Below are 57,057 nucleotides of genomic sequence, written 5' to 3'. Positions count from 1 at the left end.
CAGGATCCAATTCCTCAAACCGGTCGACGATGTAATTCCGGAGAGCCTCGCCGACGAAGCCGTACATTTTCCGCGCCATGTCGGCATCCAGCTCATGCCGTTCCAACAGCGGCTCATGATATTCCTCTATCTTCTCAGCATCCCGAACCAGGCTATGCATGGTCTGTTCGTGGATTTCGGCGGATTTGTTCTTCAGCAGGCTGGTCACCACCCGGCGATTGCTGGTGCCAACCAGGCTTTCGGATACATCCCCGGTCAGGTTCCTGCGCTGGGCAATCGCGATATGATGATGTTCGGCCTGATCCAGGACCAACTGGATCAGATCGGAATCCTCCAGCAGCCGACTTTTCATCAAGACCGGCTGGGCGACATCAAAGACATCGCTGGCCAGGGTCAGGATCAGTTCTTTTGGAACATTGTCCCGTTCGGCCAATTCTTTGGACAAAGCCTGGCGTACATTGACCTCCACCTGCTTGACGATGGTGGTCAAAATCTCGAAAACCAGATCACGTTCCCGATCGGTCAGTGTTTTGGAGGAGGAAAGGCAAACCGCATTCAGGGTTTCCATCAACTTGGCGCGTGCTTCGGGTGTGCCGTCGCGGGCCACGCGGACCATATCCTTGAGGGCGTCGGTGTCAGCCAACGGATTGCTCCCTAGATGCCGGATGCAGCGATGCAGTTGATCCGGAGCCGTGAATTAGAATTGCCCCTCTCGATACTGATCCCTAAAATAATACTGTTCTGGAATCATGACAAGAGAAGGTGCAGTTAAGTAATTGTGCCGGAAGTGATTTCATAAAACAATTGTCGAATATTACATAAAATCCAATTCATGTTTGAATCACTCTTCTATCAACTTCGTGCTGCTGGAATCCCGGTATCCCTTCGGGAGTATCTGACGCTCATGGAAGCAATGGAAAAAGGTGTCTGCGCCTTTGATGTGGATGGGTTTTATTATCTGGGCCGATCCGCCCTGGTTAAAGATGAGCGCCATCTTGATCGTTTTGATCAGGTTTTTGGCGAGGTCTTCAAGGGATTGGAACATATTGAAGATGGCGACCCCCATGATGTTCCGGAAGACTGGCTGAAAAAGCTGGCGGAGAAATTCCTGTCGGAGGAGGAAAAGGAAAAAATCGAGGCGCTTGGCGGGTTTGAAAAAATTCTGGAGACCCTACAACAGCGCCTGAAAGAGCAGGAAGGCCGCCATCAGGGAGGATCGAAATGGATCGGCACCGCCGGAACATCTCCTTTCGGCGCCTATGGCTATAACCCCGAAGGGGTGCGGATCGGTCAGCATGAATCGCGTCACCGCAGGGCAGTTAAGGTCTGGGACAAGCGCTCTTTTAAGAACCTGTCTGACGATGTGGAACTGGGCACAAGGAATCTAAAGATCGCATTGCGAAAGCTGCGGCGGTTCGCCCGGTCCGGCGCGGCTACGGAGCTGGATCTGGGGGGAACCATTCGTTCAACGGCTGAAAAGGGCGGCATGCTGGATCTGCAGATGGTGCCGGAACGGCATAATAGCATCAAGGTCCTGCTGTTTTTTGATGTCGGTGGTTCAATGGATGATCATATCCAGACTTGCGAGGAGTTGTTTTCCGCCGCCCGGTCCGAGTTCAAACATATGGAATATTTCTATTTCCATAACTGTTTGTACGAACATGTCTGGAAAGACAGCCGCAACCGTTGGCGCAACAAGATTCCGACCATGGAGGTGCTGCGCACCTATGGCCATGACTATAAAGTGATCATTGTTGGTGACGCGACCATGGGCCCCTATGAAATCATGTATCCCGGTGGCAGTGTGGAACATTGGAATGAAGAGGCGGGGGATGTCTGGATGCGCCGTCTGTTGGATAATTATCCCAAGGCGGTTTGGATCAATCCTCAACTATCCGTGGTCTGGGACTATCATGAATCCATCCGGATTATGAATAATCTTATGGAAGGGCGGATGTACCCTCTGACATTGCAGGGCATTGATGAGGCGATGCGTGCGCTGCTATGATCTGCCACGACCTGCCGACAGAGAATAATCAAAGATAATGTGAGAATTGAACCGGTAATGAAAATTAGATTAGCTGTGCCCCTATCGCTTGGACTGATTCTCTCATCTTGTGCGAATGAACCCAGCATCACGGAAAGTTACGGGGTCGACTCTCCTGGCGGCAATCTTTTGGTTTCTGTCTGTTATTCGGCGACCAATACGACGCGTCAGGAGATCGAAAACCTGGCCGCCAAATCCTGTCCGGCCGGGACAACGGGCATTTCTGTTGCCGGTCATAATACCTTGCTCAATCAATGCCCGCTCTCAAAGAAAAACCGGGTGACTTTCGAATGCCATGGTTATCCAGTAACTGCGGAATGATGTTCACAATCTGTCAGTTATGGCCAGACTTCAGCTAACCAGAGCGGACATGCCTACCGCGCCCAAAGCGCAAATCGTGAGGGTGCGCATGATACCCCATTTTCGCACCAAAATCAGATAACTGGCCAGGGCCGCAATCAGCGCGGCAACGGCATCCAGGCTGGACAAGGTTGGTATCCAGAGTGTGAGAGGGCCTGTATCGGACCTGGTTACCTCATTGAACAAGACCTGCATTGAAAACCAGACGGACAGATTCATGATGACGCCAACAACAGCCGCAGATATGGCCGAGAGTGCGCCGCTCAGTCTTGGTCTTGTGGAGAGCCATTCGATATAGGGGGCGCCGGCAAAGACCCAGAGGAAGCAGGGCGCAAAGGTTGCCCATAGAGTGACCAGCGCCGCGAGAAAACCATATGTCAGATCAATTCCGTCCGGCCCGCGGGCACCGGCCAGGAAACCGACAAATTCCGTAACCAGGATCAGGGGGCCAGGAGTGGTTTCCGCCAAGCCCAGGCCATCAAGCATTTCTGCAGCGCTCAACCAGCCAAGATCCTGTACTGCCTCCTGTGCCATATAGGCCAGCACGGCATAGGCCCCGCCAAAAGTGACCGTCGCCAGTTTGGAGAAAAATAGTCCGACCGATCCCAGGATGCCACCGGGGTCAAAGAGAGCCATAAGACCGATCGGCCCCCACCAAATGGCCAGCCAGAGACAAATCGTGCGTATGGTCTTGCCTATTGGATAGCGGCTGTCTGGGGTGAGGGGCTCTTCGTCTGTCAACCGTCCGAAGGAAAAGCCGTAAACAGCGGCAGCCAGGATGACCAGGGGAAAAGGCAGGGAGAAGAAGAAAAGCGCTATGAAGGCCAATCCAGCCAATATCCAGTGGTCGCGCCGTTTCAGTCCCTTGCGGGCGACGCGCAACAGGGCTTCAAGCACGATGACCAGAACCGCGGCTTTGATGCCGAGGAAGATTGTGGTGAAAGCAGGGGTTTCCCCAAAGCTCACATAAAGCATCGCAAGTCCGAGGATTACGGCTGCGCCTGGCAATACGAACAGCAGGCCGGCAATTAATCCCCCCAATGTGCCGCGATGCCGCCATCCGGTATAGGTTGCCAATTGCATGGCTTCTGGTCCGGGCAACAGCATGCAAAATGAAAGCGCATTAAGATATTGCCGCTCGCTCAGCCATCGGCGTTCTTCGACAATGATCTTATGCATCAAGGCGATCTGTGCCGCAGGGCCGCCAAAGGACAGAAAACCGATCCGGGCCCAGACAGTGACCATCTCCCATAATCCAGTCCAGGAAGAACGGGAAGGCGCTGTTTCATCTGCAATTTGTTTTTCTGGCATTTCTTTATCCGGTGGTTTTCCGATCACTTCCATATAGACGACAAATTACAGAAACGTGAATTTGGACGAAGATAGCGCAACAAAAGAAAAAAGCCCGGCCAAAAAGGCCGGGCTTCTCATAACAGGTCAGTCCAGAGGGCTTACCATTTGCTCATGGCATCCTTCAGGTTGCCATCCAGTTCGTCGAGGAACTGATTAGTGGTCAGCCACTCCTGGTTGGCACCTACCAAGAGCGCCAGGTCTTTGGTCATTTTGCCGCCTTCGACGGTATCGACGCAGACTTTTTCCAGGGTTTCGGCGAACTTCACCACATCCGGGGTACCATCGAACTTGCCGCGGTATTTCAGGCCCTGCGTCCAGGCAAAGATGGACGCGATTGGGTTGGTGGAGGTTTCCTTGCCTTCCTGATGCTGGCGGTAATGGCGGGTCACCGTGCCATGTGCGGCTTCGGCTTCCACCGTTTTCCCATCCGGGGTCATCAGAACGGAGGTCATCAGGCCAAGGGAGCCAAAGCCCTGGGCAACCGTGTCGGACTGAACGTCACCATCATAGTTTTTGCACGCCCAGAGGAAGTCACCATGGGCTTTAAGCGAGAAGGCAACCATGTCATCAATCAGGCGATGCTCGTACCAGACACCGGCATCCTTGAACTTCTGTTCAAACTCAGTTTCATAGGTTTCCTGGAACAGATCCTTGAAGCGGCCGTCATAGGCTTTCAGGATGGTGTTTTTGGTGGAGAGATAGACGGGCATGCCGCGCATCAGGCCGTAATTCATGCAGGCACGGGCAAAACCGCGGATGGAATCATCCAGGTTATACATGGCCATGGCCACACCCGGACCTTCAAAGTTGAAGACCTGGTGGCGGATGGTTTCGCCTTCCGGATCTTCCGGACTAAAGGTTATGGAGAGCAGACCAGCGCCCGGCACGGTGAAATCGGTGGCGCGATATTGATCACCGAACGCATGGCGGGCAATGATGATCGGCTTGTTCCAGCCCGGCACAAGGCGCGGCACGTTGGAGCAGACAATCGGCTCGCGGAAAACGGTGCCGCCCAGGATGTTACGGATGGTGCCGTTCGGGGAACGCCACATCTGTTTCAGGCCAAACTCCTCAACACGATCTTCATCAGGGGTGATGGTGGCGCATTTCACGCCCACACCATGTTCCTTGATCGCATTGGCGGAATCGATGGTGATCTGGTCATCGGTCTCATCACGTTTCTGAACGCTGAGATCGTAATATTTCAGGTCTACATCCAGATAGGGCAGGATCAGTTTGTTTTTGATGAAATCCCACATAATGCGGGTCATTTCGTCGCCGTCCAGCTCGACAACGGGGTTTTTCACTTGAATTTTCGACATGGTCGATACCGCTCCTTGATTTTTATAGGCAGGTGGAATCGGCCAGGATCCGGCATATTCTTAATGTTGGCGTCTTGATGCGCCCGACCGGATCCTTCCCGGTATTGTTGCCGTGCAACATAACCATACTGTCCACAGTATGCAATTGTATACGGTCAAATAATTTGAACTTATTCGCCAAGCCCCGGCCGTTCAGCCAAACAGGTCGTCGATCGCGGATTGGTTCATGACATTTTCCTCCGCATCGGCCTCATGCACAAGATCTTCGGAAGCAATATTGGCCTGATGATCAACACCGTTGATAATCCCGCTGGCCCGATCCATTAGGACTTGAAGCTCGCTGGAGACGCCAAGGGTCACCGCCCGGATCTGCTCCGGGTCGTTGGCAGGCAGGACTTCTTCGATGGATTTAAGCCCCTCGATAATTTTCAGATTGATGGATTTGACTGTGCTGTCAAAAGGTTGCCTGAATTCCGGCGGGGCATGCTCATAAGCCATGACCGCGAGATCCTTGTGGGTGAAGGCGCTGTCATGAAAATGTTCCTGATAAGTCTTAGGCAGCCACTCACGCACCTCCATCATCATATCCGGCATATCGGGCACCATTTCCAACAGCATCACCAGCTCATTGAAATGATTCAGATAGTCCGTCGACAGCAGAGTCGTGGTGTTGATCGTCGTCCCCTCGACCAACTTTCGGTAGGTTTTTGTATGTGTTGCGGTATGACCCATGAGACTCTTTATAGAATATATCCTTTAAAGATATGCTAATTTTCATGCCCCCCGGATACGCAGCCAGCGAAAGAATTACCGGCTCAAGTCCATTTACTTTCAATATCATGGGTTGGTGCCGGACTTTTCTCCAATGCCTCGATTGCTTCCTCCACCGACGTGACCACCTGAAACAGCTCCAGGTTGGCTTCCTTGGCGAAATTCTCGGCAACTTGTTTGTGGATCAGCTCAATCAGCGAGTCCCAATAGCCGTCGATATTGAGGATGATGACCGGTTTGTCATGCAGCTTCAGCTGTTTCCAGGTGAGGATTTCAAAGGTCTCATCCAGGGTGCCAAGCCCACCGGGCAGGGCAACAAACGCATCGGCACGTTCCGCCATGATCATTTTGCGTTCATGCATGTTTTCTGTGATGACAAGTTCGGTGACGCCGCCATGTCCAACTTCAAGATCGCGCAGGAATTCGGGAATCACGCCCAGGACCTCGCCGCCATTGTTGATGGTGGAATCTGCGACCAGTCCCATCAGTCCGACCTTGCCGCCGCCATAGACCAGTGAGCGCCCGCTTTCGGCAAGTTGGCGGCCGAAATCAATGGCGCATTGGCGATAGCTTTCGCGTACATTGCTGCTGGACCCGCAATAGACACAAACACTTTTGATATTGGGCATGAACTGACTTTCCTTACATCACTGACCGGGGCAGCCCTTTGCCGGCTCCCGTAATTTATCGCCTTACCGTGTTCGACCGGACCTGTCCACACCGGGATTGTGAGAAAAAGCCGGTTTAACGGCTATTTCAACAGACCAACGGCGGCGACGCAGGCGAGCACAAGTAACACGACATGGCGGAAGGTCTTCTCCGAGGCTTTCTTGAAAAATTCCCCGCCCAGCCAGACGCCGATCATGAAGCCGGGAATAAGCCAAAGCCCGCGCACCACAATATCGGCGGTGAAAATGCCCAGCCAATGGTAGGAGAGAATGGAGCAGAGGCTGGTGAAGGTAAAAAATCCGGCAATGCTGGCCCGGATGGTCAGGGCACTGGCTCCGCCAGACAGGAAGTAAAGAATAACCGGTGGCCCGGCAAAACCCGCCAGGCCGCCCATGACGCCGGACGTAAATCCCGTCGCCATGGTCATTGGCAGCGGGCGTGGACCGCCATAACGCCAGCCGGTGGCCAGGATAATGACAAAGAAGAGAATGATGATCGAGATGATGGCACGGACGATATCGGGATCAAGACTGACCAGGAAATAGGCACCTGTCGGGATACCGGCGACAGCGCCAACTCCCAAGGTCACGACCAGTTTGCGATCCGCATGCCTGACGGCTGTCCGCATCAATTGCAAAACCGCACTGAAATCGATCACAAGGATTGAGACGGCTGATGTGACCGGCCCATAGAGCAGGGCCAGCACCGGGGCCATGACCAGGGCGGAACCAAAGCCGGAAAACCCACGAATGATGCCGGCAAAAAAAACGCAGATCAACGCGATGGCGAAAGAGAAGTCAAAATCCGGAAGAAACATGCGTGTAGTATCCTGGCTGGGAGAAAAGGCCGAAACCGGACCAGAGAATGGCCTTAAGGCAAGATCAAATGGCGGACAAGGTGGTTTTTCGCACCTGAGGGTGAAGTCTTCTCAAGGGATGAGAATCAAGTTGTACTTTACCTGCTAAATGGGTGTGGCTGGAGTATTTTTATGCCTTTATGCCATTTTATTTCCCAGCTTGCGGCGGGGATCTCGACAACGCATTGCGTGAATTGGGGGCAGGGAGTACATTAGCCTGAACGAGATAAAGTCAAATGGCAGTTGAAGTCCGGGGTTGGATAATTGTGACAGGTCCTTCAATGGCTTCTGTGGAAAGCGAGGACGGTTGTGAATCGGTCGGTGGCAATAGGCAGTATAGGCGCCATCATAGCGGTGGCGGCCGTTGGCTTGAGTGTGTGGCTGACGGATAATACCGATCCGGTGCCGGAAACGCCCGCAGTTGCAGAGACAGGCAATGCCAAGACGGAACAGGCGGCCCCCCCGGTATCCGGAACGCCCAGCGCGACAGTTGATACTGAGCAAAATCCTAAATCTCCGGCCTTTGATGTCGTTCGGGTTTCCGAAGAAGGCGACACGGTGATTGCCGGGCGCGCGCCCGAAGGCGCGCGTGTCACTGTCATGGACGGGGACAAGCCCATTGGCTCTGCGGTTGCCGATGAGCGTGGTGAATGGGTTGTGTTGCCCAGTGAGCCGCTCACTTCCGGCAATCGGGAATTGTCACTGAGCGCGGAAACCGTAGATGGGAAGACCATTGAATCGGAGAATGTGGTTGTCCTGTCAGTGCCTGAGGGCGATGCGGCAGGTCAGGCCGATGGCGGTAAACCGCTTGCGGTTCTTGTCCCGCGCAGCGGCCAGGGGGCCAGCAAGGTATTGCAGAAGCCAACGGAAGAAGAGGGTGTCTCTTCGAAAGTCGGCGGTTTGGTGCTGGATAGCGTTGATTATGATGAAGCCGGGAATGTGACTTTGGGAGGGCGCGGCCAGCCGGGTGCCGAAGTCCAGGTCTTTCTGGATAATAAAGTGATTGGCAGGGCACCGGTGGTCGAATCGGGCAATTGGCAGCTCAAGCCGGAAGAACAGGTGGAACCCGGTGTTTATCAACTGCGTATTGATCAGGTCAAAGACGACACCATGATCGGTCGGGTGGAAATTCCCTTCAGTCGGGCCGAACCCTTGAAGGATTTTGTCGGTGAAGCCTTTGTGATTGTCCAGCCCGGCAACAGCCTGTGGCGGATTGCCCGCAGGACCCTTGGTTCCGGAGTTCAATATACCGATATTTATCTTGCCAATCAGGACCAGATCCGGGATCCAAATTTGATTTATCCCGGACAAGTCTTTGAAATGCCCGCAAACTGATTTTGCTTGGCGAAGAAGCGGTAATCTCTTGCCGTTTTTGAAAAAAATGCACCTCAGGCGGGCTGTTCTTTTCCGGACGCGAAAGGTAAAAGAAAATCTTCTGGACCGTCAGGGGTCCCGCAAATATTCGGAGTTATTAGGATATGTCATCCATTCGAGACATCATCAAACCGGTCATGGTGCCGATCAATAAAGAAGGCTATGCCTTTATCACGATCTTTGCCATTGGCACGGTGATCCTGGGCATTATCTGGGAGCCGCTTTTCTTTGTCGGTTTGGTCCTGACGGCCTGGTGTGCCTATTTCTTCCGTGATCCGGATCGGGTGACACCAACCCGGCCAGGTCTTGTGATCGCGCCTGCCGATGGCGTGGTCCAGATGATTCGCGAATGCGCGCCGCCGCCTGAACTGGAGATGGGGGATACCCCGCTGACCCGTATCAGTATCTTCATGAATGTTTTTAATGTTCATGTGAACCGCATGCCGATTGATGGTACGATCACCAAAATGGCGTATCACAAGGGCGCTTTCTTGAATGCTTCCCTGGATAAAGCCAGCATCCATAACGAACGTATGTCCCTGGTTGTGGATGGTCCGAAGGACAAACGCATTGCTTTTGTTCAGATTGCCGGCCTTGTTGCCCGCCGCATCCTTTGCAATGTGGAGTTGGGGGATGAACTGAAAGCAGGTGAACGTTTTGGCATGATCCGTTTTGGTAGCCGGGTTGATGTCTATTTGCCCAAGGGCGTGGTACCCTTGGTCTGTGAAAACCAATTGACGGTAGCGGGTGAAACCGTGATTGCCGATCTTGGTCGCGGTCAAGGCGGCAAGGAAGGCGCCCGCGAAGGAGAGGTACGTTAGATGCTGCGCAGAAGGCAACGCCGGACCCGCAGGCAGCCCCGTTTTCGAGGGTTGTCCATCAATAAGGTGATCCCGAATGCGATTACGGTGAGCGCGACCTGTGCCGGGTTAACCGGGATACGGTTTGCCATTGAAGGGCGCTGGGAATATGCAGCGGCGGCAATTTTGATTGCGGCAGTCCTAGATGCGCTGGACGGCCGGATGGCCCGTCTGCTCAAAGCCTCCAGCGAATTTGGAGCGGAGTTGGATTCGCTCTCGGATTTCGTGTCATTCGGCGCGGCTCCGGCCATGATCATGTATTATTGGCTGCTTAACGGCCTGGGCGGCATTGGTTGGGCCGTGGCGCTTTTCTTTGCCATCTGCATGGGCTTGCGTCTGGCCCGCTTCAACAGCTCCCTCGATAAGCTGCCGCCTTATGCCTACAACTATTTCCAGGGTGTTCCGGCTCCGGCTGGCGCGGGGCTTGCCCTTCTGCCGATGCTGCTGACCTTTGTCCTGCCGGAAGTGAAGGAATATATGGCCCCGGAATTGATTGCGGTCTGGCTGTTGGGCGCGGCGCTGCTGCTGGTCAGTTCCCTGCCAACCTATTCCTTCAAGAAAATGAAGATCCCGCCGCATATGATGATCCCGGGATTGGCTTTGTTTGCGCTGGCCCTGGCCCTGCTGGTGGGCAAGACCTGGGCGACCATGTCGGTTGTTCTGATCGGTTATCTGGCAACCTTCCCATTCTCCTATCGCAGCTATATGCGCCTGAAGGCTGAAGCCGAGCATATTCAGGGGCTTGATGATGAAGAGGGTGGCCAAGGACCGGGGGATTCCGGAGATGCCGATGGTGGGGACGGCAATCCCGTGCAACTGCGTTCTGTGGATTAGGAGCTTCATCCTTGTTTGATGCGGCTTTGAGACGGTTGATAGATCCGCCCTTGAACAGGGCGGGTCTTTTTTTTCATCGACAGGGAATCAGTGCTAATACCATTACTGTGGCGGGCTTCTTTGTTGGGATGGGGGCACTGCCGGCTCTGGCATTGGGGCGGCCAGACATTGCGTTGATCTGTATTTTGCTGAATCGATTGATGGATGGATTGGATGGTGCCATCGCCCGACAGGCCGGACCAACGGATATCGGCGGCTATCTGGATATTGTCCTGGATTTCCTGTTCTATGGTGCGGTGCCGTTCGGTTTTGCGCTGATGATGCCGGAATTTGCGCTCAGTGCCGCTTTTCTCATTTTTTCCTTCATCGGTACCGGCAGCAGTTTCCTGGCCTATGCCATTGTTGCCGAGAAACGCAAGATCACGACGGACATCCGGGGCTTGAAAAGCTTTTATTACCTGGGTGGCCTGACCGAAGGCGGCGAGACCATCGCCTTTTTCATTCTGCTCTGCCTGTTACCGCAACATTTCAATATCTTGGCCTGGGTCTTCGGCAGTCTTTGCTGGATCACGACGGTAACGCGGATCTGGGCGGCGACAGTTGCCTTTGGCGCGGAAAGTTGAAGTGATAAACCCTCTTACGCCGGTTTAAAGGGGGAAGAGATGCGTAAAAAGGCGGCCCAGGGGAAGGGCCGCCTTTTTCAGTCGCGGGGACTGGAGGTCTGGGGAGTGAGGGAGGTCAGTCCGCCGCGCTTAATGCTACAGCCTCGATATGATCGGGCTTGTTGCTGTCATTATCCGCCTGGTCGCCACCGGACTTCCGGTTCCGGCGGCGCTCCCGCCAGGCGGCAAAATTGGCCCGTACCATGAGCGCGCATGGCGTCAGGATCAGGGTCAGAACGGTCGCAAAAGCCAGGCCTGCCACGATCGCCGTGGAAAGCTGGACCCACCATTGTGTGGAGGGGGCGCCAACAGTGATTTCGCGGGTCGCGAAGTCGATGTTGATCTGCAGCACCATCGGGATCAGGCCCAGAATGGTGGTGATGGTGGTCAGCATCACCGGACGCATACGCTGAGCCCCGGTTTGCAGGATCGCATGGCGCACATCCAGCCCTGTTTCCTTCAGCCGGTCGAATGTGTCGATCAGGACGATATTGTTATTCACCACAATCCCGGCCAAGGCGATCACCCCGACACCGGACATCACAATCCCGAACGGCTGTTGGATCACCATCAGGCCGATCAGTACGCCCGCGGTCGACATGATCACCGCAAACAGGATCAGGAAGGCGGAATAGAAGCTGTTGAACTGGGTCACCAGGATCACTGCCATCAGGAAGAGCGCCACACCAAAGGCCTGAACCAGGAATGCCTGCGCCTTTTGCTGTTCTTCATCCTCACCCTTGAAAGTGATGGTGACATCGTCCGGGATTTCGATGGTTTTGAGCCAGGCCTGGATTTCCTGAACCTTGGCGTCCACATTGACATCGGGCAAAACCTCGGATTTCACGGTCAGGACACGTTTGCCGTCCACACGGTTGATCGTGCCGGTTTTCTGCTCCGCTTCGCGTTTAACGAAGCTGCTCAGCGGCGCCAGGCCAAGATCTGTGTTGATTCTGACGCTGTCCAGTTGGTTGATGGTGCGGTCATGAACCGGATATCGGGCAACGATATCCACCTCATCATCAGCGTCATTGGGGCGGTAATCGCTGATTTTCAGCCCCTTTGTCACCAGCTGGATGACATTACCGATGGAAACCACATCGGTTCCGAATTTGGCCGCTTGCGCACGGTCCACGGTCAGGACCCATTCAATGCCGGGGATAGGGCGGCTGTCTTCCACATCGACAAGACCGTTCATATTTTCCAATTTAGCGCGGATCTGGTCCACCAGCGGCGGCAGCTGTTCGGGATGGATCGATGCCAGTTGCAGTTGGATCGGCTTGCCAACCGGCGGGCCGCCTTCTTCCTGGCGAAACTCAACCCAGATCCCGGCAAGGCCACTGGTCCGTTCCCGGATCTCCACCTGAATCTCCTTGGCAGGCCGTCGCGTGTCCCAATCGTTGAATTCCAGCAAAACCTTGCCGATCACATCTTCCGCATCGCCATCTTGATGTTCGATCATGCCGCTGGTGGTATAGATGGTCTTGAATTCACCGCGCTCACGCTGGATGGCAAGGACCTGTTCCTCGACTTGGCGTACGATAGAATCTTTTTCCTCCACTGACAGGTTGCCGCGGGCATGAACATTCACGAAGGCGACTTCCGGTTCGATATCGGGGAAGAATTCCACGCCCTTCCCAAAGCCGAAGATATAGACGAAATAGGTGATGATCATGATCGACAGGCTGGCCATCATCATCGTGAAGGGGGCCTTCAGGGTGAAATTGAGCGTTTTGACATAGGCCTTGGTCAGGCCGGTGACGTTATCCTCGATATGGCCGTCATGGTTGGAGCCCAACATCTTGGCGTCTTCTGGATCCACGTTGGTCTGATCGAGGATACGCCCGATCCAGCCGCCAATGCGCCAGCCGAAGAGTGCGCCGACAATTCCGAGGATTACGGCCAGGAGCATGGCAAAGCCGCCGAGCATCTCACCGAACAGCGACATGATGGTGCCGCCGGCCATCGCGCCGATCAGGCCAAAGAACACAATCCGCATCACGGTAGTCAGATTCGCCCCAAGAACCGGGATGAAGACCAGTGCCATGGCCAGTGAGGCCGTCAGGGTCGCAATCAGGGTGATCGGCATATATTTCATGAATTCGCCAACCACGCCGGGCCAGAAGATAAGCGGCATGAAGGCGGCCAATGTGGTCGCGGTGGAGGCAATGATCGGCCAGGCCATGCGCTTGGCCGCCAGCCCATAGGCCACTTCCTTGCTTTCGCCTTCCGCCAGTTTCCGGTCCGCATATTCGGTGACCACGATCGCGCCATCAACCAGCATGCCAACCGCCAGGATCAGTGAGAAGAGCACCACGATATTCACCGTGAAACCGGCGGTGTAGAGAACCAGGATACCGGCCAGGAAGGAACCGGGAATGGCAACACCGACCAGCAGACCGCCGCGCAGGCCAAGGGCGGCCACGACAATCACCATGACCAGCAGGATGGCACTGGTCACGTTATTCTGCAGATCCACCAGCATGACCCGGATATCTCCGGATTTATCCTGACTGAAGCTGACTTGTACACCTTCCGGCCAGTCTTCGGCTGCGGCCGCGACAACTTCACGGGTCTTTTCAATAGTCTCGATAATGTTTTCGCCGGTCCGTTTCGACACTTCCAGCGTGATGGCGGGCTCGCCATTGACGCGGGCAAATATTTCCGGGTCTTTAAAGGTTTTCCGGACTTCGGCCAGGTCGCCCAGGGTGACAACCGCATCACCTTCGGACTTGACCGGCATGCTCATGATGTCATCGATATTCTCGAACAGGCCGGGAACCTTGATCGAGAAACGGCCTTTGCCTGTATCCATGGCACCGGCGGCAATCAGAATGTTGGAGTTTTCCAAAGCAGAGAAAATTTTCGACGGCTGCAGGCCGTAGGAATCCACGCGCATCGGATCAATAATGATCTCCACCACTTCTTCCCGGTCGCCCTGGATTTTTGCTTCCAGTACAGAGGGCAGACCCTCGATATCATCCTGCAGGGAACGGGCGATCTTCAACAGGCTGCGTTCCGGCACGCTGCCAGAGAGATTGACGACCAGAACCGGGAACAGGCTCAGATTCACCTCATTGACGGTGGGTTCATCACTGTCGTTGGGCAGTTCCGGCTTGGCGAGGTCCACTTTTTCCCGGACATCGTCCATGGCCTTGTCGACATCGAAACCCGCTTCAAATTCCAGCAGCACATTGGCGCCGCCCTCATAGGCGGAGGAGCGCATCTCCTTCACCCCTTCGATGGTGCGCACTTCCTTTTCGACCGGCCTGACCAGCAGACGTTCGGCATCTTCCGGCGATATCCCGTCATGATTGATAGAGACATAGATGATCGGAATATTCACATCCGGATCGGATTCTTTTGGTATGCTGATGTAAGCGACCGCCCCGGAAATCAGGATGAATACCAGAAGGGCGATCACCGTTCTGGAGCGGTTTAATGAAGCGTCGATGATACTCATGACTGTTCCCTAAAGTCTTGTCTCTATCGCTTTGGCTCAACGGCGGTGGAATTGCCGCCGGTATTCATGTCCCGGGTCAGTTGGTTCTGACATCCTGAGAGGTTTTTACATGCTGGCCATGCTGAACATATTCCTGCCCGACCGTAATGATATCGGCCTCCTGCGGCAGGCCGGACACCCACATGCCCTGTTTGGTGTCTTCGATGATGGTGACCGGCAGGAACTGGACCGTGCCGGTGGCATCGACAATTTTCACGCCGACCAAGCCTTCGTCATTCAAAGTCAACAGGGCAGGGGACAGCCGGTGCGCCATAATATGTTTCGACGGCAGCAGCAGTGAGGCCGTAATGCCCGCCGGGATCCGGCCGTCGGTATTGGGCACTTCGACTGCGACTTCAAATGTGCGGGTTTCAGTGTTGGCGGCCGCGGCAACCCGGCTGACAATGCCGTTGACAACCCGTCCGTTGATCAGGGTAACTTCGGAAACCGCACCGAGCTCGACCGCGCCAATCTCACGCTCTGAAACCTGACCTTTCACATAGATTGGGTCCATGTCGATGATGGTCGCGATCTCGGTGTTGGCTTCCACATAATCGCCGATTTCCACGGACTTGACCTGGACGATACCGTCAAAAGGTGCCTTGATCGCCGTATTGCGCAGGTTGATTTCAGCTTGGCGCAGATAGGATTTCGCCGCACTGAGATTGGCGGCGGCTTCGGCATGTTTGACTTCTGACTGGAACCCGCGTTTGGCCAGTTTTTGAGCGGCGGAATATTCTATTCTGCGCTGTTCCAGCAGGGCCTTTGCCTCTTCCAATTTCGCCTGACGGTCATCAATGGCGATCCGGGCGATGATGTCGCCTTTCTGGACCGGATGATGTTCTTCCATCTTCACAGCCGTGATCTGGCCAATGGCTTCGGATCGGACAATCACTTCGCGATCAAAATCAGTCTGGCCGTTCACCGACAGCTTGGCCTGATGCATCTCGGCCTGGCTCCGGGTGGTCTGTACCGTTACATCCTTCGCTTTTATTTCGGCCTGTTCAATCGCGGCGACAGTCTGTTCCTGGCCCGGCTCAATGCCGGTTTCATCGGCATTGGACCATTGCCCGGACCATAGCCAGACACCGATTATCGCCGCCATTCCAGCGGAGATATAGATCGACGGACGAAATCCGAAAGGATGCTTTTTCATGGTGCTACTCTGCTGCTTCTGATGATTGGTTAACCAGCGACTCGCCTTTCAGGGCGGCGCTGACAGCTCGAAATTTTTCTTCTTTTAGGAATTCCACAGCGGCCTGATGCATATGCAGGCCGAACCGGCGCACAAAATCGGCACCTTCGGTCATTTTGGGAACGCCCATGCATTCATTGTCCGGGTCGCCAAGGTGGCTGATCTCTTTTTCAAACTGAGAGATCCGGTCATCAATCAGGCGCTCAATTCGGCGCGCCGACTGGAAATCGGCGAAGAACATTGAAAACAGGAAATCGGATTTATACTTGTCATCGGCCGGGTCCTTGGCCAATGCATCCATCAGGGCCAGCCGCCCTTTGGTCGTGATGGAATAGACTTTCTTTGCGGGGCGCTTGTCCTGCGCCTGGGTGGTGCAGGTGACAAGACCATCGGCCTCCATCTTGTTCAAAGCTGGGTAAATGGAACCGAATCCGCCTTCTGCAAAATGGCTGAAGGGGCCATCTTCAAAAGCTTTCCGAATTTCGTAACCACTGGCGTCGCAAATACTGAGGACGCCCAGGCATGACGTTTTAATGTCCATACTATCGGCCTTTATCGCTGTAGGGTTTTTTTGCCTTCCCCCGAAGCGCAACAATTTGCAGCTGTTCCATCCTGCATTCCAAAATGACTCACTTTCGATAAATATCAAGTTTTAATATATCGAAATGAAATATATCTTACAGTATTATTAAACTAATATATGAATCTGAATGCAGCCTGAATGGAAAATTATATATATTTCAATGACTTGATTTTAAGGGGTGGCATTGGGGGCGGTAGCTATGCAAAAAATGCAATGTTGCGATGCAATATTCCCGCGTGAAAAATCCGGCCTCGGTGAGTAATTTTATTTCAGACGGCGGCGGTGACCATAACCCTCCCTCTCCCATACTCCCACATGGTCACAGCCGCCGTATTTATACCCCTGTTACCTGCAAAAAGACGGAAAGAACAAGACGATGGCGACGGTTCAGAATGTAACGATCAACGGTTATGCAAAAGATCAGGATGGTGCTGTTTCCCAATTCGGCTCCCTGTTTGCAAAACTGGCAGCGCGCCTGAGTGTATGGAATGAAGAGCGCAAAACCCGCCATGAGCTGGAGCAGCTGACTAACGCGCAGCTCCGCGACATTGGTATTTACCGTTCCGATATTCCGGCTGTGGCACGTGGCGTTTTTGAAGGCCGCCGCGGCTGATCCCGGCCCAGAAAAATCTCATCAATCCGTTCGAAAACGGGCGGCCTGGAAACAGGCCGCCCGTTTTCTCTTTCAGAGCAAATACTTTTGCGCTATAGCGGTTATGTGAGTAGTTGCCTCACACGGGGGTAATAGTGACGTTTGGCAGCAGAATAAAACATCCGAGCCTGCGTAGGTTCTTTGATCATTGGATGGAAATAAAAGGGGAGCGGATGGTTCCCTTGCGGTCACAGCTGGATCCCGTTGTGATCGGGCCGGACCTTAAATATGTCTGGTTATATGATTACCTGCCGGTGGATGACAATTACCGTTGCCGCCTCGCGGGAGAACATATCCAGGATACGCACAGAAAGCGGCTCGCGGATCTGCTGATTGATGAAATATATACCCCTGATATAGCGGCATTTGTAAAAGGTTACTGGGACACGGTCCGGGACAAACCCGCTGTTATCTATGGCACGGCGGTCAGTCCGGGCGGCGGTCGGATTCTGCGCTCAGAGCGGCTGATGCTGCCGTTGGGCGATAGTGAAGGGGCGGTGCGCCAAATCCTGGGCATGTCGATCTATGATTTTGAATCGGAAGTGGATGCGGAGCATGGGCCGCATAATATAGACGATCATGATCTTCAGGTATTTGATTGCAAGGATCTGCAAACGGAGCAATAGCTGAGGCAAACGGGCATTCATTGCGGGGGCAAAAAATGGAACGGATTGGCGAAAATATCTGGATTGTTGAAGGGGGCAATGTCGATTTCTACGGCTTTCCCTATCCGACCCGGTCGGTGATCATACGGCTGCCGGATGGCGGGCTCTGGATCTGGTCCCCAATTGCTTTGACCCCGGAGTTGAAGGCCGAAGTGGAAAGCCTGGGATCGGTGAAGCATTTGATCAGCCCGAACAAAATCCATTACCTGTTTCTGAAAGACTGGAAGGCGGCTTGGCCGGAGGCGCAGCTATGGGGACCTCAATCGACCCTAGATAAATTGCGTAAAATGCATGGCGACGCGGAATTCGAGCGGAGTTTCGCCGGTATGGCACCATTGGATCAAACTGCTCCGGTCGACTGGCAGGGCGCGCTAGATCTTGTCCGCTTCACCGGATCGGTCTTTATGGATGAGTTGGTTTTCCACCATGTGGAGAGCGACACCGTGATCCTGGCTGACCTGTCGGAGAATTTTGATTGCGAATTTATAAAAAATAACTGGTCCAAATGGACGCACAAATTTGCTCATTTCTGGGGTATCACCGTCGAGAGCGGGGGCAAGGCCCCTCTGGAATGGCGACTCAGTTGGTTCAACAAGAAACAGGCACGGGCGGCGCGCGAAAAGGTTCTTTCCTGGGGACCGCGCCAGGTGATCATGGCACATGGTGCCTGGCAGCGGGAAAATGGTCGGGCGTTCCTGGAAAAATCCCTCTCTTGGATTTAGCTATAATAAAAAAAGCCCCGGAAGGTTTCCGGGGCTTTTTCTTTACCGATAGCTTTGTCTTCAGGACGGCACTTCGTCCGGGAAATATTTCAGCACACAGCGAATCGGGTTAGGCGCTGCCTGGCCCAGGCCACAAATGGAGGCATCGGCCATGGTGTCGCACAATTCCTCCAGCAGTTCCTTGTCCCAGCTGTCCCGCTCCATCAGCTTGACGGCTTTTTCGGTACCGACCCGGCAGGGGGTGCATTGGCCACAGCTTTCATCCTCGAAAAACTTCATCAGATTCAGTGCGGCATCGGCAATATTATCCTGGTCGGAGAGGACAACAACCGCGGCTGAGCCAATGAAGCAACCAAAGGGTTGGAGTGTGTCAAAATCCAGCGGGATATCATCCATGGAAGCGGGCAGGATGCCGCCCGACGCGCCGCCCGGCAAATAGGCTTTCAAGCTCTGGCCGTCTTGCATGCCGCCGCAATAATCGTCGATCAGCTCGCGGATGGTAACACCGGCGGGGGCCAGTTTGACACCGGGCTCTTTGACACGACCAGAAACGGAATAGCTGCGCAGGCCCTTGCGACCGTTAGCACCGTGATCGGCAAAGGCTTCGTCACCCTTATTCACGATTTCCGGCACCCAATAAAGGCTTTCCACGTTATTAACCAGGGTCGGTCGGTCGAAGATACCTTTTTGCGCAACGAAGGGCGGCCGGTGGCGCGGCAGGCCACGCTTGCCCTCGATCGATTCGATCATTGCCGATTCCTCGCCACAGATATAGGCACCGGCGCCGCGGCGCAGATGAATCTTGGTATGCGGCGAAAGGCCGGCCGCTTCGATCTTTGCGATCTCGTCCTTCAACAGCTTGATCACGTCGGGATATTCATCACGGATATAGATATAGACGGCTTCCGCTTCGACAGCCCAGGCCCCGATCAGCATCCCTTCCAGGAACTGATGCGGACGGCGGATCAGGTAGTGATGATCCTTGATGGTGCCGGGCTCACCCTCGTCACCATTGACCGCCATCAGGCGCGGCTTAGGCTCCATGCGGACAAATTTCCATTTGCGTCCGGTTGGGAAACCGGCCCCGCCGAGCCCGCGCAGGCCAGAGCCTTCAAGGGCCTCAATGATTTCTTCAACTGAACGGGACCCATCCAGACAGGCGTTCAAAAGCTTATAACCGCCTTCTGCCTGGTAAGCGGCGAGATCCTGGTAATCCGGGGCCACGGGGTGGGTGTCTCCGGATGTAGCGGCTTCTGTCAGGTTCTCAACGGTGGCATGGCCGATATGCTTGTGGCCAACCTCAGCCACAGGGGCCTGATGGCAGCGGCCCATGCAGGGCGCGCGCAGGACACGCACGTCGCGGCCAACGGCTTCCGGCAGATCTTTAAGAAGTTGCTGGGCTCCGGCCATTTCACAACCGATGCTGTCGCAAACACGGATGGTCAGCGGCGGTGGCGGGGTGTCGCCTTCCAGGACCAGATCGAAATGGGCGTAAAAGGAAGCCACTTCGTAGACCTCGGTCTGGGACAACCTCATTTCCTGGGCCAGGGCATGCATATGGCCGGCGGAAAGATGGCCAAATTTATCCTGGATCAGGTGCAGATGCTCGATCAGCAGATCCTTGTCCCTCGGTTTGTCGCCAAGCAGTTCGAGAACCTCATCCTGGGCCTTTACGTCGGTTTGACGGCCTTTGGGGTGGGGGACGGCCTTGCGGCGGCCAAAACCCGGATTGCGGAACTGCTTTACCTCTCCTGCAGGTTGACCCATGACCTGATACGCTCCTTACCTGAACCTTGCGGTTTGTCTTATTTGTTTGTGGCTGCTTTTTGTCGGATGGTGACAATCAAAGCAATGATTAATCTGGACATTACCGATCCGGGGCCAGGATCTCTGCTGTCTCAACGCCATCCTCTGCGCTGACCGCGACCAGCATCGTCTGCCCCGCCATGATCACCTGTTTGCCCGCATGTTCGAAATTTACCGTGATCCGGCCGTCGATCATCGATTGAACCTGGCCGGTGCCCCAATGCGGGCGGTTTTGCAAAACCACAAACTGGCCCGGGGTGAAAATATTATCCGTCATTGTTGTTCATCTGTTAATGGCCCATTAAGTTCTTCATGCCTATGTAAGAATACAATATTTTTTCACATCTGGGGGAGTGAAGTCCGTTGACCCATGCCATAGATCTCAAGGTCGCAGAATTGCTGTCCTCACGGTTATGCCATGAACTTGTCGGATCTGCGGGCGCGATTGGCAACGGGATTGAGTTGATCCAGGACAGCCTTGAGGATCGCGAAGGCCTAAACGGCACGATTGGCCCGGATGACGAGATGCAGCTGGATGCCTTGAAGCTGGTGGAGCAAAGCGCCCAGCAGGTGATCAGCCGTCTGAAATTTTACCGTATGGCCTATGGTTTTGCCGGGCATCAAGCGAGCAATATTGCCGAGTTGCGATCAATCGCCCAATCCTTTGTCGGCGATGGTAAGGTCAGGCTTTCCTGGCCATTGCCTCCGATTGTACCGGATCTGCGCGATGGCGATGGCAAGCTTGTCCTAAATCTGATTGCCATGGCGGTGGAGGGCTTGCCGCGCGGGGGTGAGATCGAGGTTGTCATGGACGAAACTGCACTGATTTTGACCCTGACAGGTGACGATTGCAATTTGCATCAGGATCTTCAGGCGGCCACAGACATTGCTGCGCCGGTGGATACACTGACAGCGCGTACCGTGCATGGTTTCTGGACGGCTCTGCTGGCAGACAAGGCCGGCCGCCGTATTGAAATTGGTGCCCCTTCGGCCAACCGGCTGGTGATCCAGGCAAGCCTGGTTGATTGAGGGGGAGTGTAACGTTGGAAAAGGAGATGTCGGACATTGTTGGAGAGAGCGGCTTTCCTAAAGCTTTCTTAACCTTTCCATGAAAATCTTGTGATAGCCGGACTTTTCTTTGAAAATCAATGGCAATAGAGTAGCATAGTCAAAGATGAATCAGCCGGGGGCAGGTGCTCTTCCGGGGCCGTCAGGAAAAGACGGGACGGATGGGTTGCGGGAAACGGCAGGTTCATTGTGTTTTTTGATTTCTCCGCCTTGCCTGGCACGAATGAAATAGGGACGTAAGACATGGATGATCTGCTTAGCGAATTCCTCACGGAGACCGCGGAGAGCATGGAGACACTTGATGTTGAGCTCGTCAAACTCGAACAAAATCCCAATGACGAAGCCATTCTCAGTAATATTTTCCGTCTCGTGCATACGATCAAGGGAACTTGCGGCTTTCTGGGACTGCCACGACTTGAGGCCGTAGCGCACGCATCCGAGAACGTCCTGGGGCAGTTTCGTGAAGGGCAGGTAAATGTCGAGCCGGCGGCAGTGACATTGATTCTGGAATCTCTCGACCAGATTAAGGAAATTCTGGATGTCCTGGAAAATACCGAAGCGGAGCCTGCCGGGGATGATGTTGAGCTGATCAAGCGCCTGAACCATCTGGCGGAAACCGGGACGGTGGAAGGTGCCGATGCAGCTGCCGCCGCGCCTGAGGCGGATGCTGGAGCGTCCGCGGATGAAGAGGATGCCGCTGCTGCGGCCGCCATGGAAGAAGAAGCTGCCAAGCCGGTAACAGGATCCGCGGCATTCGATGCCATGCTGAATTCCGACGAGGTGGCAGAAGATTCTCCGGAGTTGCAGGCGGCATTTGACAATGCCGTTTATAAGGGACCGGGTGCTCCGATGGCTGCTCTGCAGGATGGCGGGGATGACGGCAGTGACGATGCCGCCGAGCCTGCGGAAGCAGAGCCCCAGGTTCCCGTTGCCGCACCGGAAACAGCGCCGGTTGCAGCGGAAGAAGATGCGGGCGGAGAACGCAAGACCACCATGGCTGCCGAGAAAAAAGGCGGTGGTGGCGGTGGTATCCAGCAGACAATCCGCGTGAATGTGGACTTGCTGGAAAACCTGATGACCATGGTGTCAGAGCTGGTTCTGACCAGAAACCAATTGCTGCAGATTTTACGCGGCCAGGGCGACAGCGAATTCAACGCACCGTTGCAACGCCTCAGCCATGTGACCAGCGAGTTGCAGGAAGGGGTGATGAAAACCCGGATGCAGCCGATCGGCAACGCCTGGGCGAAGTTACCGCGAATTGTGCGTGACTTGTCTATTGAATTGGATAAGAAAATCGACCTGCAGATGATCGGTGCGGAAACCGAACTGGACCGTCAGGTCTTGGACATCATCAAGGATCCGCTGACCCATATGGTGCGCAACTCCGCGGATCATGGCATTGAGATGCCCGATGCTCGCGCTGGCAAGGGTAAGCCGGAAACCGGGACGATTACGTTGAATGCCTATCATGAAGGCGGGCATATCCATATCGAGATTGCCGATGACGGTGCCGGCCTCAATATGGAGCGTATCCGGGATAAATGCGTCAAGAATGGCCTGGCAACCGAATCCGAACTTGAGAATATGACGGATCACCAGATCCAGCAGTTCATCTTTGCGCCCGGTTTTTCTACCGCAGCCCAGGTGACCAGCGTTTCCGGGCGCGGGGTCGGCATGGATGTGGTGAAAACCAACATTGATAAGATCGGTGGCAATGTGGAATTGAAGTCCGTTGAGGGCAAAGGCTCCACCTTCCTGATCAAGATCCCGCTGACGCTGGCCATTGTCTCCGCCCTGATTGTGGAATGCGCGGATGAACGTTTCGCCATCCCGCAAATCAGCGTGGTTGAACTGGTTCGAAGCAGTGATGATTCCGAGCATACCATTGAAAATATTCATGGAACCCCGGTCTTGAGGCTGCGTGAGGTTCTTTTGCCGCTGATCAGCCTGCGCAAGCTTTTGGGCGTACAGGAAGATCCGGCTGCCGACGTGTCACGTGAACATTTCATTGTTGTTGCACAGGTTGGCACGCAATCTTTCGGGATCATTGTCGACAAGATCTTCGATTCTGAAGAGATCGTGGTGAAACCGGTATCGTCCATTTTGCGCAATATCGATATCTTCTCCGGCAACACCATTCTCGGTGACGGTAGTGTTATCCTTATTCTCGATCTGAACGGCATTGCGAAGAATATCGGCGATATGGCAACCGCGGCGAAAGACGCCCAGGCGGCGGAAGAGGCTCAGGCGCTCAAAGCCCAGGGCGATGACGAACAGGTCGCGATGTTGCTGTTCCGGGCGGGCAGTGAGACGCCCAAGGCGGTTCCGCTGGCTTTGGTTGCGCGGCTTGAGGAAATTGATTTTGACAAGGTGGAATATACCAATGGTCAGGCGCTTGTTCAGTATCGCGGCAGTTTGATGCCGCTGGTGCCGATCAATGCGGATTATCAATTCCCGGAAACCGGTAAACGGCCGACCCTGGTCTTTTCTGACCGCGACAGGTCTATGGGCCTAGTGGTTGATGAGATCTTGGACATCGTCGAAGATCGCATGAAGGTCGAGCTTGGAACGGAACGTACCGGTCTGGTGGGCAGTGCGATTATCTCTGGTCATGCGACTGAGATTATCGATGCTGGCTATTACCTGACGGAAGCCTTCAGCGACTGGTTCGGTGCCGCAACCGACAGCACATCCGGCGGGATCACCCTGCGTAAACGTGTCCTGCTGGTCGATGACAGTGCCTTCTTCAGGAACCTGCTAACGCCGATCCTGTCTGTGGCCGGCTATGAAGTGACGGCTGTGGAAAGCGCCGGTGACGCGATGAAACTCTGTGAAAAAGGGTTCAAGGTGGATGCCATCGTCAGCGACATTGAAATGCCTGGCATGAACGGCTTTGAATTCTGCCGGACGATCCGGGCGGGTTCCCGCTGGTCCAACCTTCCCATTGTCGCGATGACGTCCCATACCACACCCAGTGATCTGGAGCAGGGACGTGAGGTTGGTTTTACGGATTATGTTGCGAAACATGACAGGGACGGCCTGTTGCAGGCGCTGGCGGAATCGGCCTGGACAGATGATTGATTGAATGGGGCCGCCCTCCCGCCAGGGCGGGCGGTTGCTGAAAATAATAATAAACAACCACAGAAACTTGGTCTTGAACCAGTGTGAAATGGAGCAAAAGTATGAAGTCCTGTCTCGTAGTGGATGACTCCCGGGTAATCCGGATGGTGGCCCGCAAAATTCTCGAGGAATTGAGCTTCGAGGTCATTGAGGCGGAAGACGGGAAAGAAGCTCTCGACAAATGTAAGGAAAAAATGCCCGACGGTGTTTTGCTTGACTGGAACATGCCGAACATGGATGGCATGGAGTTCTTGCTGGCAATGCGGGCACTGCCAGACGGTGAAGAAGTGAAAGTGGTCTTCTGCACGACAGAAAACGACCTGTCGCATATTCAAGAAGCCATCGCAGCCGGTGCCAACGAATATATCATGAAGCCGTTTGATAGCGAGATCATACAAAGCAAGTTTCTTCAAGTAGGCCTTCTTTAATGCAGATCGCGTCCCCAGTCCGTATGCAAGAGACCAATATGTCCAATACTGACCAAATAAATGTAATGGTCGTCGATGACGCCCTTGTTGTCCGGGGGATGGTGACTCGCTTCCTGGAAGAGAGTGATGATCTTTCGGTTGTGGTTTCCGTGGGGGACGGAGAGCGCGCGCTGGCCGCTTTGGAGCGGCATGATGTCGATGTGATTGTGCTCGATATCGAGATGCCTCGCATGGACGGCCTGACGGCATTGCCGCAGCTGTTGAAGAAGGCACCCGGCATTCAGATCATCATGGCGTCGACCTTGACGCTTCATAATGCGGAAATCTCCTTGAAAGCGCTGTCTTTGGGGGCGGCTGACTATGTGCCAAAACCCACCACCAGCAGCGAAATCGGCGGACGGGAAGATTTCAAACGTGAATTGACCGAAAAAGTTCGAACGCTGGGCCGGATCGGACGGCGTCGCCGCCTGCGTCGCCAGCAAATGGCGAACGGCACGGCACCAGCTGCTGGCACCAGTGCAGCGGCCCTTGCCGCCAAGCGGTCCGCGGGTCAGTCAGCGGGAACCGCAGCTTTTAAGGCTGCGAAACCAGCGCCGCAATTGCGGTCTATGGCGGCTGGTAAAGTCCAGCCGGATGTTATCGCGATTGGCAGTTCCACCGGTGGCCCTCAGGCATTGTTCCAGGTGCTGAAAGATCTTGGCACGGAAAGCCAACAGCCGATTTTCATAACACAACATATGCCACCAACATTCACGACGATTCTGGCAGAACATGTAACAAAGGCGTCGGGCCGGGTTGCCAAGGAAGCCGTTGACGGTGAAGTGGTGCAAAGCGGCCGTGTTTACATTGCACCTGGCGATTATCACATGCTGGTCAAAGCGGAAGGTGGTCAGAAAAAGATTCATCTGACGCAAGACCCGCCTGAAAATTTCTGCCGTCCGGCAGTTGATCCCATGTTGCGTAGCATCGTTTCGGCTTATGGCGGCAACAAGGTGCTGACCATCATTTTGACCGGGATGGGCGCTGATGGTTGCGCCGGGGCAAAGGTTGTGGTTGACGCCGGTGGGCGTGTTCTGGCCCAAGACGAAGAAACCAGTGTCGTCTGGGGAATGCCTGGGGCGGTCGCCAATGCCGGATTGTGCAGTGATATCCTGCCAATCAATGATATCGGTAGTAAAATCAAATCGATTGCACTGGGAGGCTCAGCATGAAGGTAGAGGATTTTGACCTGCTTGCCAGCATGTTGAAAGATCGCTCGGGCCTGGTCCTTGGCAAGGATAAGGCGTATCTGCTGGAAACCCGGCTGATGCCTGTTGCCAGGAAACATGGTTTGAAAGGCCTGGAAGAACTGGCGGATGTGGTGCGCAGAAAGCGTGACGAAAATGTCATGGGCGACATTACCGAGGCCATGACCACCAACGAGACGCTTTTTTTCCGGGATCAAAAGCCTTTTGATCTGTTCCGGGATGTGCTTTTGCCGAAATTGATGGAAGGGCGCCAGGACAGTAAGCGAATCCGTATCTGGTGTGCGGCTTGTTCCGGCGGACAGGAGCCTTATTCCCTGGCCATGATCCTGAAGGAATTGGGATCGAAACTGATGGGCTGGCGGATTGAGATCCTTGCGACTGACATTTCCGTGGAAATGTTGGATAAGGCCAAGACCGGGCTCTATACCCAGTTTGAGGTGCAGCGCGGCCTGCCGATTACCATTTTGGTGAAGTATTTCCGCCAAACAGGGGACAAATGGCAGTTGGATGCGGGGATTCGCTCAATGGTGCAATTCCGTGAATTCAATTTGCTTGAATCGCCCTCGGCTTTGGGGACGTTCGATGTTGTCTTTTGTCGCAACGTCTTGATCTATTTTGATCAGGAAACCAAGAAAAAGGTATTGGACGGGGTTGCCCGCCAGATGCCGAAGGATGGCGCATTGTTGTTGGGGGGCGCAGAAACGGTTCTGGGCGTTACCGACAGTTTCAAGCCGGTCCAAGGTCGCCGTGGCGTTTATCAGCTGAGCAACAGTGACGTTGAATTCTGACCGGATGGATTTCCCCAAAAAAAACCGCCGGATGATCCGGCGGTTTTTTGTTTCGTCAGCTTGCTGCAGCTGAATGTTCCATACTGCCGTCATGTGGATCGCGCAACACGTAGCCGCGTCCCCAGACGGTTTCAATATAATTGGTGCCACCGGCCGCATTGGCCAGTTTTTTGCGCAGCTTACAGACAAAAACATCAATAATCTTGGCTTCGGGTTCGTCCATGCCACCATACAGGTGGTTTAGGAACATTTCCTTGGTCAAGGTGGTGCCTTTGCGCAGCGCCAGCAACTCAAGAATCCCGTATTCCTTGCCGGTCAGATGGACCGGCTTGCCGCAGACATCCACAGAACGGGTGTCCAGGTTGACCATCAGGTCACCGGTTTTAATCATGGATTGTGAATGGCCTTTGGAGCGCCTGATGATTGCCTGAATGCGGGCCAGAAGTTCCTGCTTATGAAATGGCTTCGTCAGATAATCATCCGCGCCGAAACCGAGCCCTTTGACCTTGTTGTCCAGCTCAGTCAGGCCTGAGAGAATAAGAATAGGCGTCTCAACCCGTGCATCACGAAGTCGCCGTAACACTTCGTAACCGTCGATATCCGGTAGAATGAGGTCGAGGATAATGAGATCGTAATCATATATTTTTCCGATCTCCAGGCCGTCTTCACCAAGTTCTGCGGTGTCGACAACATATCCTTCCGACTTCAGGGTAAGGCGTATGCTTTGAGCGGTCGCCTGGTCGTCTTCTACTAGCAGTATCCGCATAGCTGGTTCCCCTGTACCTTAAGTTACCCATCTCTATTAAAGCACATTCTGTTAATAAAGGTTAAAAGAAAAATGCTTTATTATCATCACAAGTCTGTCACCTATGGATGTTTCGGCGATTTTTGCGCAATCAATTCGTGAATTTTGCATGGGGATTTGAATGCGGATCAACCACGTGATAATGGATGACTATGGTATCTATTCTTGATCAGCTCAGCGCGGATATTAAGCGTGTTCCCCACCAATATACCTATGGCAAGGTTTCGGCCATTCAGGGCATGCTGGTGCAGATCAGCGGCATTCAAGGTCATCTTTCCATCGGAGATCGTTGTTTCATCCGGGCGCGTGAATCCCGCTTTGTTCCTTGCGAAGTGGTCGGGTTCCGCGAAGGTGCCGCCCTGGCCATGCCATATGGGACGCTGGATGGTGTTGGTCTTGGCGCACGGGTGGAAGTGACCGAAAGCGAAGCGGTGATCCGGCCGGATCCCAGTTGGTTGGGGCGTGTGATCAATGCCTTTGGTGAGCCGATTGATAATGCTGGGCCCTTGCGCCAGGGTGATCTTGCCTACCCGGTGCGCAGTTCCCCGCCGCCGGCCCATGCCCGAAACCGTGTTGGCGAAAAGATTGATCTTGGAATCCGGGCTCTTAATACGTTCCTGACCTGTTGCCGAGGACAGAGAATGGGGATTTTCGCGGGATCCGGTGTCGGCAAATCTATTTTGATGTCCATGCTGGCCCGTTATTCCAGCGCACCTGTCATTGTGATTGGTCTGATCGGCGAGCGTGGCCGCGAGGTTCAGGAATTCATCCAGGACGATCTAGGAGAAGAGGGGTTGGCCCGCAGTGTGGTTGTGGTGTCGACATCGGATGAATCCTCTTTGGTGCGGCGTGAAGCGGCTTATATGACTATGGCGGTGGCGGAATATTTCCGGGATCGCGGGAACGATGTCTTGTGCCTGATGGATTCGGTGACCCGCTTTGCCATGGCGCAGCGTGAGATTGGTTTGAGCGCGGGTGAGCCGCCAGCGACCAAAGGGTATACCCCAACCGTCTTTTCCGAACTGCCGAGACTGCTGGAGCGGGCAGGGCCTGGAACGGCTGAGGGCAGCATTACCGGGTTGTTCACCGTTCTTGTGGAAGGTGACGATCATAACGAACCGATTTCTGATGCGGTGCGCGGGATTTTGGACGGGCATATTGTGCTGGACCGGACGATTGCGCAGCGAAATCGATATCCGGCGGTCAATATTTTACGCAGTGTTTCCAGAAGCATGCCGGACTGCAACAGCGAAACCCAAAATGAAATCGTTAATCGCGCCCGGCAATTGCTGTCGGCCTATGAGGATATGGCCGAGCTAATTCGTTTGGGGGCCTATCGCCGCGGTTCAGATCCGTTGGTGGATGAAGCAATCCATTTCTTCCCGATGATTGACGGTTTTGTTGGGCAAGGCGTGAATGAGAGATCCGAGTTGGAGCAGGGGTATCAGGAATTGTCTGACATCCTCGGGATGAGCTATCCGTGAGCAAAACCCTCGACACCCTTGTGCGTCTCAATCAGTTCGATGTCGACGAACGGCGGCGCGAACTAAAGGTGATCCAGGAAGAAGAAGACCGGTTGATAGCTGAAATTGCTTCTCTCGATCTTAGGATCGAAGAGGAAAAAAATACAGCTCGTCAGCAACCGGAATATGCTGTTGCCTATGTTCGGTTTCTAAACTGGGCCAGGGCAGAGAAAGTCAGGATCCATGGCAAGATCGGTGCCCTGCAGCCACTGTTGGAACATGCCCGCGATAAACTAGCAGAAGCCTTTGCCGAACTGAAGAAGGCAGAAATCACGCGGGATAACCGGCGAGAGCAGGAAATGCAGGATCAAAAAAACAAGGAACAGCAGGAGCTGGATGAATTGGGGATGGAGCGCCACAGGCGCTCGCAATGATCCGTTTTATTGAAAAAAAGCCCCCTGGCAAAAGCCAGGGGGTTAGTTGGATCAGGATCGAAGCCACAAAACAACTCAGAAAACTGCGATGTGGCATCAGGACAAAGACGGTGGGAGGGCACAGCAGCCAAAGAGGGGACTCATAAGGTGCGTTCGCCTCCAACCAGGGATATTAATAATCGTTCTCAATTGCGGGTGCAAGTGAAAATCATTCTTAATTGAGAAAAAAAACGTTTTTCTTCAATTTCCTAGATGCCGAACTTCTACGGTACTCGACAAAAAGTAAGGGGGAAGGCCGGACGAGAACAGGTCTGGGGTATTGAGATAGATCATGGCGCTTCGTTTTAGACCGGCATAAATTTGCCAAATTGCTCCAATAGAAATGGGGAAAAGCCGGTCATGACGAATATGAACATTGTGAAACCTTCATCTCATGCCGTAAGGCAAAATCTAATAGAACCGTTGGATCTGTTCAGGGAGGATCACGCGCGGCATATGAAAATCTGTGATGCGCTGGTTGAAAGGGTTGAGGATTTTGCGTCCGGTAATGAGCCTGCGATGCTTCTGTCGGCCATGTCTTTTTTCCGCGATGAATTACCGCGCCATATCCGGGATGAGGAAGACAGTCTTTTTCCTCTGCTGGAACGCCATGAAGACTATGCTCCGCAGATCCGCAAGGTCATCAAGCAGCTTCGCAAGGAACATGAGTTTGATGATGACCTTGTTTCCTTCATCCTGTCGGATCTGGAAGTATTGGCACGGGGGCATTCTCTACCGAACCCGACAAGGCTGGTGATCAATATACGGGCCTTCAGCGAAGGGCTGCGTCGCCATTCGAATTGGGAAGAGGCCGTTGTCCTGCCACTGGCAGATCAATATCTTTCCCGGGAAGAAAAGCTGGAGCTTCAGAGTAATATGGCCGCGAGACGGATAGCCCCCAACTGAGTTCCGGGAGCGGGTTCACTATTTCTTGTTTCACATTGGATTTGTGCTGACCGTCGGTCCTGGGCTGGCGGTCAGATGTTATATTGCGCCTCTTCCTCATCGGATCGGACAGGGGCTGTGATGGGAATCTTGATCTGGAACTGACTGCCTTCGTTTTCGTGGCTGGTCACGGAGATACTGCCGCCAAGAAGATTGGTGACGATATTATATGTGACGTTGAGGCCAAGCCCGGTACCACCGGTTCCCATTTTGGTGGTGAAGAAGGGATCAAAGATCCGTTTGATATGGTTTGTGGGGATGCCACAGCCATCGTCGCGGATTTCGATCATCACATGTTTGTCGCCTTCCATACGGCTCTGGACCAAGATATTGCCGCGATCCTTGCTTTCGAATGCGTGCAGCAGCGCGTTGTTCACAATATTGGTCAAAACCTGTCCCAAGGGGCCGGGATAGCTGTCCATGGCGATGTTTTCGTCCAGATCCAGCTCCAAGCTGTGAGGCGTTTTCTTGATTGCGGGCTGAAGGGTGGCGGTGACTTCAGACAGGACCTGGCGCAGGTTGAAACGGCGTCTTTTCGATGTGGTCTGATCAACCGCGACCTGTTTAAAACTATGGACCAGTTCTGCTGCGGTTGTCAGGCTGTTATTCAAAATTTCCGAGGCTTCCGCCATCATATTGAGATATTGCGTCAGATCTGATTTTCGGACCTTCCCTGTTTCCAAGAGGGTTTTGAAATCGCTCGTTTTCTCACTGATCGATGAGGCAACGGTGATCGAGCTTCCCACCGGCGTATTGATTTCATGTGAGATACCGGCCACGAGGCTGCCCAAACTTGCCATTTTTTCACTTTGGATCAGGTTATCCTGAGCAACCTTCAGTTCGGCAAGGGCGCTTTCTGCGGATTCTTTTGCCCTCTGCAATTCAACCTCGGAATCTTTTCGCTCGGTAATGTCCTGCATAACCGAAACCAGGCTGTTGATCCGGCCGTCCTGGCCGCGCAAGGCACTTGTGGAGAAAATCACAAACCGTTCCTTACCGAGCCGATCCTTAACCATAGTTTCAAGGCTGTATACCGGTGTCCGCTCGGTGTTGGAGGAAAATGCCTGGTCTATATCCTCCGGCAGAGAGGCCCAGGGGTTGGTTTGCATCAGGTCACTGATCGGCAGGCCGATATCATGTTCATCCTGAATGCCAAACAAGGCTGTAAAGCTCTCGTTGCAACCGCGCAGGGTGAAATCGGGGTTCAGGAACGCGACAGGGTTGGGCACCGTGTTTAATAGGGTGCGGGTCAAAGTCAGCTGTTTGCGCAGAGCCATCTCACTGGCTTCCTGCCGCGCGAGCGAAGCGTTATAAGCTTCTACGAACCGGCCCAGTTCATCCGTGCTGCTCCATTTTACGGCTTCGCGTTTACCGGTCTCCTCATAGGCTAGCAGGGAATGCTGGATTTCATCCAGGGGCGCTGTCACCGAACGGCGGAAACCGTAGAAAGCAAAGATAATCAGGACGCCAATTACGATCACCGTCAGAATGATCTGCGGCGCGATCAATTTCAGAATATTGACCGGTTGTCCTTTGAATTCCCGGACCAGGTAGAGGGATCCGATATTCTCGCGCACCCGTCCCTGGGTGAACACGATCGAGGCAGAGGCGCTGATCGTCTGCAACTCGCTTTCATTGCCACACTCGCCGCGTTCGGCCGGGCCTTCCAATCCAATCACTTCCGCCAATTGGATGCACAATGTTTCCGGTTCATTGACGAGAGAGTCCAAAATTTCCGAGGTGGTTTCCTCTTCCAGGTTCCAGATGGGACGGGACAGGATATCCGCATAGCGCTGGGCCATGGCGACAGTGATTTGACGTTCTGTTTCGTGGATCGTACGGGCCTGGAACCAACTCAACGCGACCAGATAAATTGCCGCGCTGAAAATCATAGGCGGCAGGGCCAGCAAGAGAAACTTGCCGGTCAGAGTCTGAGTTTGAAATCGCCCTTTGGTCATGCGCTATCCCGTTAACGCGCTGGTGTGGAAAGTCTAATCATTTATTCTTTCCCAAAGATTAACACTATCCTATTGATCCGTAATTGTTCTGTTGGCTGGGAAGGAGAGGATTACCTTGGTTCCCTGGTGAATGGCGCTTTCGATGCGAACGCTGCCGTGATGTTGTTCCATGAAATTCCGCACAAGGGCCAGACCCAGACCGCTTCCTTCATGGCTACGCGACAGGATGTCATCGACCTGCACGAAGGGGTCGAGCACTTTTTCCAAATCGCCTTCACTGATGCCAATGCCGGTATCGGTGACATTCAGGCTGATGGTCCCGTCCTTTACCTCGGTTTCGATGGAGATCTCTCCGCCCGCCGGCGTGAATTTGATGGCATTTGACAATAGGTTGAGCAGGATTTGCTTGATCCTCAATTTGTCACCCATCAAATGTGGGCAATCGTCAGCCACATGGTTCGAGATCTTTAGATTTCCGGCTTGGGCTTTTGCTGCGACCATGCGCAAACAGTCATCCACCAATTTTGTGAGATCGATCGTTTCTTCGGACAGCTCCATTGCACCGGCCTCAATCTTAGAAAGATCCAGGATGTCGTTGATGACCTCTAACAGATGGACACCGGACTGATGTATATAGTCGATATATTCTTCATAACGGGGGTTGGAGACCGTGCCAAACAACTGTTCCTGCATAAGATTGGAATAGCCGATGATTGAATTGAGCGGGGTACGCAGCTCATGACTCATATTGGCCAGGAAAGTACTTTTGGCGCGGTTGGCAAATTCGGCTTCTTCCTTAGCGCTGCGCAATGCGCGCTCCAGGTTTTTTCTGGCGGAAATATCCAGGCTGATACAGCCGACATAGCTTGGCATGCCCTGAACGATATTGATCGGGAACATCACCATTAAAATGGTTTTGTTTTGATTATTGCCGATAGAATATTCCAGTTCGCTGTCGATCGTGCGGTTCTCATTTAAAACCGCCAGTTCCATCTGACGGCATTTGTCCGGTTCGGGCAGTCCGCTGATCAATTGGCTTTCATGGCCGATCACGTCTGAGGCTGATTTGGAATACAGTTCCTCAAAAGCTTGGTTGACCATGACAAAGCGTCCCTCTGAATCTTTCAGGGACATGGCGGCTGGGGATTTGCTGAACAAGGTCCGGAATTTCTCTTCGCTCTCCCGCAGTCGGTTCTCAATTTCCCCCCGCTGTTCAATGGCCTTGCCGAAACGGTTCAGCATCCTGTTGATGTCATTGATCAGTTTGCCAAATTCATTGGATCGATGGCCGTATGGGGTCGGGATCTGGGATTTGCCCGGGTTGGCGGGATCAATCGCTGATAGGCTGTCGGCAGTTTGAAGCAAGGCCCGTGTCAGGGAAAAGTAGAACAGGACCAATAACAATACGGAAATCACAACCGTCCAGATAATGGTCGTTAAAACGACCAGCAACAAGCGGTCCAGAAAACTCTCCGCAACAACATTGGGGTCGATGGAAACCTGTAATTCACCGATCACCTGGCCATTATCCGGATTGAGAAGTTCAACCTGATAATGCTTGCGCTGTGGCACCAGGATGTTGGCGAGCCACTGCAATTCGCTTTGAGGATGGGACCGGTCGATGCTGGCCAGTTTTTCGATGATTTCATTGTCGATGCGGGCAAAAATAGCACCGCTGGTGACCGGTCGATATTCCAGCAGGCCGTTCAAGACCTGTTGTGCCAACTGATTGTTGAGGCCATAGGCGGCTTGTGCTGCGGATGCTTTTACAGTGCCAAGAACCTGATTGACCGTGTTGTTGATTTCCTCCTGCTCATTGCGCAGATCCCAGGCGATTTGCAAGGAACTGAGCAGAATGCCCAGGATGAATGCGGTCACAAGGACCCAGCGTGCTTGCTGAAAGGCAATTTTTTCACGGAATCGCATCAGCCGATTGTCTCCCTTGGGGGAGCTGGGAAACAAGGTGTTTCCCAATGGGCGGTATTTGTAATAGTCACGCGCAAATTTCGGCCCTGCAATACCAAAACCGGTCAGAATGGTCGGACCGGTAACCGTTCAGCTGTTATCGGGAAAGAGTTTAAACTAGGGTTAAGGGAAATTACCAACCTAAATTATTGTTGTTACGTAAATAAAATGCCAATCGCAAGGATTGGCTTCTTCGACTTTTGAGGGCGGAGGAAAAGGGTATGAACAAAATCAGGCAGCTCCTCACAGAGCTGCCTGATGGTTTTTCAACAACAAAAACGGCCTATGATATCAGGCGGCGTTTTCACTGCTGCCACTGGACCGACGGTAGGCGACTTCGCAATGGGTCGAACAATAGGGCCGACCAGCCTCTGCCGCTTCGCCGCAGAAATGGAAATCATCTGATCCGGGATGGCCGATTGGCCATTGGCAGCTTCGCTCTTTCACAGCCGGAGCCGCCGGCTTTTGTGTTTTCTTAATCGGGGACGGGCGGGATGAAAGCCCCATCCGGTGCGCTTTGCCGATGACGGCGTTGCGGGTTACTCCCCCCAGACGTTCGGCGATCTGACGCGCGGAATATCCATTTTGCCACAGAGCCTTCAAGGTTGCGACGCGCTCTTCAGTCCACTCCATGATACGACCTCATAACCTATTGGTTTCATCTTCTGTGGTACCGTCGCCGGCACCGCTTGACCAGAGGTGATGCGTATAAGGAAATCGCCCTTATTCATGTTTGGACGCACTCCCTGGCTCTTGTATCTACATATATGTGTACTACATACATGTGGTATAGAGCCCCTCTGAAGAACACAATATACGGCGTGATTTCGAGTCTCAAGGACTTTCGGAAGAAATATTTTATCCCCAGGCTGAGCCGTTGGATTCTGGGCGACTCGGGGTTTTTGGCAATTTCCGCAATAGGGCTGTGAAATACCCGCATGACGACGTTTCACGGCAATCATGCCGCCGAGTCGCAACAGTATTTCCAACAGGTTGGTGTTGTGGATAATTCATCAAAACTTCATTTGCAGTCTTTTGTCTCGATTTTGCAATGTTTTAGCGTTTGACGGAATAGCTCATCCAACTTGTGGTTTTCGCCACGGGAGGAAGATCACAAGACGCCCGAGTATGATGTTGGGATGCGCGAAAGAAATTGCGGAATCCTCCTTGATCTGTCTATCTTCTCGGGGACAGGTGAGAACCCAATAAAAACTTCATTTTAGATCCGGAACTGTTTGAATGACTGCCGATATTGTCGTGACCGATAAAAACCCGCTTGTGCTCGCCGGCTTGAAAAGCCTGCTGGAAGCTGAGGAGGGGTTGCGCGTTGTTGGCACGGCGGCAGACGGTCTGGAATTCCTGGATGTGATCGCTAATGTGAAATGCGATGTTGGTGTGATTGGCTGGGAAATGCCCGGCTGTGATGGGCGGGCCGTTCTTGATGCGGTTGCAGAGCGCCCAGATGCTCCCAGGATCGTCATTTATACCGGCGTGCCGGGGACAAGGGTGGTCCGTGAGGCCATGCTCTATGGCGCGGCGGGCTTTTGCCACAAGGGGGATTCCAATGAAGCCCTCCTGGATGTTGTTGGTTCGGTGGCGGAAGGGCGCATGAGTTTTCCTTTCACGGATCTGCGGCGTCTGGCGGATGATCCGTGGGAAACCCTGACGCGGCGTGAAATCGAACTGCTGGATGCGTTGAAAACCGGCCGCTCCAACAAGCAGATCGCAGTTGATATAGGTATTACCGAGAACACCGTGAAGTTTCATCTTAAAAACTTATTCCTGAAACTGGGGGTCAAAAACCGCGCGCAGGCGGTGGCAACGGCCCTGTCGCGTGGCGACAGCTAGGTCTGCATCCGGCCTTACGGCTCACCTCCAGAATAAAACCTACCCGAAAGGGCTGTTTTTTTACCCCTGCAAAGAGACGGCCTGCCACCCGGTCAGGTGTCAGATTATTAAGGTTTCTCGCCTATAATCCTGGAAGATAATAAAACAGGATTTGTCCTTTAAGGAGGCGGAAATATGACTACTCGGGTTGCTATCAACGGTTTTGGCCGCATTGGCCGGTTGGTATTGCGGGCTGCTTTGGAAAGCGGTCGCAAGGATATTGAAGTGGTCGCGATCAATGACCTCGCGCCGGTTGCGACCAACGCGCATCTGTTCTCCTTCGACAGCGTGCATGGCCGGTTTCCGCATGAGGTTACCTCTGGCGAGGATTGGATGGATGCCGGTTCGGGGCGGATCAAGGCGCTGAGTGAACCCGACGTGACAAAGCTGCCGTGGAAAGAGTTGGATATCGATGTGGTGCTGGAATGTACCGGTCGGTTTGTTGATCGTGATTCCGCCTCCGCCCATATCGCATCCGGTGCCAAACGGGTGCTTGTTTCCGCCCCCTGCAAGGATGCAGACAAAACCGTTGTTTTCGGCATCAACCATGAAGAGTTGACCGCCGAGGATATGGTCATTTCCAATGCTTCCTGCACCACCAACTGCCTGGCGCCGGTTGCCAAGGTCCTCAACGAGGCGATTGGCATCGAAGTCGGCTATATGACCACGGTTCACGCCTATACCGGTGACCAGAATGTGGTCGACAGTGTTCATAAAGACCTGCGTCGTGCCCGTGCGGCCGCCCAGTCCATCATCCCGACCTCGACGGGTGCTGCCCGTGCGGTTGGTTTGGTCCTGCCGGAGCTGGCGGGCAAACTGGATGGCACCGCGCTTCGTGTGCCGACACCGAATGTCTCTGTGATCGACCTGACCTTTACCGCCAAGACGGAAACCGATGCAGAAACCGTGAATGCGGCGATTGTAGCAGCGGCCAATAGCCCCGCTTTGAAAGGTGTTCTGGCGGTGAATCAGGCACCACTTGTCTCCATCGATTATAATCACAACCCGGCAAGCTCCGTCTTTGATCTGACGGAAACGCAGGTTGTCGGCGGCAAGCTGGTACGCGTGATGAGCTGGTATGACAATGAATGGGGTTTCTCCAACCGCATGCTGGATACCGCCAATGCGATTGGCAAAGTGCTAAGCAGCGAAAAAGAGCTGGTTGGCGCGTAAAAAACCGAGTGGATTGAGCTGCCTTGATGCAGGCCCGTTCCCGAAGGTCAGGGCAGCTTGATCAGCTTCATCGGTTTCGAAAGATATTTTAAGAGATCTCCCAGGTGGCGGCTGCGCTTTATAGTGCGGCCGTTGCTGGTTAAGAAAAACTCTTCATGCTTGCCATTGCGGCGTTTTCCGATGGTGAGAAGCGGACGGTCAAAACTATGGCGGAAGACGGAAAACCCGGCGACAGGTCCCTGGTGGTCAATGGCATAATCTTTCCACTCTCCATCCGCCACATGTCTGGAATATAGATCCAGAATTGATCGCAGCTCCTCTTTGGAAAAGAAAACGGCCCGGTGTTTCGAGCCTTTTTGGCGATAATTCGACAGATCAACCAGATTATTCATCGGCGGCGGTCATTCCTCCAGGCAGTGCCGGTGCTGGTGGCGATGTTATCTGCTATGACTCATTGCACCGGCAGGACGCCATCCCCGTAAGGATTGGGCTTTCTGTAGCAGCTTACATTGCCCAGCGATTTGTAGCAATAGATCGGCTGTTCAATGACCTGCCCATAGTCCTGGCTCCGGCAGAGGGGGCCGCCGTCATCAAGACGACGGATATAGCTGCAATCCTTGCCGGTTATGGCTTCAGCCACATAATCGGTCGGGAGCTTGTCTTCCATGATGAAGCCTGTTGTGGCCGTGGCCGCGAGGCCGAAGGGCTGATCAACGCCGCAAGCGCTGATCGAAACCGCAACCAATGTTATGGCGGCAATTTTTACCGTGCTGTAGGAAACAGGGAGCTGGCGCTTAGAATTCTTCATACGCTTTCTCTTTATGGTCTTGCCGAATGCCGGACTGTTGAACCGGTCATCGGCGTCAAAGTTATCACAGGTGAGCATGCAAGCAGCGGGCCAAAAGCGTCATGGACATAGAAAATATGAAGATGCCCAAATGATATTGCGGGCAAATCGTGAAATCCCTACATTTTGGGAAAAGAGCTAACAGGGGAAGATGGATGGCGGAAAATACACCGATTTGTGATTTTGGATGGCAGGCGCCGTCATTTGAACTCCCGGATGCTTTAGGGCAATTGCACCGGCTGGATGATTATCGGGGTAGGGCGGGAACTTTGATCATTTTCATGTGCAATCATTGTCCTTATGTGCGGGGCATCATCGACCGATTGGCTGAAACGGCATACCTTCTGGAAGAAGCCGGGATTGCCACAGTGGCAATAAATGCCAATGACTGGACGCGCTATCCGGAAGATGCTCCTGAAAAGATGATTGAATTTGTAAAGGCCCATAAGATCCATTTTCCCTATCTGGTGGATGAGAGCCAGGCCGTGGCCAGAGCATATGGTGCTGTTTGTACACCCGATTTTTTCGGCTTTAATCAAGCGCTTGAGTTGCAGTATCGGGGGCGCCTTGATGAATCGCGTACCCAGGCCATGGATGGGGTGCGCCCGGAACTGCTCGAGGCCATGAGGCAAATTGCCATGACCGGCCAGGGGCCAAAGCAACAGGTTGCGAGCATGGGATGCAGCATTAAATGGCGTGAGAACACTTGACGGAACCGTTCAGTCAGGCTTTGTAACGCATTCATCTTTTTTTAGTGGATGGCGAGCTTTCGCAGTAAATTCAAGGAAACCGACCGTGGCCGACATTTTTGACGAAATTGAAGAAGATCTTAAGCGCGACCGGATGGGGGATGCGTGGAAAAAATACGGCAATTATGTCTATGTTGCGATTGCGCTGATCATCGCTGTTACCGCCGGTTACAAATATTGGGACTATCATAACAAAACCAGAATGGTCGAACAGGCAAACCAACTGGATCAGGCGTTGGTAACAGCCCGCAGTGGCGAGGTTGATACGGCTCTGGCGGCATTGGAACAGGTTTCAAGCGAATCGGATGCCGGTTACCGGCTGCTGGCGGAGTTGCGCCAGGCGTCGCTTTTGCTGGACGAAAACCAGACGGCCAAGGCTGTTGCAATTTACGAGCGGATTGCCTCTGACGACAAAATCGATCCGATTTATCGTGGGCTTGGTACCGTGCTTGCGGTGATGCATGCTGACGAAACCAGTGACACGGCCGTGTTAATGGAAAAGCTGGCGCCGCAGTTGGAAGCCGGAGCGACTTGGCGTTATACGGCGCTTGAACTTGCGGCAGGGCTGGCTCTGCGGGCAGGTGACAAAGATCAGGCGATTGGTCATATCAAGACGATTGTGGATGCTGCGGAAGCACCTGAAGGTGTCCGGGCGCGTGCCACCGAGTTGCTTCGGGCATTGGAGGGGTAATTTATGCGAATGTCGATCCGGACCCTGTCCAGAAATGCCCTGACGTTAAGCCTCGCCGGCGGAATTCTGGCTGGGTGCAGCTGGTTTGGTGAAGATGAAGCTCCGCCGTTGCCGGGGGATCGTGTTTCCATCATTCTGCTTGAGAGTGATCTCGAGCCGGATCCGAGGCTTGCAGACTTGGAGGTCAGGCTGCCCAAGCCTTATGTGAATAAGGACTGGCCACAATATGGCGGATATTCCGATCATGCGATGCACCATCTCCAGGCCGGTGATGCGCTGACGGAAGCTTGGTCCGTCAGCATCGGTGATGGCGGTGATGATGAAAACCGGTTGCTGAATGCGCCTGTTATTTCCAATGGACGTATTTTTACCGTCGATATTGACTATGAAGTCAGGGCGCATGATGTGGAAACCGGCCGCTTGCTCTGGAGCCGGGAAATCGAAATACCCGATGAGGATGATGATGCCTTTGGCGGTGGGCTTGCCGTTGACGGAGATCGTTTGTTCCTGAGTACCGGATATGCCCGTGTGATTGCGATGTCCACGGAAAATGGCCAAGAAATCTGGCGCAAGATTGCCAGCGGACCGATCCGCTCGGCACCGGCGGTCAGTAAGGATATTGTCCTTGTCACAGCCGTGGACAACCAGAGCACGGCCTACAGCGCCAGCACTGGCGAGAAATTGTGGACCCATACGGGCTTTGCGGAATCTGCCGGTCTGATTGGTGGCAGCAGCCCCGCGATCCACAATTCCATGGCCTATATTCCCTATTCCTCCGGAGAACTGTTTGCTCTGCGACTGACCAATGGACGCGTGGCCTGGAGCGGGTCTCTGGCGAGCCTGCGCCGTGTGGATACCCTTTCCAGCCTGGCTGATATCCGTGGCGGACCGGTGGTTGATCGTGGGGTCGTCTTTGCCATCTCCCATGCCGGGCGCATGGCGGCATTTGACCAGAAAAGCGGTGCCCGTGTGTGGGATCGCAGGATTGGCGGCATTAACACCCCATGGGTGGCCGGTAATTTCGTATTTGTGCTTGCATCCGATGGGCATTTGGCGGCATTAACCCGCCGTGGCGGACGCGTACGTTGGCTGTCGAGCCTGCCGATCTGGGAAGACCCTGAGGACCGTGAGGATCCCATTAACTGGGTCGGGCCGGTTTTGGTGGGGGACCGACTGCTGCTGGGCAATTCCATTGGTGAATTATGGACATTCTCGCCCTATGATGGCTCTGCGCTGGGCCGGGAGGATGTCGGGGACGCGATCCGTGTGCCGCCTGTCGTTGCTGATGGCAAAATCTTTATTCAAACCGATGGCGGTCGATTGATCGCCTTCAAATAGACTGTACTTATTATGGGATTCACACTCGCCGTCATTGGTCGGCCCAATGTTGGGAAATCAACCCTTTTCAACCGTCTTGTCGGCAAACGGCTGGCCATCGTCGATGACCAGCCTGGGGTGACTCGTGACCGGCGGGAGGGCGACGCCAGGCTTTCCGATCTCCGGTTCCGTGTGATCGATACTGCCGGTCTGGAAGAGGCGTTTGATGAAAGCATGGAAGGTCGCATGCGCCGTCAGACGGAAATGGCGCTGGAGGAAGCGGATGTTGCGGTCTTGCTGATTGATGCCAGGGCCGGGGTTATGCCACTTGATGCACATTTTGCGAAATTCCTGCGCAAACATTCGACACCCGTCATCCTGGTCGCGAATAAATGCGAAGGGGCTGCCGGTCAACCGGGCCTGATGGAGGCTTATTCTCTCGGTCTGGGCGACCCGATCCCGCTTTCTGCAGAGCATGGTGAAGGCATGCTGGACCTGTATCAAGCATTGTTGCCTTACGAGGAAAAGGCGGAGGCGGACCAACAGGCCGCCGCCTTTGAAGACCGGAAATCTGATGACAAGCAAACCGGTGACGAGATTGAGCTGGAAGAAGGCGAAGAGGCTGTCCTGGAAGATGATGATCCCGAAAAGCCGATCCAGCTTGCCATTGTCGGACGTCCGAATGTAGGAAAATCAACCCTGGTGAACCGGCTTGTCGGTGAAGACCGTTTGCTGACCGGGCCGGAAGCCGGCCTGACACGTGATTCCATCGCACTCGAGTGGGAATGGCGCGGCCGTCAGATCAAACTGGTGGATACGGCCGGACTGCGCCGGCGTGGCCGAATTACGGACAAAGTCGAGAAGCTTTCCTCTGCGGATACCCGGCGGGCGATCCGGTTTGCACAGGTCGTGGCTCTGGTGCTTGATGCGAATGATATGCTGGAAAAGCAGGACCTGACCATCGCACGACAGGTGATCGACGAAGGCCGTGCCCTGGTGATTGTCGCCAACAAGTGGGACATCATCAATGATAAGGGCGAGGCGCTGCAAAAGCTGAGCGATCGGATTCAGACATCCCTGCCGCAAGTGAAGGGCATTCCTGTGGTGACCATTTCCGCGCTCAAGGGGCGTAACCTGAGCCGCATGCTGGAAGCGGTGTTGACCGTGTATGGAACCTGGAACCGCCGGATACCGACATCGCGTCTGAATGAATGGCTGGCGGAATTGACGGAAGCTCACCCGCCGCCGTTGGCCCATGGTCGGCGCATCAAACTGCGGTATATGACTCAGGCAAAGACCCGGCCACCGACCTTCGCTGTTTTTGCCTCTGTGCCCGAGGATCTGCCGGATTCATACACGCGCTATATGGTCAACCGATTGCGCGAGGATTTTGATATGCCCGGCATTCCTTTGCGCGTGATGATGCGTAAGCGCAAGAATCCGTTTGCGCCAAAGTCATAAAATAAGATCAAGGGGTTTAGAATGACACGTATATTGTGTGGCAAAGCGGGCGCCTTGCTTGGAGCGGTCCTGTTCCTTGGCGGTTGTCAGGCGCTTGATCTTGGTGGAGAGCCTGGTCCCTATGATGGTCGCTGGGTCGGTCGTTTCACGCTTTCAATCGGCGAGAAGAGATGTTTGCGCCGGATCAATATGTCCGCAGAGGTGGTGAATGGACGCATGAGTGGCAGCGTCGAAGAGGGAAAGAGCATCATTCGATATTCAGGTCGCGTTGATGATGACGGCAATCTCGTTCGCGGTCAGTTCATCCAGCGTGAATATGGCAATGAAGGCGTCATGGAAGGCACATTCACCCAAATCAATGGCAGCGGTACATGGCAGAATAAGCGCTGTCAGGGCAAATGGACGTTGCGCCGCGTCAGTACAGGGCAAAGTTAATAAAAAGCCTCCTTGCGGAGGCTTTTTTTATAACCGGACAATGGTGCCGTTTTCGTTGAAATTGCTTGAAGCCATCTCGATGAATCTGTCGGTGATATCCCAAGGCCGATTCAACTTCTTCTGATCCTCTCCGGGATAGGCCTTTGCACGCATGGCTGTGGCCACGGGCCCGGGATGGATAATATTGGCCCGGATATTGGTGATATTACCGATTTCCGCCGCATAGCCTTGCACAAGTGCTTCCAGTGCCGCTTTACTGGCGGCATACAGTGACCAGAAAGGGCGCTGTTCCTGGGCAATCTCGCTGGAAACAAATATCGCACGACCGGCATCACTCTGGCGCAGCAGGGGATCCAGGCTGCGGATCAGACGGAAATTGGCATGTGTATTGACGCTGAACGTCTCTTCCCAAAGCTTCGGCGGCAGATGGCCGACGGGTGATAATTCACCCAGGATCCCGGCATTGCCGACCAGAATATCGAGACGGCCGAACCGCTCATAGAGTGAGGCGCCGAGCGCATCAATCTTGTCACCATCGCGCAGGTCCAGCGGCACCAGGGTGCATTTGCCACCCTTTTCCGTGATGATGTCATCCAATTCTTCCAGGCCACCAACAGTGCGGGCCAGGGCGACCACATGGGCACCTTCTTCCGCCATGCGCCGTGCCACGGCAAAACCAATTCCGCGGCTGGCCCCGGTGACTAGGGCAATCCGGCCTTCCAGTTTTTTCTCAGCCATATGTCAGCGCACCTGCTCACGCAGAAGGGTCAGCTTGGCGCTGTCGCCGGAATTGGCATCGACATTTTCAATTGGATAGTCACCGGTGAAGCAGGCGTCGCAATATTGCGGATGCTCTTTATCACGGTTGGCTTCGCCCATTGCACGATACAGGCCGTCGATGGAGACAAAACCAAGGCTGTCCGCGCCAATCAGCTTGCACATTTCCTTGATATTATGTTGTGCGGCCAGCAGGCTCTGCCGTTCCGGTGTGTCGACACCGTAATAGCAGGAATGGGCGGTCGGCGGGCTGGTGATGCGCATATGCACCTCGGTCGCGCCCGCTTCACGGACCATTTCCACAATCTTGCGCGATGTGGTGCCGCGCACGATGGAATCGTCGACCAGGATAACCCGCTTGCCCTCGATATAATGCCGGTTGGCATTATGTTTCAGCTTAACGCCCAGATGGCGGATTTCGTCGGTCGGTTCAATGAAGGTCCGGCCAACGTAATGGTTCCGGATAATGCCATATTCAAAGGGAATGCCGGATTCCTGGGCATAGCCGACGGCACTTGGCACGCCGCTGTCCGGGATCGGCACGACCACATCGGCTTCGACCGGGTTTTCACGGGCCAGCTCTTCGCCGATCCGCTTGCGTGCTTCATAAACGGATTTGTTTTCCAGGACGCTGTCGGGCCGCGCGAAATAAACATATTCGAAGATGCAGAAACGTTTTTCCTGGCGGTTGAACGGGAACTGGCTGTTGATGCCATTCTCGTCAATTGTGATCATCTCGCCGGGTTCCACGTCGCGGACTTTCTCCGCGCCGATGATGTCCAGGGCAACCGATTCAGAAGCAAAGATATAGGCGTCCCCCAGTTTGCCCAGCACCAGCGGGCGCACACCGCGCGGGTCGCGCACGCCGATCAGTTTGCGCTTGGTCAGCAGGACCAGGGAATAGGCCCCTTCCACCAGGCGGAGCGCGGTGATCAGGCGCTCGGTAACCGGCCCGCGCGAGGTCGCCAGCAGATGGACGATCACTTCGGTATCGGTGGTGGACTGGAAGATTGATCCGCGATGAACCAGTTCCTTGCGCAGCTGCAGCGCGTTGGTCAGGTTGCCGTTATGGGCAAGGGCCAGGCCGCCAAACTCGAAATCCGCATAAATGGGTTGGACATTGCGCAGGCCGCTTTCTCCGGTGGTGGAATAGCGGTTATGGCCGATGGCGGCGATCCCCTCCAATGTCTCCATCACCTGGGGCTTGCCGAAGACATCGCCCACATGGCCCATGGCCCGGTGCACCTTGAATTCGTCGCCATCGGTGGACACGATCCCGGTGGCTTCCTGCCCGCGGTGCTGCTGGGCATGGAGACCCAGCACCGTATGGGCGGCAGCATCCTTTGTGCCGCGGATGCCGAAAATCGCGCATTCCTCGTGAAGTTTATCGTCGTCGAAGGGATTGGTGGTCAGCATCATGGGTACGGGCCTTACTGATTGTCCTCGATCAGGTTTTCCAAGTCCGAGCGCTCATCCTGATCATATGCCGGTGTTTCGCTTTGATCGCCATCACCGGAAGGTCTTAACTTGTTAAGTTGCTCAAGTTGGCGCTGTGTCTCTGCGGCATCATCAATAAACTGCCGAGAGTCTCGTCCAAAGTCTTCCGCCCCGGATGTATAACTTTTGGAGAATAAACTCAAGAATTTCTCGGTGCTTACTTTTACGTATTTAAAGCTTCCCGCGCTGGTGACGGCATCCGGAAAATCATCATCAGACTCCAGAAACAGGCTCGTCAAGAAATACACCCCGCAGACAAGAAGAAAAACCCTAGCGATTCCAAAGACAAATCCCAGGGATCGATCCAACGAGCCAACAGCACTTTCCTTGACCCGCGTTGAAAAGGAATGACTGGCAATGCTCAACAGCACAAGAGTGGTCAGGAAAATTAGTACGCCGCAAATAATTAGGCTGCTAATTTCGTTTTCGATAAACTGGCGGGCGTAGGGCTGAGCAAGCGGTAGGCCGAAGAAAGTTGCAGCTCCTGCTCCTACCCAGGCACCGATTGCCAGGACTTCCCGAACGAAACCCCGTGTTGCGGCCAATACCGCGGATAGTAAAGCTAGGATCAGGATGAACAAATCAACATAGTTGAGGGACAAATTTTCCAACAGTTACTCTCCCGCCAGGCTTTGCAGCCGCTGTCCGGTGCCTTTGGCCGCATTTTCGCCAAATAATGTATCCAGGCCCAATAGATCCGGCATTTCGATCAGGCGGATCCCGCTTTTCTTTAATTTTGTCTTGGATCGGCGTCTGGGCATCATGGCCTGGGCAAAGCCCAGTTTTTCCGCCTCTTTCAACCGGGCGTCCATCTGGCTGACCGAGCGCACCTCGCCAGAGAGGCCGATCTCGCCAAAGATCACCATGTCGCTGGGGACCGGGGTCTGGGTCAGGGAAGAGACCAAGGCCGCGGCGATCGCAAGATCGGCTGCCGGTTCATTGATCCGCAGGCCGCCCGCGACATTGAGATAAACATCATTGCCGGAAAGCGTGAAGCCCGCCCGGGCTTCCAGGACCGCCAAAACCATGGCGAGCCGGTTGCTGTCCCAGCCGATCACAGCGCGCCTTGGCGTCGCCAGAGGGGAGGGGGCGACCAGGGCCTGGATTTCCACCAGGACCGGCCTGGTGCCTTCCATGCCGGCAAAGACCGCGGCACCGGCAACACCGTCCTGGCGGTCGGCCAGGAACAGTTCAGACGGGTTGGGAACCTCCATCAGGCCCTGTTCGGTCATATCAAAGACGCCGATTTCATCGGTCGCGCCGAACCGGTTTTTCACCCCGCGCAAAATCCGGAACTGATGGCCGCGCTCGCCTTCGAAATATAGGACGGTATCAACCATATGCTCGAGAATGCGGGGGCCGGCGATATTCCCCTCTTTGGTGACATGGCCGACAATCAGGACGGTCACGCCCTGTTTTTTGGCCACCCGGATCAGTTCCTGGGCACAGGCGCGGACCTGTCCGACCGTGCCGGGGGCAGATTCCAGCGCATCTATGAACATGGTCTGGATTGAATCAACCACCACCACACGCGGTTTATTCTCAGATTCCATCGTGGCGATGATATTGCGCAGGTTGGTCGCCGATGCCAGTTGAACCGGACTGTCGGCGACGCCCAGGCGGGCGGCGCGCATGCGCACCTGATCAATGGCTTCCTCGCCGGAAACATAGGCGCAGGGGACTTTTCTGGCGACGGCCGCAGTCACCTGCAAAAGCAGGGTGGATTTACCGATGCCGGGATCGCCGCCGATCAGGATGGCGGAACCATCGACCAGTCCGCCACCGGTGACCCGGTCAAACTCGGTGATGCCAGTAACCAGGCGCGGCGCCTGGGCGCTCTCGCCCTGAAGGCTGACAAATTCAAGGGCGCGGCCGCGGTTCGATTTCTGGGTTGAAGCCTTGCCGCCAATGGGGGCTTCGGCCTCGACAATCTCTTCGGAAATGGAGTTCCATTCGCCACAGGCGTCACAGCGCCCGGCCCAGCGGGTGTAGACCGACCCGCAGGACTGACAGACATATCGGGTCTTAGCCTTTGCCACGGATGAAATGACCTCAGTTCTTTAAAATTGGCAGATCGATCGGACCTTCCGCCAGACCATTGACGAATTGGTGGACATAGGGATTGCCGGAGGAATCCAGCTTCTCAATCCGGTCGGTCCAGATATTCTTGCCCTTATACAGCATGGTCACCCGATCGGCGATGCGCCGGGCGCTTGCCATGTCATGGGTGATGGTGAGAGCCGTCGCGCCCACCTCGCGCACACATTTAACAATCAGTTTGTCAATAATATGGCCCATGATCGGATCCAGGCCGGTGGTGGGCTCGTCGAAGAAAATAATATCCGGGTCGCCGGCGATGGCGCGGGCCAGGCCCACACGCTTGCGCATCCCGCCGGAGAGTTGTGCCGGGTTGCGTTCGCCGATCTCGGCGCTCAACCCGACCTGACCCAGTTTTTCCATGGCAATGTCACGGGCTTTGCTCCGCGCCATGCCTTCGCCCTGGACCAGGGTGAAAGCGACATTTTCCCACACGGAAATGGAATCAAATAAGGCGGCATTCTGGAACAGCATGCCGATCTTGGCATTCACCGCATCCCGGTCTTGTTTTGAAAGGCCCAGGATCGGCTGGCCGTCGATATCAATCTCGCCACTGTCGGGGTTGAGGAGTCCCAGGATACATTTAAGCGAGACAGATTTTCCCGTCCCGGACCCGCCGATAATGACGACGGATTCTCCGGGCATGACATCAAGGTCAAAACCGTCGAGCACTACTTTGGAACCGAACGCCTTTTTCACGTTGCGCATGGCGATTTTGGGCGAAGCCTGAACTGGGGCTGTGGCGGTCCTGGTCATTGTGCGAAAAACAGCTCGGTGATCATATAGTTTGCGATCAGGATCAGGATCGACGCCGAAACAACCGCGTTGGTGGTTGCGGTGCCAACACCTTGTGCGCCGCCGCGGCTGTTATAACCGTGATAACAGCCCATCAAAGCCACCAGTAGTCCAAAGACCGCCGCTTTCACCAGACCGGAGAACACATCCTGGAACTCCAGGAAGTTCCAGGTGTTCTGGATATAGGTGATCTGGTTGAAACCCAGTTTGTAGACACTGACCAGATAGCCGCCGAACACCCCGATCACATCCCCGATCAGGACCAGCAGGGGCATCATGGTGGTGCCGGCGATCAGGCGTGGCGCCACCAGATATTTAAACGGGTTGGTGGAAAGCGTCTCCAGCGCGTCAATCTGCTCGGTCACACGCATGGTGCCAATCTCGGCGGCCATGGCGGCCCCGATGCGTCCTGCAATCATCAAGCCGGCAAGGACAGGGCCTAATTCACGGGTCAAGGAGAGGACAACAACGTTGGGAATTGCGCCTTCCGCGGAAAAACGGGCAAAGCCGGTATAGCTTTGCAGCGCCAGCACCATTCCGGCAAACAGGGTGGTCAAACCCACAACAGGCAGGGAATAGTAGCCAATATCGATCATCTGTCGACCGATCAGGCGCGGGTAGAAAGGCGGGCGGAAACAATGGGAGAGGCCATTGAGCGCAAACAGGGTCAGGCGGCCCGCGGCTTCAAGGAAGTTCAGGAAGGCGGCGCCCAGCGGCCGGAGCGGGTTCATTCAGTCATTCTCCCTCATAGACGCGCGGATAACGCGCGCCCAGACTGGTCAAGATCTCATAGGGGATGGTGTCGGCCTGAACCGCCAGATCATTAATATCCTGGCCTGGACCTATCAGGTCCAGCATGTCGCCTGCCACAACCCCCGGCACATCGGTGACATCCACCGTGGTCAAATCCATGGAAACGCGACCAACCACCGGCAATGCCTGTCCTTGATACATCACGACAGCCTGATCGCTCAATCGCCTTGGATAGCCATCGGCATATCCGGCACCGATCGTCGCGATTTTTTGTTTGCCTGGCGCGGTGTATAGCGCACCATAGCCAACGGTTTCGGGGGCGTCAATCTCGCGGATTTGCAGGATTTTCCCTTTTAATTTAACGACTTGCCGCATGGGGTTGGTCATCTTCAAATTAGGATTGCCGCCATAGAGCGCCAAACCGGTCCGGACCATCCCGAAATGCCACTCCGGCCCCAAAAAAACACCGCTGGAAGCGGCCAGGGCATGGGTCATGGCCGGAAAGGCGCGAATCACACGGGCAAATTCATCACGCTGCGCGATATTCATCGGGTGGTCGGCCTGTTCGGCACAGGCAAGATGGCTAAATAGATAGCGGCAATCGATCCCGTTGAGACGATCCGTCTTCTCGGCAAGTTCCCGATATTCTGCCGGAGCAAATCCCAGGCGCGACATGCCGGTGTCAAAATGCAGGGCGGCGGGCAGGGTACGGTCATATGCGCGGCAAAAATCCGCCCAGCGCTGCAACTGGCCCGGATCATTCAACGTCGGCAACAGGTTGTTTTCGAGATAAACTTGTTCTTCACCAGACATTAAGCCGTTCAGGGCTATGACTTCGGCATCGGCCAGGACGGATCGCACCTGCAGGGCTTCATCCAACTGGGCTGTGAGGAAGGTTTTACAGCCTTCATCCCACAATGTTCGCACCACCGCTTCGATGCCAAGGCCATAGGCATTGTATTTGACCACGGCCGAAACCCGTGCGTTCCCGGTTTCCCGATCAATCAGGCGGTAATTTTCACGAAGCGCATTGAGGTCGATTGAAAGTTGGCAGGGGGCATGGCTAAGATTCATATCAGAATTCGTCGTCGTTATGATGTCGGTCAAGGTCTCCGAAGCGAGCGTAGTCGTTGTCGAAGAACAGCTCAACCGTACCGACAGGGCCATGACGTTGTTTGGCGATAATATATTCGGCCACATTGCGGGATTCGGCCAATCGGGACTCATGCTGGGCCAGCCGTTCCAGGAATTTGTCCTGCGGTTCCGACGGCCTTTGTTCCGGATGTTCCTTTTGCAGGTAATATTCCGGGCGGTAAACGAAACTCACCACGTCCGCATCCTGCTCAATGGAACCCGATTCACGAAGGTCGGAAAGCTGTGGGCGTTTGTCTTCGCGGTTTTCCACCTGACGGGACAGCTGGGAAAGGGCGATCACGGGGATTTCCAGCTCTTTTGCGAGCGTCTTCAGGCCCCTGGTAATCTCGGAAACCTCCTGCACGCGGTTGTCGATCTTCTTGTCCGGCGGCCCCTGCAGCAGCTGCAGGTAATCGACGATCACCATATGCAGGCCCATCTGGCGTTTCACGCGCCGGGCCCTCTGGCGCATCCCGGTAATGGAAAGGGCCGGGGTGTCATCGATAAACAAGGGGGCCTTGGCCAGGACATTGGCGGCCTTGGCGATTTTGGTGAAATCTTCCTGGTCGATATCGCCGCGGCGGATCTTGTCACCCGACACACCGGCTTCACCGGAAAGAATACGGCCGGCCAGCTGGTCGGCGGACATCTCCAGGCTGAAGAACAGAACCTTGCCGCCTTCCTCGCGGATGTTGCCCTGTTCATCCTCCCACTGGCGATAGGCCTTGGCGGCGTTATAGGCCATGGTGGTCACCAACGCCGTTTTACCCATCGCGGGGCGCCCCGCCAGGATGATCAAATCCGAACCATGGAGGCCGCCCAGCATATTGTCGATATCACGGAAGCCCGAGGTGACGCCGACCACATGTGAATCGCGCTTATAGGCTTCTTCCGCATGTTCCAATGCCTTGAAAGCCGCGTCTTTCAGCGAGGTGACCCCGCGGTCCAGCTCGCCGCTGGTGGCCAGGTTGTAGAGCCGGTGTTCGACTTTTTCGATCTGGCGAGCGGCATCTTCATCAAGCGTCAGGTCATAGGCGTCATTGACCACATCCTCGCCAAGCCCGATCAATTCGCGTTTCAAATAGAGATCCGCAATGGTCTGGGCATAGTCGGCCGCATTGATGACGGTGACCACGTTGGCGGCCAGCTCGTAAAGATATTCCGAACCGCCTACTTCCCGTAAAATAGGTTCCGCATCGGCAATATGGGCAAGCGTGGTGGGCCTGGCTTCCTGACCTGCATCCACCAGATTCTTGATCATCAGATAGATGCATTGATGTTCCGGTGCGAAGAAATAATCCGCCTTAAGGATATCACCGACTTTTTCAAAAGCCCGGTTGTTGCGCAAAAGCGCACCCAGAAGCGCGGCTTCGATTTCCTCGTTGCGCGGTGGCTGGCGGACCAGCTTGCCGTCGGCGGTGGCTTCGTTAAGTGGGGTGACGTTTCCGTGGGAAGCGACGTTGTCAGCCATCTGTTTTGTTATCCAAAGACCCATTGCTACTGGTTTGAAAATAGCATTTCACTGGGCTAGGGTCACTGGGGAAGGTTATGTATAGGCTGGGGATAACGTGCTTTCCCTGTGGATAAGATGAGAGGTTACCGGTTTGGAGATAGAAGAGCGGATTGGAAAGTTGCAGGCTGCGATCCATGCCGAACCGGAAAACAAGGACAATTGGATCATGTTGGGCCTCTATGCTGTGATGGCTGGCCTGCATGGGCAGTGCCGACCACTGTTTGAAAAGCGGGAGGAGCTGTTCGGGGACGGGGCCGCGCTCTATTTTTCGACCCTGGTATCCAATATCGTAGCCGACAGTCCGCATTTGCTGGCCCAGGTGGCGGCTATTCCGGTACCGGACATCAGGGATATGTTTGATGCGGTCACCGTCTTTGGTGTTGGTGCCGCCCGGACCTGTCTTGGTCCTGTAGAACAGGGGCGTGCCATCCTGCGCCGGTTAAATGACATGCCGGACAAAATCCGCTGTCAGCTGGATCGCCTGCCGCAGGTTCAGCGTTCCGGCAGGATTATTGAGATGTTTTTCAGCCCCTCGGAAATAGAGGCCATGAGGGCGGAGGCCGCGCCCGCCTGGGATCCCGATATTTCATCCGTTAGTGGGAAGCGGCCGGTATTGTCGGGTCCGCTTCACATTTTTACGCTTGCCGACCAAAGCTATTTTGAACGGTTTGGCGAGGGGTTTATCCAGGCAGTGGGAGGTATTGCACCGGTCCATATCCATGTGATGGATGGTGATGAAACGAAGATAGAGGCGGTTCTGGCCCGCTTTGGGGAGCGGGTCACGGCTACCGTTGAGCCATTTGAGGGCGAAAATCTTGCGCCCTATTGTGCGAGCAGCCGGTTTTTACACGTGCAGCGCCTCTTAAAAGCGGGAACGGCTGATATTCTATGCATGGATATCGATGTGGCGGAGGTGAATGATTTTGATCGCTATCTTCATCGCGCGCGAACTGACAAGATCAGCCTGTTCCAGGACAGCACAACTGTGCCCTGGCTGCGTCAGTGGGCCACCAGCATCTATTTTGGTCAATCAAAGGAGGCTGAGCTTTATCTGGAGGTCCTGTGCCATTTGATCCGTCATCACTTGTCGGATATGGCGTGGTTTTTTGACCAGACCGCATTGCTGAGCATGTGGCATTGGGCGCGCGAACAGATCGGTGAAGATGTGGTCAGTCTGATGAATGAGCCTGACGGGTACCGTTTGCATGACTTCATCACGCCATCAGGCGCTTTGGCGGAAAAGATCGCGTTGCGCCGCGGGACGGGTCTGGAAGGGGTGTAAAAGAAAAACGGCGCAACTGATGTTGCGCCGTTTTCCCAAGATGCGGTTCGAAAAACCAGCCTTGCGGCTTATTCCTCGGTAGCTTCTTCAGCCTGTTCGGAAGCAGCTTCAGCTTCTTCTTCGGCTTCAACTTCTGCCGCTGCAACAGCAATGGCATCAGCCTGTTCTTTAGCAACCTCTGCTGCGATCTGGGCGTCCAGTTCAGCAGCGGTCAGAACAGCGGGCTCACCACGGGCAACGCGGTCTGCCTGTGCCTGGGCTTCTTCGTCGGACTGTGCAACGTTGATGGAGACAGTCACGTCTACTTCCGGGTGCAGGCGCACGCGGAAATCGAAGATACCGAGGGTTTTAACCGGCTTTTCCATCAGAACCTGGTTCCGGGATACGGAGAACCCGGCTTCGGTGACAGCAGCGGCAATGTCGCGGCTGGTGACGGAACCGTAGAGCTGGCCGCCTTCGGAAGCAGCACGGATCAGGACGACGCGCAGGCCTTCCATTTTCTCGGCTACAGCCTGGGCTTCACTCTTGCGCTCAAGGTTGGCAGCTTCCAGCTGAGCTTTTTCAGCTTCGAAGCGGGCCAGGTTGTCCTTGTTGGCGCGGATGGCCATTTTCTGCGGCAGCAGGAAGTTACGGGCAAAGCCGGGTTTAACGTTAACAACGTCACCCATCTGACCCAGTTTCTCAACGCGTTGGAGAAGAATGATTTCCATTGGTCAATCTCCCCTTACTTGATCACGTAGGGCAGCAGGCCCAGGAAACGGGCACGCTTGATGGCCTGAGCCAGCAGGCGCTGTTTCTTACCGGATACAGCTGTGATTCGGGAAGGAACGATTTTGCCGCGTTCGGACATGAAACGCTGAAGCAGTTTCACGTCTTTATAGTCGATCGCCGGTGCATTTTCACCAGAGAACGGACAAGTCTTCTTACGACGGAAGAAAGGACGACGAACAGCCATTATTCTGCTCCCCCTTCAGTTTTTTCAGGACGCGGGCCGCGCGGGCCACGGTCACCGCGGTCGCCACGATCACCGCGCGGACCACCACGTTCGTCCTTGCGCTGCATAACAACGCTGGCGTCGCTCGGCAGTTCTTCGGTGCGAACGGTCATGTAACGCAGAACGTCGTCAGACAGACGCATGTTGCGCTCCATCTCCTGAACAGCAGACGCAGGCGCGGTGTAGTTCAGCAGGATGTAGTGACCTTTGCGGTTTTTCTTGATGCGATAGGCCAGGTTCCGCAGACCCCAGTATTCGCGACGGGCAACTTCACCGCCTTCAGCGGTCAGGTAACCCTGGAACTGATCGGCAAGGGTTTCTGCCTGAGTAGCAGAAACGTCCTGACGCGCGATCAAAACAGTTTCATAGTTGGGCATATATGCCACTCCCTTTGGCTCTTGTTGGGTCAGCGCAACCTTTTGAAAACATAGGCTTTCTCATCTGCCGCCTGACCCTAGCCGAGGACTTGAAATAGATTCCCCGGCAAGGAGCAGTTTCACAAACTAAGGCCTGCCCCGGCAGGGACAAGCCTTGAACGATGGCCGGGTTATAAGGTTTTCAACCGGCAAAAGCAAGAGGAATGAAGGATTTGACGATGGTGACCCGGATCAGATGGCCCCGTTGCTTGTCCATTCATGGGCCAAGCGGTCGATTTCGGGCTGGCTGAAATCACGATGACGCAGCTTGATGATGGTTTTGGCTGCCTGCAACGCGTCTTCATGGAGGATGCCCTTGGCGCGGAGCTGGGCATAAGCGGTGATGGCCGCTTCCTGGCAGGTGCATGTCATGTCCGTTGGTCCTGAAACATAGTTGTCGTTACCTGCCACAATTCACTTGCAGCAGGCAACTGTCATTGACCTGGATCATATGAGATCGGCGAATATCCTCGGTGTGCGATGATCAGCTTAAATCGTCCAAGGCCCGTCCGATGGTGCCGTACAGGTGGGACAAATCATCATCACTCAGACAATATGGGGTCATCAGATAAACCGTATTGCCGAGCGGGCGGAGCAAAATACCGTTTTCCTGGAAATACCGGTAGAGCCTGGGGGCGATATCGCTCAGGTAGCCGCCATCGGTCACCTTTATGTCAAAGGCTGCGATCGTGCCGCACTGGCGCAGATTTTCGACCCGGTCATCCCGGGCCAGCGCCTCCAGCCAATTTGCATGGGAGCTGGCCAGGCGGCTCACCCGCTCCATCACAGGTTCATCCTGCCACATCCTGATATTCTCCGCCGCAACGGCGCAGGCGATCGGGTTGGCGGTATAGGAGCTGCTGTGGAAGAAGGTTTTTGACCGGTCTTCGGAATAATGGGCGTTAAAGATCCGCTCGTGGCACATGGTCACTGCCAGGGGCAGGAAACCGCCAGTGATGCCTTTGGAATAACAGGCGATATCGGGCACAATGCCGGCCTGCTCGCAGGCAAACAGGGTGCCGGTCCGGCCCCAGCCGGTCATAACCTCATCCGCGATGAAAAGAACGTCATGCTCTTGGCAGATCCGGTGCATTTCGCGCAGCGTTTCGGCGGAATACATCATCATGCCACCGGCACCCTGAATAAGGGGCTCGACGATGAAGGCGGCAACGCCGTCAGGATCGGCTTTGATCTTGGCTTCCAGCTGATCCAGGGTTTCCTGTTCTGCGCCCTTGGCTGGGAAGGGCAGGCAGTCCACGGTGAAAAGCAGGGAATTATAAGGATTGTTATAAACTCCGCGCTCGCCAACCGACATGGTGCCGATGGTGTCTCCGTGATAGCTGTTTTCCATCACCAGGATTTTCGAGCGTTTGGACCCGATATGATACCAGTAGCCAAGCGCCATCTTCAGAGCAACTTCAACACTGGTGGAGCCGCTGTCGGAGAAAAAGACATAGTCGAGCCCGTCCGGGGTCAGGTCTACCATGCCGCGGGCAACTTCTTCCGCTGGGTCGTGGGTGTAGCCGGCAAAAATCACCTGATCGAGCTTTTCCATCTGGGCTTTTGCTGCGGCCTGGAGCCTTGGGTGGCAATGGCCGTGGGTCACCACCCACCAGGAGGAGATACCGTCGATCAGCCGATGCCCGTCCTTGGTATAAAGATAGGCACCATCCCCGCGTGCGATATGGGTCATTTCGGGGAAAAGCGCATGCTGGGTGAACGGGTGCCAGATTGGTGATTTTTTCTTGATATCGCTCATAGGAAGGCTCCGAATTCACCCAGTTTGAAATGATTGTTAAAGGTCTCGCGCAGGTTCTTGGCGTCCAGCTCCGGCAGGCGGGGCAGGCGGCCCAGATTTGTCACCCCGGCAAATTCCGTGATGGTGCGTTCATTGTCCGGATTTTCATCTCCGATAAAGACGATCCCGGCGATTTCCATATCCCGCGCCTTCAAGGCTTCCACAGAAAGCAGGCTGTGGTTGATGGTGCCAAGACTGGTGCGGGCACATAAAATCACCGGCATATTCCAGCTTTTGAACAGATCGATCGTTAGCAGTTCCCTTGTGATCGGCACCAGAAGGCCGCCGGCCCCTTCGATGATCATCGGTGCATTGGCAATTTCCGGTTCCAGCTTGGCCGGATCCAGACGGCTGACATCAATCTCGACATCATCCAGCTCGGCGGAATAGTGGGGTGAGGCGGGGGTGTTGAGGCGATAGGCCTCAGGCAGGAAATGGCCGAGGCTGAGGCCGGTCATACGGCGGACAGTTTCTGTATCTGACAATTCCTCCAGGCCTGACTGGATCGGTTTCCAATAAACACCTTTCAGCGCCAATGTCAGCATGGCGGAAAAAACGGTCTTGCCGATCTCGGTATCTGTGCCACTTACGATGAAGCCGTTGGTCAAATCCAACCCTCCCATATCTTTGTTCTTATGATGGTCGTCAAAGCGCGTCGGCTAGTTTGCCGCAGAAGGCATCTAGGATCTGTTCGTCGATATTCAAGGTGATGGAAACCCTTAATCGCGCAGACCCTTCCGGTACGGTTGGCGGACGCACGGCCCGGACATCAAACCCCGCCGCTTGCATATAGTCCGCTGCTTTCACTGCTTTTTCATCAGTCCCTAAAATGACGGGCAGGATCTGGCTGCCATCTTTTGATGGCGGGAGGTAATCAACCAAGCGGCTTTTGGCCTTTGCAGCGAGCGCGAGCAATTCTTTGCGTCTCTCCGGTTCGCGGTCCACCAG

General features: G+C 54.6%; 57 protein-coding genes (2 of these 57 running past the window's edge). 25 read left to right on the top strand and 32 right to left on the bottom strand.

The window, feature by feature from the left end:
* On the bottom strand, positions 1-643 hold the 5' portion of the coding sequence (locus DFP90_RS02005) for a DUF2336 domain-containing protein (protein ID WP_115934736.1). 446 nt of this gene lie to the left of the window's left edge; only the first 643 of its 1,089 coding nucleotides appear in the window; the start codon lies at positions 641-643; its stop codon lies off the left edge, out of view.
* Positions 644-832: 189 nt separating this feature from the next.
* Between DFP90_RS02005 and DFP90_RS02000 the strand changes: the two genes are divergently transcribed.
* Together DFP90_RS02000 and DFP90_RS22650 are read left to right on the top strand one after the other, a co-directional pair.
* Positions 833-2,008 carry a vWA domain-containing protein gene (locus tag DFP90_RS02000; protein ID WP_115934735.1) on the top strand — a complete coding sequence of 392 codons (1,176 nt, stop codon included), beginning with the start codon at positions 833-835 and terminating at the stop codon, positions 2,006-2,008.
* 57 nt (positions 2,009-2,065) lie between these two features.
* A complete protein-coding gene (locus DFP90_RS22650; protein WP_147300908.1) occupies positions 2,066-2,368 on the top strand; it encodes a hypothetical protein in 303 nt (100 codons plus the stop codon).
* 30 nt (positions 2,369-2,398) lie between these two features.
* Here the strand turns inward: DFP90_RS22650 and chrA are convergent, their stop codons facing one another.
* The 5 genes from chrA to DFP90_RS01970 all read right to left on the bottom strand — a co-directional run bounded on the left by chrA (position 2,399) and on the right by DFP90_RS01970 (position 7,339).
* Positions 2,399-3,718: a chromate efflux transporter gene (chrA, locus tag DFP90_RS01990; protein WP_115934733.1), complete on the bottom strand. Its 1,320-nt coding sequence runs from the start codon at positions 3,716-3,718 to the stop codon at positions 2,399-2,401.
* 140 nt (positions 3,719-3,858) lie between these two features.
* Positions 3,859-5,082 carry an NADP-dependent isocitrate dehydrogenase gene (locus DFP90_RS01985; protein WP_115934732.1) on the bottom strand — a complete coding sequence of 408 codons (1,224 nt, stop codon included), beginning with the start codon at positions 5,080-5,082 and terminating at the stop codon, positions 3,859-3,861.
* A 192-nt stretch (positions 5,083-5,274) separates the two neighbouring features.
* The gene (locus DFP90_RS01980; RefSeq protein ID WP_181905140.1) at positions 5,275-5,814 is read right to left on the bottom strand and encodes a hypothetical protein; all 540 of its coding nucleotides are present in this window, start codon (positions 5,812-5,814) and stop codon (positions 5,275-5,277) included.
* Between the two features lie 83 nt (positions 5,815-5,897).
* Positions 5,898-6,482: an LOG family protein gene (locus DFP90_RS01975; protein WP_115934731.1), complete on the bottom strand. Its 585-nt coding sequence runs from the start codon at positions 6,480-6,482 to the stop codon at positions 5,898-5,900.
* A gap of 122 nt (positions 6,483-6,604) precedes the next feature.
* Complete coding sequence (locus tag DFP90_RS01970; RefSeq protein WP_115934730.1) at positions 6,605-7,339, bottom strand: sulfite exporter TauE/SafE family protein; 735 nt, start codon at positions 7,337-7,339, stop codon at positions 6,605-6,607.
* A gap of 414 nt (positions 7,340-7,753) precedes the next feature.
* Here DFP90_RS01970 and DFP90_RS01965 point away from each other — a divergent pair, with 414 nt between their 5' ends.
* The 4 genes from DFP90_RS01965 to DFP90_RS01950 all read left to right on the top strand — a co-directional run bounded on the left by DFP90_RS01965 (position 7,754) and on the right by DFP90_RS01950 (position 11,069).
* Positions 7,754-8,713: an Ig-like domain-containing protein gene (locus DFP90_RS01965; protein WP_245956982.1), complete on the top strand. Its 960-nt coding sequence runs from the start codon at positions 7,754-7,756 to the stop codon at positions 8,711-8,713.
* 143 nt (positions 8,714-8,856) lie between these two features.
* Positions 8,857-9,573 (top strand): phosphatidylserine decarboxylase, encoded by a 717-nt coding sequence (locus DFP90_RS01960; RefSeq protein ID WP_115934728.1) that lies wholly within the window; start codon positions 8,857-8,859, stop codon positions 9,571-9,573.
* Positions 9,574-10,446: a CDP-alcohol phosphatidyltransferase family protein gene (locus tag DFP90_RS01955; protein WP_115934727.1), complete on the top strand. Its 873-nt coding sequence runs from the start codon at positions 9,574-9,576 to the stop codon at positions 10,444-10,446.
* Positions 10,447-10,457: 11 nt separating this feature from the next.
* On the top strand, positions 10,458-11,069 hold the full coding sequence (locus DFP90_RS01950) for a CDP-alcohol phosphatidyltransferase family protein (protein WP_115934726.1): 612 nt from the start codon (positions 10,458-10,460) through the stop codon (positions 11,067-11,069).
* Between the two features lie 115 nt (positions 11,070-11,184).
* Here the strand turns inward: DFP90_RS01950 and DFP90_RS01945 are convergent, their stop codons facing one another.
* From DFP90_RS01945 to DFP90_RS01935, 3 genes are all read right to left on the bottom strand, one after another.
* Positions 11,185-14,571 (bottom strand): efflux RND transporter permease subunit, encoded by a 3,387-nt coding sequence (locus DFP90_RS01945; RefSeq protein WP_115934725.1) that lies wholly within the window; start codon positions 14,569-14,571, stop codon positions 11,185-11,187.
* Between the two features lie 76 nt (positions 14,572-14,647).
* On the bottom strand, positions 14,648-15,766 hold the full coding sequence (locus tag DFP90_RS01940) for an efflux RND transporter periplasmic adaptor subunit (protein ID WP_115934724.1): 1,119 nt from the start codon (positions 15,764-15,766) through the stop codon (positions 14,648-14,650).
* A gap of 4 nt (positions 15,767-15,770) precedes the next feature.
* A complete protein-coding gene (locus tag DFP90_RS01935) occupies positions 15,771-16,346 on the bottom strand; it encodes a PadR family transcriptional regulator (protein ID WP_115934723.1) in 576 nt (191 codons plus the stop codon).
* 418 nt (positions 16,347-16,764) lie between these two features.
* Between DFP90_RS01935 and DFP90_RS01930 the strand changes: the two genes are divergently transcribed.
* The 3 genes from DFP90_RS01930 to DFP90_RS01920 all read left to right on the top strand — a co-directional run bounded on the left by DFP90_RS01930 (position 16,765) and on the right by DFP90_RS01920 (position 18,427).
* Positions 16,765-17,001, top strand: coding sequence for a DUF1127 domain-containing protein (locus DFP90_RS01930; protein WP_115934722.1), 237 nt, complete (start codon positions 16,765-16,767; stop codon positions 16,999-17,001).
* Between the two features lie 134 nt (positions 17,002-17,135).
* Positions 17,136-17,666 (top strand): PAS domain-containing protein, encoded by a 531-nt coding sequence (locus DFP90_RS01925; RefSeq protein ID WP_281269665.1) that lies wholly within the window; start codon positions 17,136-17,138, stop codon positions 17,664-17,666.
* 35 nt (positions 17,667-17,701) lie between these two features.
* The gene (locus DFP90_RS01920; RefSeq protein WP_115934720.1) at positions 17,702-18,427 is read left to right on the top strand and encodes a DUF4336 domain-containing protein; all 726 of its coding nucleotides are present in this window, start codon (positions 17,702-17,704) and stop codon (positions 18,425-18,427) included.
* 60 nt (positions 18,428-18,487) lie between these two features.
* Here the strand turns inward: DFP90_RS01920 and DFP90_RS01915 are convergent, their stop codons facing one another.
* Both DFP90_RS01915 and DFP90_RS01910 read right to left on the bottom strand, forming a co-directional pair.
* Complete coding sequence (locus tag DFP90_RS01915) at positions 18,488-20,194, bottom strand: NADH-ubiquinone oxidoreductase-F iron-sulfur binding region domain-containing protein (RefSeq protein WP_115934719.1); 1,707 nt, start codon at positions 20,192-20,194, stop codon at positions 18,488-18,490.
* Positions 20,195-20,294: 100 nt separating this feature from the next.
* The gene (locus tag DFP90_RS01910) at positions 20,295-20,510 is read right to left on the bottom strand and encodes a DUF3553 domain-containing protein (protein WP_115934718.1); all 216 of its coding nucleotides are present in this window, start codon (positions 20,508-20,510) and stop codon (positions 20,295-20,297) included.
* Positions 20,511-20,596: 86 nt separating this feature from the next.
* Here DFP90_RS01910 and DFP90_RS01905 point away from each other — a divergent pair, with 86 nt between their 5' ends.
* The 5 genes from DFP90_RS01905 (at position 20,597) to DFP90_RS01885 (ending at position 26,884) form a co-directional block, all read left to right on the top strand.
* Entirely contained in the window at positions 20,597-21,262 is a 666-nt protein-coding gene (locus DFP90_RS01905; RefSeq protein ID WP_115934717.1) for a histidine phosphotransferase family protein, read from the top strand.
* 282 nt (positions 21,263-21,544) lie between these two features.
* Positions 21,545-24,382, top strand: a complete 2,838-nt coding sequence (locus DFP90_RS01900) for a hybrid sensor histidine kinase/response regulator (protein WP_115934716.1) — start codon at positions 21,545-21,547, stop codon at positions 24,380-24,382.
* 101 nt (positions 24,383-24,483) lie between these two features.
* Positions 24,484-24,849 (top strand): response regulator, encoded by a 366-nt coding sequence (locus DFP90_RS01895; protein ID WP_115934715.1) that lies wholly within the window; start codon positions 24,484-24,486, stop codon positions 24,847-24,849.
* Between the two features lie 38 nt (positions 24,850-24,887).
* The gene (locus DFP90_RS01890) at positions 24,888-26,060 is read left to right on the top strand and encodes a protein-glutamate methylesterase/protein-glutamine glutaminase (RefSeq protein WP_245956940.1); all 1,173 of its coding nucleotides are present in this window, start codon (positions 24,888-24,890) and stop codon (positions 26,058-26,060) included.
* Complete coding sequence (locus tag DFP90_RS01885) at positions 26,057-26,884, top strand: CheR family methyltransferase (protein WP_115934714.1); 828 nt, start codon at positions 26,057-26,059, stop codon at positions 26,882-26,884. Before DFP90_RS01890 ends, DFP90_RS01885 begins: the two co-directional genes overlap by 4 nt.
* 55 nt (positions 26,885-26,939) lie before the next feature.
* Here DFP90_RS01885 and ctrA read toward each other — a convergent pair whose 3' ends face one another.
* Entirely contained in the window at positions 26,940-27,650 is a 711-nt protein-coding gene (gene ctrA, locus DFP90_RS01880; RefSeq protein WP_115934713.1) for a response regulator transcription factor CtrA, read from the bottom strand.
* Between the two features lie 191 nt (positions 27,651-27,841).
* Between ctrA and fliI the strand changes: the two genes are divergently transcribed.
* The 3 genes from fliI (at position 27,842) to DFP90_RS01865 (ending at position 30,531) form a co-directional block, all read left to right on the top strand.
* Positions 27,842-29,173 carry a flagellar protein export ATPase FliI gene (gene fliI / locus DFP90_RS01875; RefSeq protein ID WP_115934712.1) on the top strand — a complete coding sequence of 444 codons (1,332 nt, stop codon included), beginning with the start codon at positions 27,842-27,844 and terminating at the stop codon, positions 29,171-29,173.
* Positions 29,170-29,586: a flagellar FliJ family protein gene (locus DFP90_RS01870; RefSeq protein ID WP_115934711.1), complete on the top strand. Its 417-nt coding sequence runs from the start codon at positions 29,170-29,172 to the stop codon at positions 29,584-29,586. Before fliI ends, DFP90_RS01870 begins: the two co-directional genes overlap by 4 nt.
* A gap of 399 nt (positions 29,587-29,985) precedes the next feature.
* Positions 29,986-30,531 carry a hemerythrin domain-containing protein gene (locus tag DFP90_RS01865; protein WP_115934710.1) on the top strand — a complete coding sequence of 182 codons (546 nt, stop codon included), beginning with the start codon at positions 29,986-29,988 and terminating at the stop codon, positions 30,529-30,531.
* Positions 30,532-30,602: 71 nt separating this feature from the next.
* Here the strand turns inward: DFP90_RS01865 and DFP90_RS01860 are convergent, their stop codons facing one another.
* From DFP90_RS01860 to DFP90_RS01850, 3 genes are all read right to left on the bottom strand, one after another.
* A complete protein-coding gene (locus tag DFP90_RS01860) occupies positions 30,603-32,528 on the bottom strand; it encodes a PAS domain-containing sensor histidine kinase (protein ID WP_115934709.1) in 1,926 nt (641 codons plus the stop codon).
* 69 nt (positions 32,529-32,597) lie between these two features.
* Positions 32,598-34,454: a PAS domain-containing sensor histidine kinase gene (locus DFP90_RS01855; RefSeq protein ID WP_115934708.1), complete on the bottom strand. Its 1,857-nt coding sequence runs from the start codon at positions 34,452-34,454 to the stop codon at positions 32,598-32,600.
* Positions 34,455-34,784: 330 nt separating this feature from the next.
* A complete protein-coding gene (locus tag DFP90_RS01850; RefSeq protein WP_115934707.1) occupies positions 34,785-35,126 on the bottom strand; it encodes a GcrA family cell cycle regulator in 342 nt (113 codons plus the stop codon).
* 606 nt (positions 35,127-35,732) lie between these two features.
* On the opposite strand from DFP90_RS01850, the gene DFP90_RS01845 reads away from it, so the two are divergent.
* Together DFP90_RS01845 and gap are read left to right on the top strand one after the other, a co-directional pair.
* Positions 35,733-36,341: a LuxR C-terminal-related transcriptional regulator gene (locus DFP90_RS01845; RefSeq protein WP_115934706.1), complete on the top strand. Its 609-nt coding sequence runs from the start codon at positions 35,733-35,735 to the stop codon at positions 36,339-36,341.
* Positions 36,342-36,515: 174 nt separating this feature from the next.
* Positions 36,516-37,553 carry a type I glyceraldehyde-3-phosphate dehydrogenase gene (gap, locus tag DFP90_RS01840; protein ID WP_115934705.1) on the top strand — a complete coding sequence of 346 codons (1,038 nt, stop codon included), beginning with the start codon at positions 36,516-36,518 and terminating at the stop codon, positions 37,551-37,553.
* Positions 37,554-37,600: 47 nt separating this feature from the next.
* Here the strand turns inward: gap and DFP90_RS01835 are convergent, their stop codons facing one another.
* Both DFP90_RS01835 and DFP90_RS01830 read right to left on the bottom strand, forming a co-directional pair.
* Complete coding sequence (locus DFP90_RS01835) at positions 37,601-37,945, bottom strand: DUF2794 domain-containing protein (protein WP_115934704.1); 345 nt, start codon at positions 37,943-37,945, stop codon at positions 37,601-37,603.
* Positions 37,946-38,004: 59 nt separating this feature from the next.
* A complete protein-coding gene (locus DFP90_RS01830; RefSeq protein ID WP_147300906.1) occupies positions 38,005-38,361 on the bottom strand; it encodes a hypothetical protein in 357 nt (118 codons plus the stop codon).
* 194 nt (positions 38,362-38,555) lie between these two features.
* Between DFP90_RS01830 and DFP90_RS01825 the strand changes: the two genes are divergently transcribed.
* The 5 genes from DFP90_RS01825 to DFP90_RS01805 all read left to right on the top strand — a co-directional run bounded on the left by DFP90_RS01825 (position 38,556) and on the right by DFP90_RS01805 (position 43,053).
* Complete coding sequence (locus DFP90_RS01825; protein WP_115934702.1) at positions 38,556-39,110, top strand: thioredoxin family protein; 555 nt, start codon at positions 38,556-38,558, stop codon at positions 39,108-39,110.
* 85 nt (positions 39,111-39,195) lie between these two features.
* Complete coding sequence (locus DFP90_RS01820) at positions 39,196-39,840, top strand: tetratricopeptide repeat protein (RefSeq protein ID WP_115934701.1); 645 nt, start codon at positions 39,196-39,198, stop codon at positions 39,838-39,840.
* 3 nt (positions 39,841-39,843) lie between these two features.
* On the top strand, positions 39,844-41,178 hold the full coding sequence (locus DFP90_RS01815) for an outer membrane protein assembly factor BamB family protein (protein WP_245956939.1): 1,335 nt from the start codon (positions 39,844-39,846) through the stop codon (positions 41,176-41,178).
* Between the two features lie 12 nt (positions 41,179-41,190).
* The gene (gene der / locus DFP90_RS01810; RefSeq protein ID WP_115934699.1) at positions 41,191-42,618 is read left to right on the top strand and encodes a ribosome biogenesis GTPase Der; all 1,428 of its coding nucleotides are present in this window, start codon (positions 41,191-41,193) and stop codon (positions 42,616-42,618) included.
* Positions 42,619-42,639: 21 nt separating this feature from the next.
* Entirely contained in the window at positions 42,640-43,053 is a 414-nt protein-coding gene (locus DFP90_RS01805) for a hypothetical protein (RefSeq protein ID WP_115934698.1), read from the top strand.
* 27 nt (positions 43,054-43,080) lie between these two features.
* Here DFP90_RS01805 and DFP90_RS01800 read toward each other — a convergent pair whose 3' ends face one another.
* The 8 genes from DFP90_RS01800 to DFP90_RS01765 are packed head-to-tail and all read right to left on the bottom strand — an operon-like array spanning position 43,081 to position 51,577.
* Entirely contained in the window at positions 43,081-43,791 is a 711-nt protein-coding gene (locus tag DFP90_RS01800; RefSeq protein WP_115934697.1) for an SDR family NAD(P)-dependent oxidoreductase, read from the bottom strand.
* A 3-nt stretch (positions 43,792-43,794) separates the two neighbouring features.
* On the bottom strand, positions 43,795-45,246 hold the full coding sequence (purF, locus tag DFP90_RS01795) for an amidophosphoribosyltransferase (protein ID WP_115935484.1): 1,452 nt from the start codon (positions 45,244-45,246) through the stop codon (positions 43,795-43,797).
* A 14-nt stretch (positions 45,247-45,260) separates the two neighbouring features.
* Positions 45,261-45,938, bottom strand: coding sequence for a CvpA family protein (locus DFP90_RS01790; protein WP_181905137.1), 678 nt, complete (start codon positions 45,936-45,938; stop codon positions 45,261-45,263).
* 3 nt (positions 45,939-45,941) lie between these two features.
* Positions 45,942-47,366, bottom strand: coding sequence for a DNA repair protein RadA (gene radA / locus DFP90_RS01785; protein WP_115934695.1), 1,425 nt, complete (start codon positions 47,364-47,366; stop codon positions 45,942-45,944).
* Between the two features lie 13 nt (positions 47,367-47,379).
* A complete protein-coding gene (locus tag DFP90_RS01780) occupies positions 47,380-48,180 on the bottom strand; it encodes an ABC transporter ATP-binding protein (RefSeq protein ID WP_115934694.1) in 801 nt (266 codons plus the stop codon).
* Positions 48,177-48,950 (bottom strand): MlaE family ABC transporter permease, encoded by a 774-nt coding sequence (locus tag DFP90_RS01775; RefSeq protein WP_115934693.1) that lies wholly within the window; start codon positions 48,948-48,950, stop codon positions 48,177-48,179. The genes DFP90_RS01780 and DFP90_RS01775 overlap by 4 nt, the downstream gene beginning before the upstream one ends.
* A 4-nt stretch (positions 48,951-48,954) precedes the next feature.
* Complete coding sequence (alr, locus tag DFP90_RS01770; protein WP_115934692.1) at positions 48,955-50,046, bottom strand: alanine racemase; 1,092 nt, start codon at positions 50,044-50,046, stop codon at positions 48,955-48,957.
* A 1-nt stretch (position 50,047) separates the two neighbouring features.
* On the bottom strand, positions 50,048-51,577 hold the full coding sequence (locus DFP90_RS01765) for a replicative DNA helicase (RefSeq protein WP_115934691.1): 1,530 nt from the start codon (positions 51,575-51,577) through the stop codon (positions 50,048-50,050).
* Positions 51,578-51,737: 160 nt separating this feature from the next.
* On the opposite strand from DFP90_RS01765, the gene DFP90_RS01760 reads away from it, so the two are divergent.
* Complete coding sequence (locus DFP90_RS01760) at positions 51,738-52,901, top strand: hypothetical protein (protein WP_115934690.1); 1,164 nt, start codon at positions 51,738-51,740, stop codon at positions 52,899-52,901.
* Positions 52,902-52,969: 68 nt separating this feature from the next.
* On the opposite strand, the gene rplI is transcribed toward DFP90_RS01760, so the two are convergent.
* The 7 genes from rplI to DFP90_RS01725 all read right to left on the bottom strand — a co-directional run.
* A complete protein-coding gene (rplI, locus tag DFP90_RS01755; protein ID WP_115934689.1) occupies positions 52,970-53,611 on the bottom strand; it encodes a 50S ribosomal protein L9 in 642 nt (213 codons plus the stop codon).
* A 14-nt stretch (positions 53,612-53,625) separates the two neighbouring features.
* The gene (rpsR, locus tag DFP90_RS01750; protein ID WP_115934688.1) at positions 53,626-53,856 is read right to left on the bottom strand and encodes a 30S ribosomal protein S18; all 231 of its coding nucleotides are present in this window, start codon (positions 53,854-53,856) and stop codon (positions 53,626-53,628) included.
* On the bottom strand, positions 53,856-54,272 hold the full coding sequence (gene rpsF, locus DFP90_RS01745; protein WP_115934687.1) for a 30S ribosomal protein S6: 417 nt from the start codon (positions 54,270-54,272) through the stop codon (positions 53,856-53,858). The genes rpsR and rpsF overlap by 1 nt, the downstream gene beginning before the upstream one ends.
* A gap of 231 nt (positions 54,273-54,503) precedes the next feature.
* Positions 54,504-54,683, bottom strand: coding sequence for a hypothetical protein (locus DFP90_RS01740; protein ID WP_115934686.1), 180 nt, complete (start codon positions 54,681-54,683; stop codon positions 54,504-54,506).
* Between the two features lie 112 nt (positions 54,684-54,795).
* On the bottom strand, positions 54,796-56,070 hold the full coding sequence (locus DFP90_RS01735) for an adenosylmethionine--8-amino-7-oxononanoate transaminase (RefSeq protein ID WP_181905136.1): 1,275 nt from the start codon (positions 56,068-56,070) through the stop codon (positions 54,796-54,798).
* Complete coding sequence (bioD, locus tag DFP90_RS01730; RefSeq protein WP_218044548.1) at positions 56,067-56,732, bottom strand: dethiobiotin synthase; 666 nt, start codon at positions 56,730-56,732, stop codon at positions 56,067-56,069. The genes DFP90_RS01735 and bioD overlap by 4 nt, the downstream gene beginning before the upstream one ends.
* Before the next feature lie 22 nt (positions 56,733-56,754).
* On the bottom strand, positions 56,755-57,057 hold the 3' portion of the coding sequence (locus DFP90_RS01725) for an 8-amino-7-oxononanoate synthase (protein WP_115934685.1). It continues 819 nt past the right edge of the window; 303 of the gene's 1,122 nt are visible here — the last part of the coding sequence; the start codon falls outside the window, past its right edge; the stop codon is at positions 56,755-56,757.

Origin of the sequence: Aestuariispira insulae (genome assembly GCF_003385955.1) — a bacterium.
Taxonomy (GTDB): domain Bacteria; phylum Pseudomonadota; class Alphaproteobacteria; order UBA8366; family Aestuariispiraceae; genus Aestuariispira; species Aestuariispira insulae.
The sequence above is the reverse complement of the archived record's forward strand: the minus strand, read 5'-3'. Positions and strand labels throughout refer to the sequence as shown.

Coding starts and splice junctions, on each gene's coding strand:
- rpsF (WP_115934687.1), bottom strand. CDS start 54,272: ATGCCCAACTATGAAACTGTTTTGATCGCGCGTCAGGACGTTTCTGCT.
- DFP90_RS01765 (WP_115934691.1), bottom strand. CDS start 51,577: ATGGCTGACAACGTCGCTTCCCACGGAAACGTCACCCCACTTAACGAA.
- DFP90_RS01735 (WP_181905136.1), bottom strand. CDS start 56,070: ATGAGCGATATCAAGAAAAAATCACCAATCTGGCACCCGTTCACCCAG.
- DFP90_RS01895 (WP_115934715.1), top strand. CDS start 24,484: ATGAAGTCCTGTCTCGTAGTGGATGACTCCCGGGTAATCCGGATGGTG.
- DFP90_RS22650 (WP_147300908.1), top strand. CDS start 2,066: ATGAAAATTAGATTAGCTGTGCCCCTATCGCTTGGACTGATTCTCTCA.
- fliI (WP_115934712.1), top strand. CDS start 27,842: ATGGTATCTATTCTTGATCAGCTCAGCGCGGATATTAAGCGTGTTCCC.
- DFP90_RS01915 (WP_115934719.1), bottom strand. CDS start 20,194: ATGGGTCAACCTGCAGGAGAGGTAAAGCAGTTCCGCAATCCGGGTTTT.
- DFP90_RS01890 (WP_245956940.1), top strand. CDS start 24,888: ATGTCCAATACTGACCAAATAAATGTAATGGTCGTCGATGACGCCCTT.
- gap (WP_115934705.1), top strand. CDS start 36,516: ATGACTACTCGGGTTGCTATCAACGGTTTTGGCCGCATTGGCCGGTTG.
- bioD (WP_218044548.1), bottom strand. CDS start 56,732: ATGGGAGGGTTGGATTTGACCAACGGCTTCATCGTAAGTGGCACAGAT.
- DFP90_RS01885 (WP_115934714.1), top strand. CDS start 26,057: ATGAAGGTAGAGGATTTTGACCTGCTTGCCAGCATGTTGAAAGATCGC.
- der (WP_115934699.1), top strand. CDS start 41,191: ATGGGATTCACACTCGCCGTCATTGGTCGGCCCAATGTTGGGAAATCA.
- rplI (WP_115934689.1), bottom strand. CDS start 53,611: ATGGAAATCATTCTTCTCCAACGCGTTGAGAAACTGGGTCAGATGGGT.
- DFP90_RS01945 (WP_115934725.1), bottom strand. CDS start 14,571: ATGAGTATCATCGACGCTTCATTAAACCGCTCCAGAACGGTGATCGCC.
- DFP90_RS01825 (WP_115934702.1), top strand. CDS start 38,556: ATGGCGGAAAATACACCGATTTGTGATTTTGGATGGCAGGCGCCGTCA.
- DFP90_RS01910 (WP_115934718.1), bottom strand. CDS start 20,510: ATGACGGATAATATTTTCACCCCGGGCCAGTTTGTGGTTTTGCAAAAC.
- DFP90_RS01830 (WP_147300906.1), bottom strand. CDS start 38,361: ATGAAGAATTCTAAGCGCCAGCTCCCTGTTTCCTACAGCACGGTAAAA.
- rpsR (WP_115934688.1), bottom strand. CDS start 53,856: ATGGCTGTTCGTCGTCCTTTCTTCCGTCGTAAGAAGACTTGTCCGTTC.
- DFP90_RS01900 (WP_115934716.1), top strand. CDS start 21,545: ATGGATGATCTGCTTAGCGAATTCCTCACGGAGACCGCGGAGAGCATG.
- DFP90_RS01960 (WP_115934728.1), top strand. CDS start 8,857: ATGTCATCCATTCGAGACATCATCAAACCGGTCATGGTGCCGATCAAT.
- DFP90_RS01860 (WP_115934709.1), bottom strand. CDS start 32,528: ATGACCAAAGGGCGATTTCAAACTCAGACTCTGACCGGCAAGTTTCTC.
- DFP90_RS01955 (WP_115934727.1), top strand. CDS start 9,574: ATGCTGCGCAGAAGGCAACGCCGGACCCGCAGGCAGCCCCGTTTTCGA.
- DFP90_RS01805 (WP_115934698.1), top strand. CDS start 42,640: ATGACACGTATATTGTGTGGCAAAGCGGGCGCCTTGCTTGGAGCGGTC.
- DFP90_RS01985 (WP_115934732.1), bottom strand. CDS start 5,082: ATGTCGAAAATTCAAGTGAAAAACCCCGTTGTCGAGCTGGACGGCGAC.
- DFP90_RS01845 (WP_115934706.1), top strand. CDS start 35,733: ATGACTGCCGATATTGTCGTGACCGATAAAAACCCGCTTGTGCTCGCC.
- purF (WP_115935484.1), bottom strand. CDS start 45,246: ATGCTGACCACCAATCCCTTCGACGACGATAAACTTCACGAGGAATGC.
- DFP90_RS01780 (WP_115934694.1), bottom strand. CDS start 48,180: ATGACCAGGACCGCCACAGCCCCAGTTCAGGCTTCGCCCAAAATCGCC.
- DFP90_RS01855 (WP_115934708.1), bottom strand. CDS start 34,454: ATGCGATTCCGTGAAAAAATTGCCTTTCAGCAAGCACGCTGGGTCCTT.
- DFP90_RS01800 (WP_115934697.1), bottom strand. CDS start 43,791: ATGGCTGAGAAAAAACTGGAAGGCCGGATTGCCCTAGTCACCGGGGCC.
- DFP90_RS01920 (WP_115934720.1), top strand. CDS start 17,702: ATGGAACGGATTGGCGAAAATATCTGGATTGTTGAAGGGGGCAATGTC.
- DFP90_RS01980 (WP_181905140.1), bottom strand. CDS start 5,814: ATGGGTCATACCGCAACACATACAAAAACCTACCGAAAGTTGGTCGAG.
- DFP90_RS01975 (WP_115934731.1), bottom strand. CDS start 6,482: ATGCCCAATATCAAAAGTGTTTGTGTCTATTGCGGGTCCAGCAGCAAT.
- DFP90_RS01930 (WP_115934722.1), top strand. CDS start 16,765: ATGGCGACGGTTCAGAATGTAACGATCAACGGTTATGCAAAAGATCAG.
- DFP90_RS01815 (WP_245956939.1), top strand. CDS start 39,844: ATGCGAATGTCGATCCGGACCCTGTCCAGAAATGCCCTGACGTTAAGC.
- alr (WP_115934692.1), bottom strand. CDS start 50,046: ATGAATCTTAGCCATGCCCCCTGCCAACTTTCAATCGACCTCAATGCG.
- DFP90_RS02000 (WP_115934735.1), top strand. CDS start 833: ATGTTTGAATCACTCTTCTATCAACTTCGTGCTGCTGGAATCCCGGTA.
- DFP90_RS01740 (WP_115934686.1), bottom strand. CDS start 54,683: ATGACATGCACCTGCCAGGAAGCGGCCATCACCGCTTATGCCCAGCTC.
- DFP90_RS01865 (WP_115934710.1), top strand. CDS start 29,986: ATGACGAATATGAACATTGTGAAACCTTCATCTCATGCCGTAAGGCAA.
- DFP90_RS01835 (WP_115934704.1), bottom strand. CDS start 37,945: ATGAATAATCTGGTTGATCTGTCGAATTATCGCCAAAAAGGCTCGAAA.
- DFP90_RS01775 (WP_115934693.1), bottom strand. CDS start 48,950: ATGAACCCGCTCCGGCCGCTGGGCGCCGCCTTCCTGAACTTCCTTGAA.
- DFP90_RS01935 (WP_115934723.1), bottom strand. CDS start 16,346: ATGGACATTAAAACGTCATGCCTGGGCGTCCTCAGTATTTGCGACGCC.
- chrA (WP_115934733.1), bottom strand. CDS start 3,718: ATGCCAGAAAAACAAATTGCAGATGAAACAGCGCCTTCCCGTTCTTCC.
- DFP90_RS01850 (WP_115934707.1), bottom strand. CDS start 35,126: ATGGAGTGGACTGAAGAGCGCGTCGCAACCTTGAAGGCTCTGTGGCAA.
- DFP90_RS01940 (WP_115934724.1), bottom strand. CDS start 15,766: ATGAAAAAGCATCCTTTCGGATTTCGTCCGTCGATCTATATCTCCGCT.
- ctrA (WP_115934713.1), bottom strand. CDS start 27,650: ATGCGGATACTGCTAGTAGAAGACGACCAGGCGACCGCTCAAAGCATA.
- DFP90_RS01970 (WP_115934730.1), bottom strand. CDS start 7,339: ATGTTTCTTCCGGATTTTGACTTCTCTTTCGCCATCGCGTTGATCTGC.